The following is a 57,671-nucleotide window of genomic DNA, read 5'->3' on the forward strand; positions in this document are numbered from 1 at the left end:
AACTCGATTTGATAAACTAGCACGCAATTATAAATCTATGCGTATAGCCTGCATATTTATTTGGTGCAAAGCCAAATGAGGACACGCCCTAGAGTAAAATACCTAAAAAATCAAACTTGGGAACCCAGGCGTTCAGAACATTTAAGTAGGGTTAAATATTTTTATTAATATTCAATTACTTAGAATTTGTAAAATCGCACTCGACTAAAGCATAAATGCAAGATTTCTGAGAAATACATATCTTTTCAAAAGGATATGAAAATAAATATAGAACGGAGTTTTACAATGGTTAGCGCATATGATGAATTACCGCGTACCCCCGCGAATTTTGTAGCCTTATCACCTTTACGCTATCTTGATCGTGCAGCTTATATCTATCCAAACCAGAACGCGATTATTCACGGTAAGCGTCGTATTACCTGGCGTGAGAAATACAACCGTTGTCGTCAGTTTGCCAACCAACTCCAAAAATTAGGCATCGGTAAAAATGATACCGTGTCTGTCTTACTGCCTAACGTCCCTGCCATGATCGAAGCGCATTTTGCTGTGCCGATGGCAGGCGCAGTTCTGAATACCTTAAATACCCGTCTGGATGCCAAGACCCTTGCTTTCATGCTAGAACATGCTGAAAGTAAAGTGTTATTGGTCGATCCTGAATTTACCGCACTTGCGACTGAAGCACTTGCTCTAGTTTCACAAGACATTTATGTCATTGATGTGGCCGATGTAGAGTTTGAAGGTGAAGATCAACGTATTGGTCAAATTGAATATGAAGAATGGATTGCGCAAGGCGATGCAAACTTTGAATGGCATCTACCACAAGATGAATGGGATGCCATCAGCTTAAGCTATACCTCTGGAACCACAGGCAACCCGAAAGGCGTGGTCTATCATCATCGCGGTGCCTACATTAACGCAGCCAGTAATATTATTGCCTGTGGCATGACACCACGTGCCACCTATTTATGGACACTGCCGCTATTCCACTGTAATGGTTGGTGCTTTGCCTGGACCATGGCAGCCAACGGCGGAACCAACGTTTGCTTGCGTAAAGTCGATGCTGAACTGATCTTTAAACTGATTGCCGAACATAAAGTCGATTACTTCTGTGGGGCACCGATTGTCCTGTCGATGCTGATTAACACACCTGAAGAGAAAAAGACCAAAATTGATCACCGTGTCGAAGTGATGGTGGCGGGTGCCGCACCTCCAGCAGCAATCATTGAAGGCATGCGCAATATTGGCATTAACGTAACCCATGTCTACGGCTTGACAGAAACCTACGGTCCTTCTGCACTGTGCGCATCCCAAGCCGGCTGGAGTGATTTATCTATTCAGGAACAAGCACAGTTGCACTCCCGCCAAGGCGTACCTTATCCATTGCAAGATGGCATGAAAGTGCTTGATCCGGATACCATGCAGGAAGTGCCACATGATGGTCAGACCATGGGTGAAATCATGTTCCGTGGCAATATCGTGATGAAAGGTTATCTGAAAAATCCTGAGGCGACCGCTGAAGCCTTTGCCGGTGGCTGGTTCCATACAGGAGATCTGGCAGTTTGCCAACCGGATGGCTATGCCAAAATTACCGACCGCTCTAAAGACGTGATTATTTCCGGCGGAGAAAATATTTCTTCACTTGAAGTGGAGGAAGTGCTGTATCAGCATCCGGCGGTGCTGACTGCGGCGGTAGTCGCCAAGCCTGATCCACGCTGGCAGGAAGTTCCTTGTGCCTTTATCGAACTCAAAGAAGGAAAAAAAGCCACAGAAGAAGAAATTATGGAATTCTGCCGTGAGCATCTGGCCCGTTTTAAAGTGCCTAAGGATGTGGTGATTACCGAAATTCCAAAAACTTCGACCGGAAAATTGCAGAAATTTGTTTTACGTGAATGGGCCAAAGAGCGCGCGCAAGGTGAATTTTCTTAATTCCATACAGGCATGTTTTTTCAAAATCTACTCAATAAAAAATCGTGCTAATTTTTATTAGCACGATTTTTTAACTTATCCTTTTGTGAGATTTAACCTCATCCAACCCTCTCCTATAAGGAGAGGACTTTAAGGAGCTTACATCTCTACCATTTCCACGCCATCAATACGGGCAACGGTCATCAAATCTTTATCACCACGACCTGAAACCGTCGCAATAATAATTTGATCTTTATCCATGGTCGGTGCAAGTTTAGTGACATAAGCCATAGCATGTGCGCTTTCTAACGCCGGAATAATGCCTTCAATCTTGGTCAAGTCGCGGAAACCCTGTAAAGCTTCCTGATCATTGATCGGCACGTATTTCACGCGATCCATATCTTTCAGGAAGCTATGTTCCGGACCCACACCCGGATAATCCAGACCTGCAGAAATTGAATGGGTTTCGATAATCTGACCTTGTGCATCCGACATTAAATAAGTACGGTTGCCATGCAGTACACCGACATGACCGGCATTCAACGGCGCAGAGTGCTTGCCTGATTCAATCCCATGACCTGCTGCTTCAACACCATACATTTTCACATCTTGGTCATTCAGGAATGGATAGAACAAGCCCATGGCATTGGATCCACCACCGACACATGCCACTAGGGCATCTGGTAAACGGCCAGCCTGTTCCAGAATCTGACGGCGTGCTTCACGACCAATGATCGACTGGAAATCACGAACCAGTTGCGGATATGGATGTGGACCTGCCACGGTACCAATGACGTAGTAAGTTGAATCAACATTGGTCACCCAATCACGCATGGCTTCGTTCATGGCATCTTTTAATGTTTTGGAGCCACTTTCTACCGGCACAACCGTCGCACCTAATAAACGCATACGGTAGACGTTCATCGCCTGACGTTTTACATCGTCTGCGCCCATGAATACTACGCATTCAAGACCTAAACGTGCTGCAATTGTTGCCGTTGCTACACCATGCTGGCCTGCACCTGTTTCGGCAATAATACGTTTCTTGCCGGAAAGCTTCGCCAGTAAGGCCTGACCGATTGTGTTATTTACTTTGTGCGAACCGGTATGGTTCAGGTCTTCACGTTTCAGGTAAATCTGTGCGCCACCCAACTCTTTCGACCATCGTTCAGCATGATATAAAGGACTCGGACGACCGACGTAAAACGCCATGTCACGGTCAAATTCTGCCAAAAACTGCGCATCATCTTTCATACGGAAATAGAGCTTTTCCAAGTCTTCTAAAGCCGCCATGAGTGTTTCTGACACAAAACGTCCGCCATGAATACCGAAATGCCCGCGTTCATCCGGGAATTGGGTATAGTCAACTGCCTGACTGTTCTGGCTAGTACTTTGCTGATCCACGATGGACTCCTTGCATAAAGCGTTCTATGAGTTGTTGGTCTTTAATACCTTTTGCGGACTCGACACCGCCACTCACATCCACGGCATAGGCCTGTGTGGTGAGAATTGCCTGTTCGATATTGTCAGGATTTAAACCGCCTGCCAAGACCAAGGGAAGATTGAGTTTGGGAAATGTATCCCAATCGAAGCTGTGCCCTGTGCCGCCTTTCAGGTCAGGATGCCATGCGTCTAATAGTACTGCACTTGCGCCTGCATCTTGATAACGCTGAATTTCTGCAACCACATCCAGATCAGGTTGCACCTGAATGGCTTTATACCAGCGGCGTCCGACCTGCTGGGCGATGGCCTGACATTGTTCAGGTGTTTCATCGCCATGAAATTGCAAAATATCGAGCGGAACGGTTTTAAGAATATGCTGAATTTCATCTGCGCGACTATTCACAAATAAGCCCACCGCCTGTACATAAGCTGGAACTGACCGGATCAGGATTTCAGCCTGCTCTAAAGTAACATGGCGTGGACTCGGTGGATAAAATACAAATCCTATCGCGTCACAGCCGGCATTGACTACGGCATGTACATCTTCAACTCGGGTGATTCCACAAATTTTGGCACGGGTTCGCATATTATGTTGGCTCTAGATCTACCAATGTATTGAACAATCTATAAGATTGGGGCAAATCATTGTAATGCAATTTTTCTGACTTGCGTAAAGTTCATCTGGATTATTCTCTATGCAGATTGTATATAACTCATACTGACTTTATACTGCGCTCACTTTGCAGCAAGTCCAAGCCTTCAGGCTTTAGGGAAGCTGGTGTAAATCCAGCACTGCCCCCGCAACGGTAAAAAATGAAACGTCTATCAATTTAAACTCTTCGGTTTACACCACTGCATCTTGATGTGGGAAGGTGGATATACAGCAAAGTCGCTGCTTTGCACATTTAAGTCCGGAAACCTGCTTGTTGTGTTCTATAACTCAATCATTCACGGGGAAGTGAATGTAGGGAGCTTTAACATGTCACTTCATTGTCAACCTACTGCCTTAGTAGGTGCGATCGCACTTGCGTTGGGTACCACTTCATCTGTTTTTGCTAACGAGCAAAAAGTTGCGAAAGCATCTTTAGATACCATTGTGGTCACGGCATCACGCAGCGAACAAAATATTGAAAATGTGCCGATGCGTCTAAATGTGATTGATGAAAAAACGATTCAACAATCCCCTATTGCTGACTTACCTTCATTATTAACGAAAGAAGCAGCGCTATCAGTCAAACAAGTGGGTGGCTATGGTCAACCAGCTTCAATTTTCTTGCGTGGCAGCAATGCCGCACATACCTTAATTTTACAAGATGGTATGCGCTCCAATACCGCAACTGTTGCAGGTACAAATTTACATTTAATTGATACGACAGACATTAAGCAAATTGAAATTCTAAAAGGCCCTGCATCGGTACAATATGGTACTGATGCAATTGGAGGTGTAATTCAACTCATTTCCAAAACACCGACAGAAAATAGTGCGTTTACAACGGTCGAAGTCGGTGAAAAAAATACCTACAAATCACTTGTCGGTGTTGATGCTGCTGAAAATGGCTATTACGCCCAAATTCGTGGGCAACGCCTAGAAACAGATGGTGACCAAATTATTAGCAATCAAGCTAAAAAAGCAGGTTTCGATCAAAAAGGCTATTCAGCGAAATTAGGCGTTGATCAAGACAACTTTGGATTGTCAGCGGAATTTAAAGAAAATGAAGGTCACGGCGACTACTTCTCTTATGGTGCACCAGAAGCTTATGATTTCACCAATCGCCTTTATAATATTAAAGGTTATTTTAAGCTTAATCCAAATTTAGTGTGGGAAACTCGCCTATCACAATTTGAAGATGAATACGTAATTGTACAAAGCGCTTATCCATCGACTGTAATCACTGAACAACAAGAAATAGATTCCAATATTCAATGGCAAATCAACGCCGAGCATAAACTTCTTGCGGGTGTACATTACAATAAGACAGAAGCTGAAAGTTTAAACACCTTTAAAGATGAAAATGATAGCACTGGCTATTATTTACAGCACCAATATCAAAATGATGTCATCAGCACCCAAGCGGGTATTCGAGTTGAAGACAATCAGCAATTTGGTACACATAGTGTAGGACAACTCGCTGTTCGACATACCCTAAGCCCTACATCAAGTATTTATGCCAATGTCGGAACAGCATTTCGTGCCCCAGTTGTCGGGCAAATTATTAGTGAACCCGCTTGGTGGGGCGGTAATCCTGACCTACAACCAGAAGAAAGTGTATCTTATGAAATTGGTTTTGATCATCTAATCACCCCATCAATGACATTATACGGTTCTGCTTTTCAAACCCAAGTCGACAATATTATGGTCTCTAACGGAGATACCAACTGGGTATTTGAAAATATGGACAGCGCCACCTTTAATGGTGCTGAATTGGGTTTAAAATTGACACAAGATGACTTCTATGCCAATGCTGAATATGCGTATATTCAAGCTAAGAACGATGATAAAGATAAAGATTTGCCAAATCGCCCACGCCAAAACTTCAACCTAACCTTGGGTTGGGATAATGGTCAGTATGGTGCGTCCACGTCTTTAGTAGCTAAAGGTAAATCTAAGGAGGATAAAGGCCTTATTCCAGGCTATGCAGTCATTGATATGAATGCCTATTGGCAAGTGAATCCTCACTTAAAAACCTTTGTGAATATTCGTAACCTAGGTGATACCAATTACAAAACAGCATTTAATGATGCCACATCTTATTACATTGCCAGTGACCGCCTCGCTTCTATTGGAATCACTTTTAAATACTAAGCTCTAAACAGCAAAAAACTTTAAAACAGCGCAGTTTATGGATAATGTTATGACCGACATTATCCTTTTTTATTATCTTCATTAAAAATTCAAGGAACACATATGGGCCACCGTTTAAGTAAAATCTACACGCGCACAGGCGATTCGGGTACTACAGGGCTTGGTGATGGCTCACGCGTTGCCAAAGATGACTTGCGTATTACCGCGCTGGGTGATGTCGATGAACTGAATGCCGTGATTGGCGTATTACGTACACAAATTTCAGCAAGTAACATTGAAGATCAAGCCGCTTGGGATAAATCTTTAAGCCTGATCCAACACTGGTTATTCGATCTTGGTGGTGAAGTCTGTATTCCAGGTTTTAATCTGGTGCAACCGGTATCAATTGAGTTTTTAGAAAATGATATCGACCGCATGAATGAAGCGTTGCCGATGTTAAAAGACTTTATTCTGCCTGCCGGAACGCTGGTATGCAGCTTTGCCCATCAGGCGCGTGCAGTCTGCCGTCGTGCAGAACGCAGCGTAATGTCGGTACATCACCGTGACCAAAATATTCAGGCAGCGTCACTGCAACTACTTAACCGTTTATCGGACTGGTTATTTGTAGCATCACGCACCCTGCAACGCGCTGAAGGCGGTTCCGAAGTGCTGTGGCAAAAAAATATCAATGACAGCATCGAAAAGTAAAATTATGTTTCAAGTTAGCATCTAAAAATACACGTCAGATGTCTCTTGATTTTACAGAGCATCTGACGAAAATAGAAAGTGTCATCCTTCTGTCACGTAGCCCTCGCAAAATGAACTTAACTTTCCCACTCATGAGCATCTTATGCGCATAATTGGTCATCGTGGTGCACGTGGTGAAGCCCCTGAAAATACCTTGGGCGGTTTTCAATATATTCAGGAGATCGGCATTCGCGCCGTTGAGTTTGATGTTCGTCAGCTCAAAGACAATGCCTTAATCATCATGCATGATGATGACTTTGTGCGTACCACCGGTTTGCAGAAGCATCTATACGAGTGTAACCGTCAAGATCTTACCCAATATAATCACGCAGTGGCCTGGTCAGAATGGAATAAAATCGAAGCGACCCCACTGCTCGATCAAACCTTAAATGTCATTCGAAATTTCGAGCATATTGAAGTCGAAATTAAAAGCGTAACATCTGAAGCAGCAGCTGAGAAAATCGCGTTTGAAGTCGAACAGCAATTACAAGGCTATGAGCAGGCAGCCATTATTACCAGCTTTGATGCCAAAATTCTGGATGCATTTAAACAGCAAAACTCACGTTTAAAACGTGGTTTATTGATTGAGACCGATGTCAAACATCAAGCTATTGATCAGGCGCTGGAACTGGGATGCTGTCATATTGGCTGGATGGATGAACTGGCCAGTAAAGACCTGATTCAAGCCACGCAGGCTGCCGAGTTGAATATCAGTGTCTGGACAGTGAATGATGTGACCCGAGCTAAACAGCTGCGAGACTGGGGCATTCAGGGGCTGATTACCGATTATCCAAAATTGATGCTGCAACAACTCTGAACAATTTCTCTTAAAATAATCTCTCTTAGCCTTAATTGATCTAGGTATTTCTTAATCCAGTTCATTTCGACAATACAATAATGAAAGTGTGAATGTTCCTTAATCAGATTTTATTTGAAAGTGAGCTTAAGTTGCCCAACACGTATATTCTGCAAATTCTCTAATAATATTGTAGAAATTATGAACAATGATTTTCCTCCGATTCATTCGGTTTCAATTTTCTGAAAGAGTGATAATCCTCAGTCACTTAGTCGGAAATCAGAGCCTGTCTACGCTCGCAAAATGGTCACTTCTGCCCTACTTATTCTGTTACCGACAAGTACAATACAACCGTACAATAATGCTAGTGATGCCTTAGGGCACATGCTAATATGGACAAGATAGGCTGCTGTTAAAACCAACAGTAGTTTCTGCTTTTTGTTATACCTTCCGAGGTTCTAGGAGTGCTGTTGGAGATGAATGCTCCCTTACCCAAAGCCCCCATCAACTGGATTGCTGTGTTTGCATTGGTATTTTTACCGATTTTAGCCCTGATCGCGATTCCGTTGTATGCGTATCACCATGATTTTAGCGCTGCCGCTTGGATCAGTATGTTTGTTTTACTGGGCGTAAGCAGCCTCGGCATTACAGCAGGATACCATCGCCTGTGGGCACATCGTGCTTATGAAGCCACTTTACCATTGAAAATCATCTTGATGATTATGGGTACATTTGCTGTACAGAATAGTATTTTATTCTGGGCATCTGGTCACCGTACCCATCACCGTCATGTCGATGATGTTGATCAAGATCCGTACTCGATCAATAGAGGTTTCTGGTATGCACATATTGGCTGGATGTTACGTGATTATCCATCAGGTGCAGCCAACTATAAAAATGCGCCAGATCTGTTAAAAGACAAAGTAGTGATGTTTCAGGACAAATACTACGTTCCTTTAGTGATTGCTGTTCATGCCGCGATTTTATTGCCAATTGGCTGGGCAGTCGGCGATGTCTGGGGCGTATTGCTGTTGGGTGGATTAATGCGTTTAATCCTGAGCCATCATGTGACCTTCTTCATTAACTCATTGTGCCACATGTGGGGAAATCGTCCTTATACCGACGAAAATACTGCACGTGACAACTTCGTACTCGCGGTTGCAACTTGGGGTGAGGGTTATCATAACTATCACCACATTTTCCAATACGATTACCGTAACGGCGTGAAATGGTGGCAATACGATCCAACCAAATGGTTGATCTGGACTTGTTCTAAGCTTGGTTTAGCTAAAAACTTGCGCCGTATTCCTAGCTTTAATATCAAAAAAGCGGAATTGGCAATGAAGTTTAAATATGCTGAGCAGGATCTTGCGGTGTATGGTCATGATGTTTCTGAAGACATCTCGGCGGTAAAAACCAAGATTGCACAGGAATATGATGCATTTACCCAAACTTTAAATGACTGGGCAAAGCTGAAAGAACAGGAAATTCAGGTCAAGAAAGCATCGATGGCTGAAAAAATCCATCAGATGGATGACAAGCTGAAAGTTGAATTCCAGCTGGTTGAACAGCGTCTTTCCCATCATCGTCAAACCTTGAATCTACTGGTTCGTAATCTGAAAAAATCTGCAGTTTCTCAATAAAAGCTGTTGAACATTAAAGCCCCGATTGGGGCTTTTTTTATGCCCGAAAGATAACGTGAACTCTCGCTTATACAACAGTTTTATACATCTATCTTTGTTATAGTTCATGTATTCCAATCCTGTACCGATGCCATGTATTTTAACTCTCGCTATCAAACACTACCTGCTCGCCTCTATCACCATCAAATTCCGCTTCCATTAAAAGGTGCAAAAGCCGGACATTTTAATGCAGCATTGGCAGAACAGCTGCAATGGTCGGACGAAGACAAGGCGCAATGGGTCGAGATTTGTAGCGGTCAGAAAGTCTTTGCTGAGTTTGAACCTTTAGCTATGGCCTATGCAGGTCATCAGTTTGGGCAATGGGCAGGACAATTGGGAGATGGTCGCGGGTTATTGATTGCACAGATTCTAAATCAGGATCAGCAGACCATTGACCTGCATTTAAAAGGTGCTGGTTCAACGCCTTATTCACGCATGGGCGATGGTCGTGCCGTACTGCGTTCAGTTATTCGTGAGTATCTGGCGGGCCATGCCTTAAATGCCTTGGGTGTGGCATCCAGTAATGCAGTCGGTTTTACTTCATCAATGCAAGGTATTCAGCGTGAGAAGCTAGAGCCGGGCGCGATGATGCTGCGTACTTCTGACTGTCATATCCGTTTCGGGCATTTTGAATGGATCAATCAGTATCAGCCAGATCTGCTGGCTGAATTTACCCAGAAATGTATCGAATGGCATTATCCGGAATGTCTGCAAGCCGAACAGCCGATTCTGAGCTTTGCCACCAAAGTTATTCAGCGCACTGCGGTGATGATTGCCAAATGGCAACTGGTCGGTTTTGCACATGGCGTGATGAATACCGACAACCTGAATATTATCGGTTCAACTTTGGACTTTGGTCCTTATGGCTTTATGGAGCGCTTCCGTCCGAATTGGATCAATAACCACTCGGATTATCAAGGTCGTTATACCTATCAGCAGCAGCCGAGTATTGGGCATTGGAATTTATGGCAATGGTTAAATAATCTGGTGCCGCTCTGCCCTACCGATTATGACAAAGAACAATGGAAACAGGATTTAGCTGCATGTCTGGAGCACTATGAGCCAACCTTCTTGGAACATTATAAACATGGTTTAAACCAGAAAATGGGCTTGCCAAGTTTCCATAAAGACAGTTTTGACTGCGCAATGGCCTTTCTGCGAATTTTGCAAAGTGAACAACTGGACTACACCCAGAGTTTTATCCGTCTGCAAAATAAAGACTATGAAGCCATTAAAGATGATTGTCTGGACCGACGCCAGTTTGAAGCATTCCTGGCGCAATATGGATCTATCCGTGAACACCAGGATATAGAAGAATTGGATGCCGCCATGCAACTGGCCAATCCGCATTATATTCTGCGGAATCATATGGCACAGAAAGCCATTGAACTAGCAGAGCGGGATGATTTTTCTGAAGTAGACCGCCTGTTTAAATTATTGAGTCAGCCTTATCAGAAACAGCCAGATCTGGAACAGCCTGAAGATTTAGCACCATTGCCAAGTGACGTGCCAGAAGTAATGGTCAGCTGTTCTTCTTAATTTATTCACATCCAAAATAAAAACTGTGGATAATTTAAACATTATTCACAGTTTTATGATGATTTATCCATAGCTTATGACCTTACATACTCTTGCTGCCCAAGCTGCTTTAAAACTGCCTGAGGTCACTGTCACTCAGCCTTTTGGTGAGGGTTGTGATGTATTTAAAGTTATGGATAAAGTCTTTATGCTGACTTTTCATTTGCAAGGCAAAGCTGTCATTAATTTAAAAGTTGAGCCTGATCACGGTGCAATGCTGCGGGATATTTATCCCTATATTCGTGCTGGTTGGCATATGAATAAACAGCACTGGGTTTCAGTTTATGAGGATGAAAATCTGGACGAAGCTTTGATTGAAGATTTAGTGCTGAATTCTTATGAGTTAGTACTATTAAAGTTAAAAAAAGTCGATCGGCAGCGAATTGAGCTACTTAAAACAGTACGATAGGTTTTTACCTTGTTTATAGGAATGATGTATATAAAAATTTTAAGATCCATTATCAGAATTATTCAATATATCGTCAGTTATTTAGTTGCATTAAATGCTTCATCATAAAATACCTGGGCTTTCGGAAAAGCCCCATCAAAACTGATCGCTTGAAAATATTCAGCTAGTACATTTTCCAAAATTAAATCGGCAATGGGTTGAAAACCAAAACGAGCATAATACTTAGGATCGCCTAATAGCACACAGCCTTTTGCATTCAATGCTTTCAGTCTGTCCAATGCTGCATGTATAAGCCTTGAACCAATGCCTAAACCTTGATAATGAGGCAAAACTGAAATAGGGCCTAATCCAAACCACCCTGCTGCACCCGAAGACATTGATACGGGAGACACGGCAATATGCCCAACAACAATATTATTTTCAAGAGCGACTAACGATAATGTCAATTGATGATTTTCCCTTAATACATTGATAATAAAATGTTCAGTATGACTTGAATATTCAATGTTTTTAAAAGCGGCTTTTGTTAATTCTTCAATTGCCTGAATGTCATTTATTTGCTCGTCTCGAATCATGATATTCATTATTTTTAGCCCTCTTATATTTATCATTTTCAGATATAAAAAAAGCGAATAAGTTCTCACCTATTCGCTTCTCTTAAACATTAAAAACTTAATCAGTCTTCAGGATATTCAAAACGGTAACCGACCCCATACACCGCCTGAATCCACTCATGACGGTTACCGGTTTCAGCCGCATCTGAAATCTTGCGGCGTAAATTCTTGATATGACTGTCAATCACACGGTCAGCCACATCAAAACTATCCGGATTAATATGATCCAGCAATTGCGCACGTGAATATACCTGTCCGACATGTTCCAGGAATAACTCCAGCAAACGGAATTCAGTTGGCGTTAAATTCAAGGCTTTTTGCTGGTACCAGATGCGCTGTTGTGATTTGTCCATGCGGAATAAATCATTGCTTTCCGGTTCTGATTTACGATCCAGACGACGTAACACAGCCTGTACACGCGCGACCAGTTCCTTCGGGCTAAACGGTTTACAGAGATAATCATCTGCACCCATATTCAGACCCAATACCCGGTCAATTTCTTCAGTACGCGCGGTCACCATGATAATCGGTAAATCCGACTGTTCACGTACTTTACGGCAAATGGTCAGGCCGTCCATACGCGGCACCATCAAGTCCAGAATCATCAGACTCGGTTTACGCTGGGTAAAACTGTTATATGCTTCCTGCCCATCATGAAACATACTGACCTCAAAACCAGCAGCTTCCAGATAGTCTCGCACCAACTGTGCAAGTTCGATTTCATCTTCAACCAGCATGACATGTTTCATCAATATATTTCCTTTATGGTTTCACTTGTTTAGGAAAGCTCAGCTTGCATCGTAAACCACCCAGTGGTGAATGTGCAAAGCTTAAGCTGCCGCCCAGCGCCTGCGTAATTTTACATGATAATGCCAAACCCAGTCCGGTTCCGCCAGTCGCCCGGGTACGCGAATCATCGACACGGTAGAAACGTTCACCAATACGCGCCAGTTGTTCATCAGTCAGACCAAACGGACTATCATCGACATATAAGGTCCATTCTTTATCATCTTGCGTGGTGTGAATATGCACCTGCCCACCCGCTTCAGTATAGCGAATACTGTTACTGAGCAAGTTCGCCACAATCTGTTTAAAACGATCCAGATCCAGATTTAACTCAGTCCCTTCGCCATCTGCAGTAACCGTCAATTCAGCTTGCTCAAATTTCGGCTGGAAGTTGATGAGTTCCTGCTGCACCACCTCCCACGGATTTACCGAGGAGAAATAAAATTGCAATTGCTGGGCATCGACCTGTGCCAGCGCGGCCAGATCTTGGGTCAGTTTTTTCAGGCTGTTTACCTGCGCCAGCATGGACGCAAAATGTTCAGGCGTTGGTTTACGAATCCCGTCCTGCATCGCTTCAATCTGTGCCTGTAAGACTGCTAGTGGCGTTTTCAACTCATGCGAAGTATCTGCCACCCACTGACGGCGCGAGGTTTCATGCTGATCCAGAATCACCGCCAATGCATTTAATTCATTGGATAAATCACCTAGTTCATCATTCCGGTTTACTTTAACCTGATACTGATAATTCCCCTGAGTCAAGGCACGTGTACCATTGAGCAGACGTTGAATCGGCTTTTTGAAATAAGTTGCCAATAACAGGGAAGCAATCAGACTCGCCAAAATACTGAGTGCATAGACCAGAAATAAATAACGCTTCTGGTTACTAAAGAAATTGATACTTAAGGCATCATCCTGATCCAGAACCGGTTTTAAGCCCAAATAGCCGACAATCTGATTATTCACCATAATCGGGCGATAAGAAATCTGTTCATCTGAAGCCTCACCCACTACGAAACGACGCTTGGCATCATACAGAGAGAGACGTGAACTGAGGCCAAGACGGTCCGGCATCTGGATAAACTGCTTCTTGCCAGTCGATTGCTGTGCTGGCTGCTCACCATTTTTGCGATCAGTTCTAAACAGATTCTGATTAGAACTAAGCGGGAATTTCAAGCCTTCAAAAGGCTGAAACTGGGAAGGCAAATTAGATGCTAATAAACGTAATTCTTCTTCATTGACCTGACGTTGTGGCAACTCTGGATCCACCATACTCGGTGCCACTTGAGCCAGGGTCTGTTCCTGAAAATAACGCTGTTGCAAGGCAATATCATACTGACGGCGTAACCACCAGCGTGATAATCGGTCATAATCATCTGGTGCGGCTTCACCTTCCATCTGGAGAATCTGTGCCTGAATCGCATTGCCCCAGTCCTGATAAACTGCATAGACATCCGCCAGATTTTCAATCACATAATCCAGCTTCTGCATTTCGACATCGGCGACATAGCGGGCGAAATTACGCTGCATATTCAGATGCAATACACCCAGACTTACCGTGGTAATGACCAGCGTGGTCAACAGCACGGTCAAAAATAGACGTAATGCAATGGGAATGCGGCGAATGTTCAAAATAGAAATCTCAATTTTTCTTCTATATTCATTATTGTAGCGAACACCGCAGCAAAAAACTCTTCATTGTTTCTTCATCTTTATTGTTTAATCTTTATCTGACATAGAATCAGCTTCTTGACGGGGATAAATACAATGCAAACCATGACAAAAATAGCTTTAATCAGTGCAAGTGTTTTATCAATGGGTGCGTTGACTGCCTGTCAATCCACCAGTAATGTCCCAAACAATGATCACCCCCATATGATGAAACATAATGATCACCCCCATATGATGAAACATCATGAAGGCAAAAAACAGCATCTAACTCCCGAACAGCGTGAACAGTTTAAGGCAAAGCGTGCAGAACGCATGCAGTTTGCCAAACAGCTTCAACAGGCCTGCGACAATAAAGCTGTGGGCTCGGCTGTTCAAATCAAGACTGGCGATAAAACCATAGACGGCACCTGCAAGATGGTCTTTAAAGCAGATCATAAAGAGATGAAAAGCCATCGCGACATGAAAGCTGAGCATCGTCCAATGCGTGCCGATATGCGTAGAGGCATGATGCACGGTGAAGTCTTGACGGATGCCAAACGTGCAGAATTGACTAAACAGTTTGATCAGCGCCTCGCTCAACACCAGGCACATCAACAAGCCATGCTACAAGCCTGTCAAAGCAAAAAAGACGGGGCAGCTGCACAGATCAAGATGGGCGAACAAACTATCAATGGCAAATGTCATGTCCGTTTCCAGCCCACAGCCTCTACCTATTAATGCATAGGAATCAAGGCTTCACGACTAGCACCTTCGGGTGCTTTTTTATTGCGTGCTCTTTCATGCATACAGTTGACTATTCGTTTCCTGCAGAATATGGCTAAAGTCTTTATACTCAAGACCTTTAATGCGTCATGCAGATTAATCTTTGACTTTACAGTCACCAAGAAAACACCCCGAAAAGCTTGTACCGCAGGGGAAGTTGTTGCACGATTAGATCATTCCAAACCGTGTCAGTGAAGACAGGTTTTAGTTCATCTAAGATTATAACGCTGGTTCAACCAGTATTGAGGAAACCGATATGCCACAATACAAAGCGCCTTTACGTGATATGCAATTTGTGTTGCATGAATTATTAAATGCTGAACAACACTATGCAAATCTCCCTGCATTCCAAGAAAACGTAAGCCGTGAACTGGTAGATCAGTACTTAGAAGCTGCGGCTGATTTCTGTGAAAATGAACTTTCTCCGATTAACCAGGCGGGCGACCGTGAAGGTTGTACCTGGAATGACGGCGTGGTGACTACACCAACAGGCTTTAAAGAAGCGTATCAAAAATACATCGAGCTGGGCTTCCCTTCACTTTCTGCTGAAGAACAGTATGGCGGTCAAGGTTTACCAAATTCTTTAGGGATTACCATTTCTGAAATGGTCGGTACTGCGAACTGGGCATGGGGCATGTACCCTGGCCTGTCTCACGGTGCAGTTCGTACTTTAGAACACCACGGTTCAGCTGAACAAAAAGATGCTTACCTGCCTAAACTGGTTTCAGGTGAGTGGACGGGTACCATGTGCCTGACCGAATCGCATGCAGGTTCTGACCTGGGTATTATCCGTACCAAAGCCGAGCCACAAGCAGATGGTAGCTACGCCATTTCTGGCGAGAAAATCTTCATCTCTGCGGGTGAACACGACATGGCTGAAAACATCATCCATATCGTACTGGCACGTTTACCGGGCGCACCGAAAGGTACCAAAGGTATTTCATTATTCATCGTACCGAAGTTCAACCTAAATGCCGATGGCTCTATTGCCGATCGCAATGGCGTACGTTGTGGTTCAATCGAACATAAAATGGGGATCCACGGTAACGCAACCTGTGTGATCAACTTTGACAATGCTAAAGGCTTTCTGATTGGACCTGAAAACCGCGGCCTGAACTGCATGTTCACGTTCATGAACACAGCACGTATCGGTACAGCAGTTCAAGGTCTTGCAGCATCTGAAGGTTCATTCCAAGGCGCGCTTGCATACGCAAAAGATCGTCTGGCAATGCGCTCTCTTTCTGGTCCTAAAGCACCAGAGAAAGAAGCAGACCCAATCATTGTACATCCTGCTGTACGTAATATGCTGTTGACGCAAAAAGCATATGCAGAAGGTGGTCGTGCACTGGTTTACCTGTTAGCACAATATGCTGACGTGGTTGAACATGCTGCAGAAGAAGCTGACCGTAAATTTGCAGACAACATCCTGTCATTGCTGACCCCAATCGCAAAAGCATTCCTGACTGAAACCGGTTCTGAAGCTGCGAAACACGGTGTGCAGGTCTTCGGTGGTCATGGCTTTATTTCTGAGCATGGCATGGAGCAAATCGTACGTGATACACGTATTGCCTGTTTGTACGAAGGTACCACTGAAATTCAGGCGCTGGACTTGTTAGGTCGTAAAGTGTTGGGTACTCAAGGTGCGATGTTGAAAGACTTCACCAAGATGATCCACAAATTTGCTGAAGCGCACAAAGACAATGCTGCAATGAAAGAATTCGTTGAGCCATTGGCTGCCTTGAACAAGGAATGGGGCGACCTGACCATGCAAATTGGTATGCGTGCGATGCAAAACCCTGAAGAAGTCGGTGCAGCTGCGGTCGATTACCTGTACTTCTCTGGTTATGTCACCCTGGCTTACCTATGGGCACGTATGGCACTGGTTGCTCAAGAGCAACTGGCTGCTGGCACCACTGAAGTTGACTTCTACAATGCCAAAGTGACCACTGCACGCTTCTACTTCAAGAAAATCCTGCCACGCGTTCGTTCACATGTTGACGTGATCGCAACAGGTGTAGAGCCATTGATGAACCTGGATGCAGAACATTTCGCATTCTAAGTTAGAATCAGACTAATCGCATCACAGAAAAAGGACGGTCAATGAACAGACAGTCCTTTTTCTTTATAACGAGTTACAGAATTAACCTTTAGTCGTCTAACATTCAGATTTTGAGTGTTTTAGACTGATTAAAACTTATTTAATCAAACAATAAACAGGTGACACACCATGCCAATTTATAACGCGCCACTTGCCGATATGAAATTCATCCTCAACGATGTCTTTAATGCAGAACAATTCTGGCAAGCCAATGAAAATTTAGCGCACCTCGATGCTGCAACAGCAGAAGCCATTCTGGAAGAAATGGCGAAATTTGCGCAAAACGTGACCCTGCCACTCAATCGTAGCGGTGATGAAGAAGGCGCAAAATATGAAAATGGCAATGTGACTACCCCTGCTGGCTTTAAAGAAGCCTTTAAACAATATGCAGAAGGCGGCTGGATCGGGTTGGGCGCAGATACCGAATGGGGCGGCCAGGAAATGCCGAAAATGCTAACGGTACTTTCTGATGAAATGCTGTTTGCCACCAACCCGTCTTTCATGCTGTATCCGCTGCTGTCTGTCGGTGCAGGTATGGCCTTAAACAGCTATGCTTCACAAGCGCAAAAACAAACCTATTTACCTAAAATTTATTCGGGTGAATGGTCAGGCACCATGTGCTTAACCGAGCCGCATGCCGGTACGGATCTGGGGATTATCAAAACCAAAGCTGAACGCAATGAAGATGGTAGCTATAGCATCACCGGTACCAAGATTTTTATTACCGGCGGCGATCATGATTTGGCGGAAAACATCATTCATCTGGTTCTGGCCAAAACCCCAGATGCACCTGCGGGTTCACGTGGTATTTCCCTGTTTATCGTACCGAAATTCCTGGTCAATGAAGATGGTTCTGTTGGCAAACGCAATCCTGTAGGGCCAGGTTCTATCGAACACAAAATGGGCATTAAAGCTTCTGCGACCTGTGTCATGAATTTTGATGGCGCTAAAGGTTATCTGGTGGGTAAAGAAAACGAAGGTCTGGCTGCGATGTTCGTGATGATGAACTACGAGCGCCTGTCCATGGGGATTCAGGGCTTAGGTGCTTCTGAATTTGCTTATCAAAATGCTGCACAATACGCGACCGATCGTTTACAGGGTCGCAGTGCGGCTGGCGTTCAATCGCCAAACAAACCGGCGGACAGTATTCTGGTGCATGGTGATGTACGCCGTATGCTGCTGAATGTACGTGCCAACAATGAAGCGTCTCGTGCCTTTGCAGTCTATGTCGGTCAGCAACTGGACATTACCAAATTCTCTACTGATCCTGAAGCGGTGAAAAAAGCCAATGACCGCGTGGCACTACTCACGCCAATCGCAAAAGCCTATTTAACCGATACTGCCTTCCAGGCAACATTAGATGCGCAAATGGTGTTTGGTGGTCATGGCTATATCCGTGAATGGGGCGTGGAACAATGTATCCGTGACCTGCGTATTTCCCAGATCTATGAAGGCACCAACGGCGTACAGTCACAAGATTTAATCGGTCGTAAAACCATTAAATGTGGCGGTGAATATATCTCTGAATATATCTCTGAAATCCGTGACTTTGCCAACAGTCTGGATGCAGACCTAAACTTCATTAAAGATGCCACTTTGGATGCAGCGACTGAAGTCGAATCGGTGACTCAGTTTATTCTGGAAGCAGCAAGAGAAAGTCATGATTTCCCGAACTCGACCGCGGTCGACTATCTGCACGCTGTCGGTCTGCTCAGCTTCTCGTATATGTTCGCGCGTATTGCCAATGCTGCGAAAAATAAAGAGGGCGAGTTCTATCAAAACAAACTGGCTTTGGCGAATTATTTTGTGCAACGCATTCTACCTGAGCTGGCTCTACGCATCACCAAAGTAAAATCAGGTTCTGACCTGATCATGAACTTCTCTGAAGATTACTTCACGACTCAAGCTTAAGCTGAAACAGCCATAATCAAAAACGCCTGCTTGATGCAGGCGTTTTTATTACAATTCGAAACTTAAACTTTCTGAATCATTAAAGAATCCGGTTGATTATTGCTTTTCGGATTCAGATGTTTATTCACAATTTTGATATTCCCCTCTGACTCTAAAGACTCGCAGAGTTCCACCACCTTTTGCATATCTTCAGCCTTAATGCCTACGCCGAGGATTAATTTTTTTCCGGCTTCTAATTGGTCAATTTTTGTTTGAATTTTATCTAACACTTTTTTCTCCTATTTATTCAATGTACCACCCATACAATATAGCAATTTAGTCTAAAAAAAGCGCAAAAGTTCAAATAATTTAATCTTTATTTTTCATCCAATCATTCTGTGCATAATTTTTGCAGGTTATTCTATAAGTATTGTTTATATCACATAAAAATCAGGAGGATCTTATGCCGAAACCCCATCCCAAAGTTGAAAAACTTGAAGCCCTCCTCGACCGTTTTGGTAATCTTGCTGTAGAAAGTTTTCATTATATTGCGCTGTTTATTATTGGCTGTATGGTGATCTGGTCCGCTGGCCATACCGTCATCGATATTCTGACCGTGAAACAGTTCGCCACCATTGACGATATTCTTTTACTGTTCATCTATCTCGAACTCGGTGCCATGGTGGGGATCTATTTTAAAACCAATCATATGCCGGTACGCTTCCTGATTTATATTGCCATTACCGCACTGACCCGCTTGCTCATTGCGGACATTCAGCACACGCATAAAGCCAGTATGGATCTGGTGATTATTACCGGTTCGATCCTGATTATGGCATTTGCCATTTTAGTGGTGCGCTATGCGTCATGGACCTATCCATCGGTAATTCGTGACAAACACAGCGAGAAACCAGTGCCACAAGGCAAAACGCCTCGTCCGGAAGATGATGAGTTGGCTTGATATAAAAAATCCCCCTTGAATAAAGGGGGATTTTTAACTTAACGATTCGGCACCAGCACATAACGTCCATTTTCATAAATCCAGTAACTGCCACGCGGTGGTGCAGGTAAGCCCAGACGCTGCCAGTCACTGATAACGCTATATCTTGAATTTTCAATTCGAGCCACATTCGGATCGCCATTCACCCAGCTATAGCTATTGGAATTTTGATAAATCGTGGTCGGTGCCTGATACTGGATATTGAGACCACTTTGACTTTGAGCAGGCGGATAACCCCAATGGGTCGGTCGTTGCGGGTAATGTAGTCTAGGTGGCATCGGACGCTGCGGATAAGAGTGCCGTGGTGGATCATAAGAGCGTGATGGTGCAGCGCGGTAATTCGGCTTAGAACGTTCAACCCCTGTATATCCGCCCCAAGCGTTTCCGGCCATCGTCTGTGCAGAAGCCCCCAATAGCAATGCAGCAAATATTGCACTCAATAACACTATTTTCATTTGGGCTTCCTCTCAATCACTCGTTTATATTTTAAACAAAATAAATGCAGAAAATATGAATACGCTTACTGACCCTGCAATTTTTTGTAATGTGCCTGCGTATTTTCAATCTAGCAGGCCCATCGGCAGGCGACTGCTTTATGCTAAAATCACTTTTTTAATGTTTCGAGTTGAATACCGTGTCTGATTTAAATTTCGATCGTTTACATGAATATTTTTCTAAAGTGCCGAGTGTTCAGAAAGAACGGATTGATAGCTATGGTTCAGATGGCAAACAGGCATGGTGGTTTAAGTTTCAGATCAATGTCGATCATCCGCTGGCTTGGCAAACTGTGCAAGAATTAGGTCATGTCCTGAATTATATTTCTAAAAATGAACGTCTCCCAACTCAGTTCCTTCCAGTTTCGCCACCGCCATATATGAATGGTGTAGCCAAAGATTTCCTGTCTTGGGTGATCCAGTGTAATCACGCAGATTTCCCACCCGATGTAGTTTGTGACTGGTTAGAAGCGCGTTTACCAAATCCGGTTGATGATGAAGCGCAATGGAAAATTAAAACCGATATTTCTGAGCTGGATGAATTAACGGATAAAGAGCTGGATCAGCTGGTTCCGCCGAATCCAGAATCAAAAAGCTGATAATAAAAAATCCCCCTAACTCCCTCTTTTTCAAAGAGGGACTTTCCTCCCTTTTTAAAAAGGGAGGTCAGGAGGGATTTAAAATTAAAACGTCGACCAGCCGCTCCATTCCATAAAACGATACAGCCAATATTTAAAGAACGAGTTTTCTGCATATTGAGTGTAATCTACGCTCATCGAACGGCCATTTAGATTTGACCATGCCCCCTCAAAATATTGCTGGGCATCCCGGAAGACTTCGGCCTGAGGCTGACCCACCACGCGCATATTGGTTTCCAGATTATAGTTTTTCAAATTGCGTACCGTAAAATTGGCCGAACCTAAAATCATTTCAGCTTGCTGAGCATTGCGCTTCATTAGGATCTTGCTATGACATTGCTCACCCTGAGTATGACACCAACGTACATTTATACCCGCTTCGTGCAATTCTGAAGCCACCTGCCGATTTGGAATTCCATTCTTTTCACGGCCAAAGGCATCTTTATTTGGGTCGAGTAAAACCCGGACTTTGACACCACGTTCATGGGCCGCTATCAGACTTTTGATAATTTTTCGCTCAGACAGATAAAACATTGCCAGATCAATCTGTTCACTGGCTTTCGCGGTCTGAATCAGATTCAGAATCGCATCATAAATGGCTTTTTCAGTCAGCACCTGAGCTTGTGGCTGGCTACTGTCTGCCTGAAAATCCCCAGCGACAATGGCTGGCATATTCGCTTGTGACATCATGCCCACAGACAGTTCTGTTTTCAAAATATCCACAGCTGTGCTCCCCCAGACCAATAAACCAATATTGGAATGCCGTGAACTGCCATCATGCGGATTCATGGATGTGACCAGTGCTTTCCAGCCTTGATCGGTATCCACCACCATAGTTTTGCGATGATTGGCTTTAAAGTTAAACAAATCAAAATAACTGCGCAGGGTAATTTTTTCTGTTCCAAATGGATTCGGCAACCAGCCTGTTTCCGGATTATTGCCAATGCCTTGGCAACAGATATACCAGAAGCCGGACCAGCTTGGATTGGAAGCCCGCAACGGCGTCAGATTGGTTTCAATCACATCAATACCGTGCTGACGTAATTCCCGATACTGCTCGGATCTAATTCCACCATAGACCGAATTGATCGGATCGGTAATAAATTTGATTTCTACCTCAGGCTGCAGCAGACGTTTACTGATTAAAGCATCGCTCAGTTGTTGACTCAATGCCTGATGCTGCTGCGTAGATGCACCGGTTTGCTGATTAAATAAAAACATATCCAGCACAATCAGCGATTTGGCCTCTTCAATCATTTTCAGCATTTCATTAAAAATGCGATGATCTAAATGCTGTTTTCCTTCGGCATCCAGATAAGTCTGATCGGCCAGAAACTTGACTTCGGCATGACGCAGTTTGCCCGTGTAATTCAGACCTTCCGGCAAAGGCTTATACGTGTGGTAGATTGCCGAAGCCAAATAACCCACAGCCAGCATACTAATGATCAAAGTCGCATAACGGCGATTCGACCAGTTCAATTTATTGTGAATTCGTTGAAAGATACGCATAAGAAAAAACCTAACCCAATATACTCAGGCTAGGTTTTATCTTATGATTTTTCAAGTAGATTTCAGTGAGATCTAGATGATTTGGTCGATTATTTCAGTAGACCTGTTAGAAATCATACTGCACGCCGACAGTAAAGTTGCGACCCACCTGCGGAATATTAGACAGGAATGAAGTATGTGAATACACCTGATCATCGAGCAGGTTATTGGCCTTGAAATAAACTCGATAAGCATTGTTATCTGCAATGCTATTGGCATAACTCAGGCCAACATTCACCATATTGTAGCCTTGGGTTTCATCTTCATAGCTGGCGATCTTGTCCTGATTAAAGACATGATAATACTCAGCCAAACCTGACCAGCCATCGGCAAAGTCTGCTTCTACTTTGGTGCCTAAGCGACCTGCAGGTACACGTGGTGCATTCTCAGCTTCAATCTTGCCACGCACATAGTCCCCAAAGACGCTGACTTTATACATATCATTGATCTGATAACCGGCTTGTGCTTCTGTACCATAAAATCTAGCTTTGTCTTGGGTATATTGCACGCCACGTAAATTACCTTTCTGCGCTACCGTTTCGCCATAGATATAATCATCAAACCAGTTGTGATAGACATGCACATGGTAATCCAGTTTATCCCCTTCATAATGCAGACCTAACTCGAGATTATTTGAAGTTTCTTTATCGAGATCAGGATTACCGAGTTCATAGGTATTGGTCGCAAAATGCAAGCCATCAGCATAGAGTTCTTGAGCTAAAGGCAAACGCTGCTGATGAGATCCCACCACAGAAAGTTTGTAGTTCGGTGCAAATTCCCAGTTGGCAGCAGCGGATGCAGAGACACCAGTCCCCGAATAATCTTTCTGATCCGAATCTACTTTCACTTTTTGATGATCGACACGCGCACCAAGTTCAACATGCACATCGCCAAGTTGCTTATGCTCTAAAGCAAAAAGACTGAATTTGTCAGTTTTTGTGTCCGGCATCACGACACCTGAACCATGAACATGATGTTCTTCATCGTCCTCATCGCCATCTTCATGATGGTCATGCTCTGATGCGGCAAGATTAATTTTTTGCTGTGAAATCTGGGTTCCAATCACCCCTTCCCAACCTGCAACTGGCACGTGTACTAACTCTAAACGACCGTCATAACCTTTGCTTTTAAAGTTAATAATGACTTCACTTTCTTCAAGTTCATCGTGTTCATAATCGGTAATGCTGGCATGTGCACGTAGTTTTTCAACACCGGCAAAAGGCTGTTCCAGTTCGGTGCGTACTTCATAGCGTTCAGATTTTAAATCTACCCATGGTCCACCATGCTCTTCATGGGCTGGTGCATCTGGGTCAGGTGTTGGACAACCATGAAAATGATCACCATGTAAAACACAGCCATGATATTCATGACTATGTCCCGGCAAGCCATATTGATCCTGACGGTTACTATAGGACAATCCAACAAAACCACGATCATGAATCCATGATCCACCAATATTGACTGTCTGCCCTTCAGCAAAAGTATTGCCCACACGACGTTCTTTTTCTAATTCGTCATCATGCTCATGAAAATAATCCGGTGCAATATAATCATTGGCTTTACGCTTTGAACCTTCTACACGCAAAGCAAAGTTTTCACCAATACCCGCTGTTACCCCAGCACTTGCCAGTTTTTCGTCACTGCCGCTGTTATAACGCAGGCCGACTGTACCTTCCAAACCATCTTCAGGCATCTGGGTCGGAATTTTTTGATCAGTGACATTCACCAACCCACCAACTGTACCGGCACCATAAAGCAAGGTCGATGGACCGCGAATTACTTCCACCTGTTTCGCCAGAATCGGATCAACGGTGACAGCATGGTCAGGAGACAAAGTGGATACATCCGCTGTTTCAGAAGCATGCTGCAACACTTTCACACGTGGACCATCTTGACCACGAATCACAGGACGGCTTGAGCCTGAACCATATTGATTAGAATAAACACCCAGCTCATCTGCCAAGGCATCCCCAATGGTGGTGGCACGTTCAGATAGCGCTTTCTGATCCACGACATGATCTGCAACCGCAAAATCTGCCGCAGTCTGCACCAATGGATGAGCTTGCACCTGAATAGTGTCCATGGTCTGAACCGGGATAGAAGATGAGGATTGCTCTGCAAATACTGTAGGCGCAACTACAGCAAAAATTGACAATGTTATTAGATTCTTAGGGAAGGACATGACCGAAGCTCAAATTCAGTAATCTGGATTAATGTTATAATATAACATTTCATTATTTTTGCAATCCTTTACGATAATCAGTGCTATATTTTATTAGAATGTCCTTTGAATACTTTTGATTACATTAAAACATTGTCTTTATGCCCTTTACCTTATCGCATGCTGTGCTTGCTCCACCTATTTCATATTTGACTGGGAATAGACTTCCTGTTGCTGCGCTGGCAATTGGGAGCATGGTTCCCGATCTGCATCGCTTGTTTACTCATACTAATTCGAATATCACCCATTTATGGTCTTCTCTGATTCATCCAGATCTCTGGATTGGTTTGGCTTTTTGTGCCGTCTGGTACCTGATTTACCGGCCCGTGATTTACCGTTTCATCGGTATTCAGCATGATTTAAAGATTCACAATATCCTTTCAGCACTAAAATTCATCCTGGTGATGTTTCTGGCAGTCATCATTGGTACAGCCACCCATTTAATCTGGGATGGAATAACCCATGTCGATTTTCGAACTTTTGCCTTCCATGAAGTCTTAGCCCAACATTTTCAGTTGTTTGGACAAAGCTATCCGCTGCATCGGATTTTACAGATTGGCACCTCAGTGATTGTCTTGCCTCTTATCCTGTGGATGAGCCTGCATTATTATAAAACTCATCAGCAATATCTTGCAGTCAGTGTGAAAATCAAATCCTTTGCCTGGGGCTTATTGCTCTTTTCTATATTTACCGGCCTATTTTCGGTCTGGGATTATGCACGCTATATCTCTACAGAAGTCTGGCAATCGGACCTCTATTATTTTACTGGTCGCTCTATTAATGAATTTAGCCAAGGCTTTCTGATCACCTTTAGTCTGGGCTGTTTATTGTTTTTATTTTTAGATAGAGATCGCAGGATGGGTTAAACAAAGCACTGGCTTTGCCCCTATTCACTTTAAAATGATATTGTTTTTGACCCAAGTTCTTGTGACAACATGCCCAAAGAGGCATAATCCTACCTTTACTCAAAGCGGTACGCTGTTTACGTATTCGCTGACCTTAACCCATATAGTTGGATTTCTAACGCTATGATGCGAACTCATTACTGCGGTTCTTTAACCGAAGCTCAAATTGACCAAACCGTAACATTATGCGGTTGGGTACACCGTCGCCGTGACCACGGTGGTGTAATCTTCCTTGACATGCGTGACCGTGATGGTCTTGTTCAAGTGGTTATTGACCCAGATACTCCTGAAGCATTCGCAACTGCTGATAAAGTACGTTCAGAATTTGTATTAAAAATTACAGGCCGTGTGCGTCGCCGTTATGAGGGCACAGAAAATGCCAATATGGTGAGCGGTCAAATCGAAGTTTTGGGTAAAGAAATTGAAGTTCTTGCTCAGTCTGAAACTCCGCCATTCCCTTTGAATGACGAAAACACCAATATTTCTGAAGAAATCCGTTTGAAATACCGTTTCCTGGATATCCGTCGTCCAGAAATGCTAGATCGTTTACGCTTCCGTTCTAAGTTAACCAACCTGATTCGTAACTACTTCGAAGACAATGGCTTCCTAGACGTTGAAACTCCGATCTTAACTCGTGCGACTCCTGAAGGTGCACGTGACTATCTAGTTCCAAGCCGTGTATCTAATGGTAGCTTCTATGCACTGCCACAATCTCCACAGCTGTTCAAACAGTTGTTGATGGTGGGCGGTATTGATCGTTACTACCAAATCGCTAAATGTTTCCGTGATGAAGACTTACGTGCGGATCGTCAGCCTGAATTCACCCAAATCGACGTTGAAACATCGTTCATGAGTGACGATGACATCATGGATTTAATGGAAACTTTAACTGTGAAGATGTTCAAAGAACTTCTAAACGTAGAGTTTGATAAATTCCCACGCATGACCTATAACGATGCAATGCGTGACTATGCATCTGACAAACCAGATATGCGTATTCCTTTGAAACTGGTTGACGTTGCAGACTTGATGCAAGACGTTGAGTTCAAAGTATTCGCAGGTCCTGCAAAAGACCCTAAAGGCCGTATCGTTGCGCTTCGCGTACCGGGTGCTGGTTCACTTCCACGTAGCGCGATTGATGAATATACGAAGTTTGTAGGCATCTACGGTGCACGCGGTTTGGCTTACATCAAAGTCAACGAACTTGAAAAAGGTATCGAAGGTCTTCAATCTCCAATCGTGAAATTCATCGAGCCAATCGTGCTTGATCTATTGAAACGTGTTGGCGCTGAAAATGGCGACATCGTATTCTTCGGTGCAGACAAAGCGAAAGTTGTAAACGATGCCATGGGCGCGCTTCGTGTGAAGATCGGTCATGACATGAAACTTGCAACTTGCGAGTGGGCGCCACTTTGGGTGGTTGATTTCCCAATGTTCGAAGAAACTGATGATGGTAAATGGACATCTGTGCATCACCCATTCACGCTGCCAAAATCTAGCGTAGAAGAAGTGAAGAACAACCCAGGCGCTGCGCTTTCTGTGGCTTACGATATGGTATTGAACGGTACTGAAATCGGTGGTGGTTCACTGCGTATCCATAACCTTGAAATGCAAAAAGCGATCTTTGAAGCGCTTGGCATTGGTGAAGAAGAAGCAGAAGAGAAATTCAGCTTCTTGTTAAATGCATTACGTTACGGTGCTCCTCCGCATGGTGGTTTGGCATTTGGTCTTGACCGTCTTGTGATGCTCATGACTGGCGGTTCTTCTATTCGTGACGTGATTGCATTCCCGAAAACCAAGACTGCTGAATGTCCATTGACTCAAGCGCCAGCACCAGTTGAATCAAACCAGCTGCGTGACCTTGGGATTCGCTTACGTGAAAAACCGAAAGCTGAATCTCAAGAATAATTCTTGACGTTTTAAGTGAAAAAGCCCTGCCTCGTGTGGGGCTTTTTTGTGTGATTGAGTCGCATCTGGAACAGTGGCATAATAGCCACAGTTTTTAATCTAAGGTAATTAGCAATGGCTATGCGTCCTGCAGTTCGTAATCGCAGCATTATGCTTATTGTATTTTCAGTGGTTCAATGGCTGTTCATGCGCTATATCCTTGCCAACAATCTGTTCAACCTCGATACCAATGACCGTATTGTGTATTTTTGCCTGAGCAGTATTTTAGGTGCCCTGCTGATTTTTGTAGGTTTGATTTATATGGTGCTAAAGGGCAATCCGGACAAAGACCTATAATCTGACCATCTGGATACCATGTACACCCTACTCAAAAATTTCTCCAAGCTTCCACTAAGATTCATTCAAAATCTTGCGCAACTGGCTGGATCTATTTTGTATCTCAGTCATTCTTCTGCACGCCGAGTGACTGAGATTAATCTGGCCTCTGCTTATCCAGAACTTTCTGAATCTGAACGAGCTGATTTGACCAAACGTAGCCTCAAAAGCCAGTGCATGACGTATGCAGAATCAGTCAAGATTTGGGGATCATCTTCTGAATATGCGCTGTCTTTAATTCGAGAGGTGCATGGCGAAGATATTTTTCTCCAGGCTCTGCAAAATCCTCAGGGCTGCTTGGCTGTAGTTCCACATTTTGGTACGTGGGAGCTGTTGAATGTATGGGTGAATCAGCACACTTCTCCTGTGATTATGTATAAGCCCAGCAAGAATCAGGATGTTGACCGTTTTATGCTTGAAGCTCGGCAACGCCTGAATGCCACACTGGTCCCTACAGATGATTCTGGTGTACGTGTTTTGTTTAAGCATTTAAAACAGGGTGGTTTTTCTGCAATTTTACCGGATCATGTCCCTAAAGAAAGTGGTGGTATCTACTCACTTTTCTACAATCAGAATGCACTATCTTCTACCTTACTTTCCAAACTGGCAGCTAAAACCCAATGTTCTGTGGTTGGACTGAGTTGCCTAAGACGCAACGATTTGTCAGGTTATGATATTGTTGTGACCCAACTTTCTGACGATATTTCGTCGAAAGACCTACAGTGTTCTGTGGATACCTTAAATAAAGAAATGGAGCGCATGATTAATGTCGCTCCAGAGCAGTATTTGTGGGGATATAAACGGTTTAGGAAGTTGGAAAATGACAAAAGTTTATATTACTCATAGTAAAAATTAGCTACTTAAATTAAAACTTAAAAATTAGGTTTAAAATGAAATATCAGAAAAAAATTCTTTTTATTATTGATCATCTTAAAGGTGGTGGTGCAGAAATTATGACTCTTAATCTTGCAAAAAAACTGCAAGAGAGAGGCTATGAAATAAACATCATAACCTTAATTGATATAAATAATTATAAAGAAAAGACTAAGAGTTTCAATATTCAATCTATTGATTTTCCTATTAAATTTGTTAGTGGGAAGTTATTAATAGACAAAAAATTAGAATCTAGTAAGAAAGAACAACTCCAGTCTCTTATTGATGAAATAAAACCTGAAGCTGTTATATTAACTATTTGGTATGCATATTTAAGCATATCATTTATTAATCATCCAAATATATGGATATGGTCACAAGCAGACATTCTTCCTGAATTTAATAAAACTTCAAATCCGATTAAAATATTAAGAAATATATATAAGAAGAGAAAATTTATTAATAAATTCAAGGAAGTGTTTTCAAACAAAAATTTTATCGTACTTAATAAAGATTTAAAATTGAAATATTCTCAAATTTTAGAGAATTCTAATATAAATGTTATTTATAATGGATTAAATTTAAAAGATACAATACAATCTGAAAAGAAAGAAAAAGTATGGGATATTTGCTATGTTGGTCGTTTATCACCTTCCAAACAAATTGAACATGCTTTATTTGCTCTAAAAAATTCTCATATTATTAAAAATATGATTATTATTGGTGATGGAGCAAGAAAAGACAAACTTTTAAAATTAGTCAATCAACTAAATATTAGCGATCGTGTTCATTTTACTGGCTGGGTGGATGAACCTATCGAATATATTAAAAAAAGTAAAATATTAGTTCTCCCTTCTCAGACAGAAGGCTTCGGTCTTGTTATTGGAGAAGCTCTATTAAATGGCACTCATGTCGTTGCATATAATTGCAGCGAAGGAGTATCACATCAATTTTTTACCCCTGATATGCAACGCGGTCTAGTACAACCAAATAATCGTGCAGAATTAAAAAATTCTATCGAAGATATATTAGAAAATCCATATCAAATTCCCCCAAACTTATCAAAACGTTACGATATTAAAGAGATGGCTGATAAATTTATTAAGTTAATCGATTAACCGTATATATTCCGCAACAGCATAAGTTTGGGTAAAAGATGGATTCAAATTTGTTGAATAATTATCTACCTCTTTTAATGCTTGATTGATTTTAAGCGAAAGTTCAAAAATATTGCCTACAGCAACGAGATTATTAGCTTGTAAAATTTCATTGGGACCCGAAGGGCAATCAGTACTTATAACGGGAATACCCAAAGCTAAAGCTTCTAAAATTACTAAACCCAACCCTTCAAAATCAGACGACAAAACCATAAATTTTGCATGCTTAATATATGGATAGGGATTTTTTTTGAAGCCTGTAAAAATAACCTTGCCTTCTATCCCTAAATCTTTAACCAATTTTTTAGAAGTTTCTAATAGTTCACCAGTCCCGACCAAAACCAGCTTTTCTTGAACATTGGCTTTTGCATAAGCTTTAATTAAAATATCATGTCGTTTCTGTTGCTTAAACTTCCCAACATTTACAATATATGGTTTTTCAATATCAGGAATATATTCATTTGCTGTTGAAACCACTTGTTCCACATCAATCGGATTATAAATTGTAGTAATCCGACTTTTTGAGCCAAATACTTTAATAAAGTCTTTTTCGACACCCTTACTTACTGCTACACAAGGCTTGGCTAAATAAACTTTATCCAACTGTTTTTTCATTCCCTCTAATCTTTCACCATATTCCAAACTCGTCGTGTTATGAATGACTAAATGAACATTCGGTAACTGACTTTTTGATAATATAAAATCAACAGGAAATAAGTTTGATAGGACAAGATCAGGGATCCCAATATTTTTTAGTACAAATTTATCAAATGCTTTGGCTGCAATACCGGAACGCATAAATTTAGGAATTGCACGATATTTTTGATAATCAAAAAAGTGGAGTTTTACGCCTTCAGGTATCGGTAAATCAATAATATTTTTAAAATAAACAATATGTGCTTCATGACCTGCATCAATTAGGCCCTTTGCCAAGGTTAAAGCAAAACGTTCAGCGCCATTTCCCTGTAAAGTAAAAATGGCTAATACGATTGTTTTTTTCATACAGTATTAATCCTAAATAAATTTTTCTTGATCTAGGTTAATCAGTCTTTTTTCTGCTTTCCCCATGACTTGTAAATATCGTATCGCCATCGCAATTTGTCCCGCTAACCGTCTTTTTTTAAACTTGTATTTTTCTTTGATAGAGCTGAATTCAGGCTTAAAATGTTCAGAACGGCCAATGGTCGAATCAAAACGCCCTTGTTGCAGGAGGCCATATGCGCCAAGCTGGTCTTCTTGAATAATCACTGCAGGTTCGACTTGCAAACACTGTAACTCATAAGCCGAAAATATAAATCCATCTGCAATCGCTGGCGCTGTTTTCGCCAAACGATCTAATAGTTTTTTCGCACCACTTGGATAGAGAATGTAACCTGCTGCTCCAGTACGATCTTGATATAAACCATATAATTTAACCTGAGTATGATTTAAGGTGCATACAGGTTTTCGACTTATAATTTTTTTACGACTTCTTACTTCCAGATTAATTAAGTCCACATCTAAAAATTGATGCTGCTCAATTTCGTTTAAAATTTCTTTTACATTTGAAGCCAGTACTGCATCATCTTCAAGAATTAAACAAGGTTGATTCCTCTTCAGTACCTCTTCCCAGGCTTTTTGGTGACTGAGAAAGCACGCTACCTCAACTTTACGCAAAGGCCTTTGCCAGCCAAAACCGAATTTTTGGTATTGTTCTTCACTCAGATCAGCAACTGAAAATGCTTCTAATATTTCAAAATCCAGTCCTAATTTCCCAAATTGTCTTTTTTGAAAATCACGACGATCCTGTGAACTTTTTAAATTGATAATTAAAGTATTCACAATTACCACCATCTCGTCTTTTCACGAGTATGACGCTGTTTAAAACGTGAATAAACATTCTCATTCTGCTCAAGTTGAAGACGGTCAAAAATTTCTATCACGATTTGACCAAGCTCATGAGCTTTACACACTTGTTCTAGTCGCCAGCGCATATTACGTAAAGTATCATCTGTTCCAACTGCAAATGCAGAAGTACCATCAAATAAGGCATAGCGCTGTTGTTGTAATAACTGCTGATGCTCCTGATTTACAGTTAAAGACTGATCACACAAAAAACGTTCTGTTTCCTGTAACTTAAGCGTATTAATCAATACCACTGCATTCATCAGAATGGCTTTTAGAGTTACGTCTTCATCAAAATCAATAAAAGTATCACAGGCTGAAATCAGCCAGCGTATATTCAATGACTGTACAAGAAAATTTCGTTCAGCCATCCATAATGCCTTGAATTTATCATAATTATTTTGAGTATCGACTTCACGGCGAATTAAAACAATCAGACTGGCATGGAAATGATTTAATGCAGACTGCCCCACAAACTCCTGTTTGAGTTGCTCAATATGCTCATTGAGATCTTTGGCCGAACCATGCGTATATTGAATTTGATCCCCATCAATGATGGTATTTTTTAACTGATTTAAATCGGCTTGACCAAATTGCGCATAAATCTTTTCAGCACCAAAACGACGCTGATGACGACTAAATGAAAACCATTGTTCGAACTTACTTTTCTTTCTTACCGGCATTTGAAATTAAATCTCTTTCAATTTCTCATTGATTCAGCTTACTGCCAAGCATCCTTAATCCACTGCGATGGCAACACATAACGGTACCATTTCCCACCACCACCATTCACTGCATCTGGCGGATTAATTTCACCATGGAATACAATAATTTTAGCACCTTCAGGTTTCACAGGCGGCTTAAAATAAGCCATCGGAATTTTTTGCAGGCAGTGATATTTGTAACTTTTACACCAGCTCTCTGGCCAATAGGTCTGTTTACCTTCACGGTCTACATACCAAGACAAATAGGCTTGCTCATTACGGAATTTTTTACGGATTTCATCAAAGTTTTCACGGAAATAAGGTAACAGACCTGGGAAAGCACCCAGTTTAAACCGGTAAACCGAACTGTTACCGGTAATACGCCACGGCCGTTTCCAGTCATGGATAATCAGGAAATCACCTGGATAAGTAAAGAACTCATCGATATTATCGACAATCACTACATCAAGATCGAGAAATAATGCATTGCCTTCCAAACCATACAGATCAGGCTCAAAAGTAGATAGCTTGTTCCAGCCACGCTCAGGCGCACCTTCAGGCAATGCCAAAGGTGGAATAGGGAAACATTGTACTGCAGGATCAATGCCTTCAGTACGATCCGTCAGACAGACCATTTTAAAGTCGACTGTCGTATGTCGTTTAACCATATTGTATAAACGATTGACGTATTCCGAACCGTATTTGGTTCCCCATTTCATACAAATAACGATGTTACTCATTGCGTATGCCTAAGCTCATCTTAAAATCTTCTTGATGGTGAATATGATGACATAAGTTCAGCAGAATAAGTACATCCGTTAAAAAAAACCTCTCAAATGAGAGGTTTTTTCAATCAGTAAACTCTTAATTACTTCACATACGTTAACCAGTGTGCATATTTCGGGTCTTTGCCCTGAACTGCATCAAAATATGCTTTCTGGATTTGTGTGGTGATTGGACCACGCACACCTTCACCAATTTGACGATCATCGTATTCACGGATTGGTGTTACTTCTGCAGCAGTACCGGTAAAGAATGCTTCATCTGCGATGTAGAACTCATCACGGGTAATACGGCGTTCAATTACGTCATAACCCAGGTCTTTAGCAATGGTAATAATGGTTTGGCGAGTGATACCATCCAGCGCACCACCTGCGATGTCAGGCGTATGAATCACGCCATCACGTACTAGGAATACGTTTTCGCCTGAACCTTGGCATACATAGCCTTGTGGGTCGAGCAGCATTGCTTCGTCATAACCTGAATGTGCCACTTCCTGATGCGCAAGAATCGACAAGGTGTAGTTACCTGATGCTTTAGCCTTACACATGGTCACGTTCGGATGATGATGGGTAAATGAAGAAGTTTTTACGCGAATACCCTTCGCCATCGCTTCTTCACCAAGGTAAGCACCCCAGCTCCATGCCGCAACTACCGCATGAATGGTATTGTCAGTTGCAGCGATACCGAGTTTTTCAGAACCAATAAAAATAATTGGACGTAAATAGCAAGACGCTAATTTGTTTTCACGAACAACATCAATTTGAGCCTGTTCTAATGCCGCTTGATCAAATGGAACTTTCATTTGATAAATTTTTGCAGAATTCAACAAACGCTTCGTATGTTCTTTTAGACGGAAAATAGCCGTTCCATTCGGGGTTTCATAAGCACGGACACCTTCGAACACGCCCATGCTGTAATGCAAAGTATGTGTTAATACGTGAGTTTTTGCCTCACGCCAGTCAACTAGTTGTCCATCTTGCCAAATGAAACCATCACGATCAGCCAAATTCATGCCACAAACTCCAATTTCTCACAATTATTCACTATCCAGTGCAAAGTCTGCACTCGGATCAATTAGTCTTTGCCATAACTTGCAAACGGTCATTCGGGTATCGTGCCAGTCGCTTGCAGACACTTGCATGGATTGATTTGCAAGGGCTAAGCGATGGCTCTCGGCGCGTTCACGGAGATAAGCTTGAATCAGAGCAGTCGCATCGTCGCTGGATAAGCAACCTGATTTTGCGGCATCCTCAAGAATTCGTACATTGTCGGAGAAATGGGCGAGATCTTTATTCGTCCCACTCCAGGCCAACACCGCATACTGTGCCATAAATTCGATGTCTACGATACCACCTGCATCTTGTTTTAAATGAAAAATACCATCTTTTTTTTGCTCTTTAGAAGAACCGAGATGCTCCTTCATTTTCTGACGCATTTTCAGTACTTCTGCCCGTACATAATTTTCATCGCGAGGCTGAATCAAAATATCCCGGCGCAAGACTTCGAACTTTTTTCGCAAGCTCATTTCACCCGCAATTGGACGGGCTCGCACCAGTGCCTGATGCTCCCATAGCCAGGCACTTTTGAACTGGTATTGTTCAAAGGCTTTTAAACTGGTGACCAAAAGCCCAGCTTCGCCCGATGGACGCAAGCGGGTGTCGACTTCATATACGCGTCCATCCAGGGTTTGCGTGGTCATCAGTGACATAAACTTTTGTGCAACCCGCATGGCAAATTCAAAGCCACTGATCGGCTTAAGTCCATCGGTATCGGCCTGTTCACCCATATAGTGAATAAACACCAGATCCAGATCCGAGCCATAACCCAATTCAATTCCACCGACTTTACCATAACCAATGACTGCAAAAGCCGTATGCTCAACTGAACAGCGCTGCCCTTCAGCATCCAGTGGAAAACCATGCTTTTTCGCAACAATCTGATAAGCCAGATGCAGCGCTGCATTCACCGATACTTCAGCAATATCGGTCAAAGCATCGGAAACTTTCATTAAAGGACTTTCAGCCAGCACATCACTGGCGGCAACGGCCAGAACATTAGATTTTTTAAACAGGCGCAAGACCCGCATCTGGTCTTCGACCTGATCAATTTCAATCCGTAAAAGTTGCTGGCGCAAGGAATCTTCCAGATCCTGACGTTTTGGCAATTCAAAATCCATCGACAGGAATTCATCCAAGAGTACCGGATAATGGGTCAGTTCTTCACAAATCCAGGGGCTGACCGTGGCCATCTTCACCAGTCGCTGCAAAGCCCCTTTGCTCTCAATTAACATCACCAGATATACCGTACGGCGCATCACCGATTCGACTAGGGGCATCAAGCGCACCAACGCCACCTGAGAATCATCTGATTGTAAAACAGCTTCAATTAAATGCGGCCAGAAGGTTTTTAAACGTTGCACCGCTTTTGCCGGTAATTTCTTTAAGGCATGCCCATTCCAGAACTCATAAACGAGATTTTTCGCATTCTCATCCAACACTTCTTTGAGTTTTTTTTCCAGCTGTGAAAAACTTTCAACCAGGGTATCTGGACCATTTTCCTTGATTAAATGATCAAACTGATACATCACTTTGTCACGCTTTTCATTGAGATATGCCATAAAGCTTTCCCAATCAGCAAAACCAAGTGTGTCCGTCATCCGTGCCCTTAACTCTGGCTCTGTCGGTAGTAATTGCGTTTGCTGATCATTCAGGGCCTGAATTGCGTGCTCGACCCGACGCAGGAATAAATAAGCATCTTCCAGATCCTTTACCGCCTGTTCATCCAGTAACTCGGCATCATCCAGATGATTCAAATTCACCAGACACTGGCGATCCTGCAATTCAAGTTTGGCTCCACCATAAATCAGCTGAAACACCTGCACGATAAATTCGACTTCGCGAATGCCACCGGCTCCGAGCTTGATATCATCTTCAATATTACGGCGCTGTACTTCGCGCTCGATCATGGCTTTCATTTCGCGCATGGCTTCAAACGCGCTGTAATCGACGTACTTGCGAAATACAAATGGACGGGTCATCTCCAGCAGCTCGTCACCTTCCGGACTTGGATTAACAATACGTGCTTTAATCCAAGCATAACGCTCCCATTCACGTCCATGCTGGCTCAGATATTTTTCCAAGGCCGCGTGGCTAATGGCCAGCGCCGAACCATCGCCCCAGGGACGCAGGCGCATATCCACCCGGAATACAAAACCATCTGCCGTGATCTGATCCAGCAAATGAATCAGTTTTTGTCCCCACAGGATGCAAAACTGCTGCACATCAATACATTTACGCCCATCGCTTTCACCCTGTTCGTCGAAGGCAAAAATCAGGTCAATATCACTGGAAAGATTGAGTTCTTGGGCGCCGAGTTTCCCCATGGCGATGACAATCAGATCCTGAACTTTTCCATTATAACCAATCGGCTGACCATACTTGGCAGCGACCGGAATACGGGCAAAATTTTTCGCTGCACAGATGCAGGCATCGGCAAAATCGGAGAGTTCTTGGGTGAGGGTAATGACATCGGTGAGTTGATTGGCATCCTGCCAGATCCAACGAAACATCAATCGAGCCCGCAAAATACGCATTGCGCGCATCCACGTTGCTTCATCGCTTATATTTAGGATGCAGTGCTGCACCAGCTGATCAATATATTCCCGACTGAGTGAGCCTTGAAACTGGTCAATTGCATAATCCTGTTCCAGTAGACTCTGGTGATTGGCCAATACCTGTTCGGCATATTGGCTGGCTCTTAAGGTTTTCTGCAATTGTGCCGCATTCATCACTCAACTCTTCCCCTGAAACATTCTGCTTAGTTATAGCAGGAGTTTTGTCTCAGTGGGAATGTTTTAGCTTGAAATTTACTTCTTTAAGATTGCTCGATATGTACATCTTCAAGCACCAGTGCCTGATGATCATTGGTGACCATCGGTAAATGCACGGTAAAGGTCGTACCCCGACCCTCTTTGGAATCTACAGCAATTTGACCATGGTTCAGGTCAATAAAGCGCTTGCAGAGCACCAGACCCAAACCTGCCCCTTTCTCTTCAGCTGTGCCTCTGACACTCACACCCAAAGTCGGTTTAAACAGATTCTGCATCTGCTCTTCAGTCATGCCCAAGCCAGTATCCTGAATCGTAATCTTGACCTGCTCGCCTTCCATTTCTGCAGCTAAAATCACTTTACCGCCTTGATTCACCGGGGTGAATTTAAGCGCATTCGACACCAGGTTCTGCAAGACAGAGGTAATCATGTTGATATCCGCATGTACCTTGATGTCTTCAGGAATATTATCAACCAGTTCAATTTTTTTATTTAAGGCCAGACTTTTCAGCACACTGCACACAATATTACTGGATTGTTTCAATTCATAATTGATCGGATGATAAACAAAGCGTCCACCCTCTGCCATCGCCCAAGTCAACAGGCTTTCCAGCAGGTTATAGGTCGATTGTGCATTATCATATAAATAATCCGCAATACTCTGAATACTGGATTCATCCAGTGTGTCACGTTCCTGCGCTAGCACTTCGGAAAAGCCGAGCAAGCCGTGAAACGGTGCACGCAGATCATGCGCAATAATCTGGAAAAATTTGGTTTTACTGAAATTTTGTGCGCATTGCTGCTCGTATAATTCTTTCAGTTCAGTATGTTCTTGATTGAGCTGAATTCGAATCACTAAACTTTCAGCAAATTGTTTAATAGTGGCAATATCGTCCTGATCAAACAGTTCGGTCTGATCATCAAAGAAAACGGCCTGTCCAAAAGACACACCGCTACTTGATTTTAAATTAAAGGCGACTAATCTCTGATGCGCTACACCGAGATCTTTCACATAATTTGACAGTTCTGTATAAGCAGGATGCGTCTGATCTATGACCTCTGCCTGTTGCAGATATGTAGGCAGATTCACGTTCTGCGGGGCGTGCAAGGCCCGGAAACCGCGCGGACAGCTGTACCAGATATACGGTTCCGTGTGGAAGCCGATAATGCTGGTTTTAACGTTTAAAACTTTACGGGCGATCTTACAAAAGGTGTCTAATAGGTTATTGGAGGTATAGACACCTAAAATGAGAGATATACGGCACGAGCTTAATAGCTCCGTATTCTGACCGACCTCTAGCAGTTTTAGTTCCATGTCTGCCTCTCTGAATGTTTATGGAATAAAGAAAACACAGCCGACCAAATTCATACAATCAATAACAAAGATTCTATATTTACTCAACGATGAAAACCCACCTCTAGGTTAAAGGATTTGTTAACCTGTTTCTATCCAGATACATTCTTAACTGCAAGGTACTGATATTTAATTGATTAAGAATAACTTGAAAATTTACTATTCTAAAAAAACCTACATAAGTATTTGAAATTAATATATCTCACCTAAAATAAGTATCTTTATTTGTATTTACTGTAACACAGTACTGAATAAAAAATACCCACCATCGCTTTTTACTCTATTTAAAGTAAAAGCTAATGATTTTTCAACTATATAGTTTGACCTTATGATTAAAAATAGATTTTATATCAGGCTTCATCTACCTAATAATGCTCAGAATTAATTTTTAATTTTTTAAAATATCTTAACAATTCCAATGTAAGAAATATTTAAATATCAGCATTTCAACTAAAAACAGACCCAAAAAACCACTGAGAATTGTAAAGAACTTACATTCATTAACAAATTAATTGCGAAAATTTTGTGTTTTTTATCCTCAGTGCAGTTTTAGAAGCTGGAATAGAAATATTAAGATAGATCACTTATAGGCTATGCATGTCTACGTCAAACCAATCGGCTCAGAATAGCTATAAAAAAAGCGGCCTAAAAAGACCGCTTTTTTACATGGCTACTTAATTGTCAGAAATCAAGGCCACTTGCTGTACATAGTTAAACAGCTTTAATTTAGAAGCATTCACTTCTTCTTCAGGTGCTTGATTCTTTAAATCACGGTGTACCCGAAGATAATGTTGACGTAAGGTATGACGCTCTGTCGCATTATAGGTTTTGGTAAATTCATTGATGGCCGGATCTCCATCTTTGACAATTCGATCCACCCAACGCTGTAATTGAGCTGTCTTTTTAAGACCTTGTTTCGGTGTTAAATAAGACAAAATTACCGTTTCATTTTCATTGCGTAATAATTTACCAATCCGTGAAAATTGACGACGACGTGCTTCATGTGAACTAATTGCCTGCACATCAAGCAATGCGTCAATCAAACGCTCATCTACAGGTAGGTTTTTAATTTGTTTAGCGCTCAGCTCTGCAAGCTGCGCACCTAAAGCAGCCATACGCTGGACTGCTTTTTTCTGTTCGGTCTTACTTGCGCGTCCCTCTAAAGAATCAAAATCTTCTTCAGTTAAACTGTTCGGTCGACGTGCCACGATTAATCTGCCTCATAAAATTTTGCTGCAAATAGTGCCTGAATTTCAGATAAGGCTTTTTCCTCATCTGCTCCTTCAATCACTAAGCGTAAAGTTGTTCCTTTGCCTGCACCAAGCATGAGCAATGACATGATATTTTTGGCATCTACCAATTTGTCAGCCTTGCCAATCTGGATACTGGAACGAAATTTGGTGGTAACTTCTATCAGTTTACCAGATGCGCGTGCATGTAAACCCAGTTTATTAATTACGTCAACTGTCGTATCAATCATGACCAGTGCTTCATTTCTCGATGGAGGACTTGAATAGACCATTTTGCCTCAAGGGCTTTTTTTAGTCTATCCACAATATAAACAGAACGATGCTGACCACCGGTACAGCCAATCGACACGGTCATATAATGACGATGCCCTTCAGCAAAGGTCGGCAACCACTTGTCCAGAAAATGATACAGATCATTGAACATATCCTCGACCTGATCGCTCTTTTGTAAAAACGCCTGCACCGGCTGATCTAGTCCTGAAAATTTGCGCAGTTCTAGTTCCCAATGCGGATTCGGCAAATGCCGGACATCAAAGACATAATCGGCATCCAGTGGAATGCCATGCTTATAACCAAAGGATTGCAGAATCAGGATCAGGTTATCGGCCTGTCCAAGCTTGGACAACAAGGTATGTTTCAGATCATGCACACTTTTATCGGTGGTATCGATATGCACCGTAGAACGCAACTGAATCGGCATCAACAGGATTTTCTCTTCCTGAATGCATTGATTTAGACTTTTAAAGCGTGACGCCAGAGGATGCGGCCGACGCGAAGCACTAAAGCGGGCAATCAGCTCCTGATCCTGTGTAGTCAGATAGATAATATCAACCGAACCATGCTGTTGCAGTTGCTCAAATACATGATCAAATTCTTGTAAATCTGCCCGGGTACTACGCACATCGACGCCCAGCGCCAACTGTTCCAGATTATTTTCACTGTCCAGCTTTGCCACGATTTCGGGAAGCAATGCCAAAGGCAGATTATCAATACAGTAATAACCCAGATCTTCAAGCACCTGTAATGCAGATGATTTACCCGAACCAGATTGTCCTGTAACAATTAAAATGCGCTTCATGCATGCTACCCTTTCATCTTAGCCGGCAGTGTATTTAACCTGCAGGTTATCGATCAGACGTGTATTCCCCAGCTTTGCAGCTATAAATAACACAAGATCTTGATTAAACGTATGAATTTTTTGTAATTCTGGAGTTCTGACTTCAACATAATCCACCACAAACCCAGTATCGGTTAGAGTCTGGCGAATCTCCGCCAATACTGTCTCCAGTTCCACGCCTGCATGTAATTGCTGTTCAGCCTTTTGCAAGCTTTGATAAATGACCGGTGCGATTGCACGATGCTCTTCGCTTAAATAACCATTGCGCGAACTTAAAGCCAGGCCATCTTCTGCACGGGCAATCGGCACACCAATCACTTCCAGTGGAATATTCAGGTCTTGTACAAACTGACGAATCACCGCCAATTGCTGATAATCTTTCTGGCCAAAGAAGGCGTAATTCGGCTGTACGATATTAAACAATTTAGTGACCACCACCGCCACGCCATCAAAATGGCCAGGACGCTGCAAACCGCATAAATCATTGGTAATGTCAGAAACACTAATATTGGTCAGACGCGGTTTTTTACCATACATTTGCTCAACCGTCGGCGCAAACACGATGTCACAACCAACTTCTGCCAAAAGCTGCTGGTCCTGCTCAAGCGTGCGCGGATAGCTGTCAAAATCTTCATTGGGTCCAAACTGGATTGGATTGACAAAGATACTGACCACCACTACATCACACAACTTACGCGCTTCACGCACCAGATTTAAATGTCCCTGATGCAGATTGCCCATAGTCGGTACAAAACCGATAATCTTGCGATTGGTACGCGCCGGATTTAATGATGCCGCTAAGCCCTGAATGGTGGTTTCTGTTTTCATCTTACAATTCAACCTGAAAAGTTTGTGCGGGTGCCGGGAAAGATCCATCTAAAACTGCAGCATGGTAGGCTTTAAAAGCATCCAGAATGGCTGTCGCACCCGATTGTTCTTGCATAAAATTACGTACAAATTTTGCAGTGTGGCCAAAGGTCAGACCCAGCATATCCTGTACCACTAGCACCTGGCCGTCTGTGGCTGCGCCCGCGCCAATGCCAATCACGGGAATCTGCGGAAACAGCTCGGTGATTTCTTGGCCCAGTTGTGCCGGTACGCATTCAAGTAGCAATAGTGCAGCACCTGCCTCTACGACTGCCTTACAATCTGCAATGAGCTGATCAGCCACTTCACGGGTACGGGCTTGCAGCTTATAACCGCCAAAGACATGTACCGACTGCGGAGTAAGACCCAAATGCACACACACCGGAATACCGTTACGGGTCAGCACTTGCACGGTTTCCGCCAACCATGCACCGCCTTCCATTTTCACCATTTGCGCGCCAGCCTGCATCACGGTTTTCGAACTTTGCAAGGCATCATTCAAGGTAGCATAGCTCATAAATGGCAAGTCAGTCATGATAAAGGCATGCTGGTTACCACGGCGTACCGCAGCCGTATGATAGGCCATATCCGCAACCGTGACCGGCAAAGTCGAATCACGGCCCTGAATTGACATTCCCAGAGAATCGCCAATTAAAATGCTGTCCACTTCGGCAATTTCCATGGCTTTGGCCATACTGGCATCATAGCAAGTCAGACATGAAAATTTGCGTCCATCTGCTTTAAAGCGTCTTAAATCACTCAGACTGACCATGAAAATGTTCCTCTATGCTTGAAAGTTCTGACAAAGCTACCATCACTTAAAAATTAAATATTTGCCCAGTTGCTGTCATCGAGTACCGCGAGGGTCGACTGTTTAACGATGTCCAGGTCTTTTAATCTGTGTCCATAAACCTGTAATTCAGGCTCAATATCCAGAAGTGGAATCAGGACAAAATCACGCTCTAATACCCCAACATGCGGCACAGTTAAGCGTTCATTTTGAATGTGCTCATTACCATAGAGCAGCAAGTCCAGATCCAGCGTACGTTCGCCCCAATGACGTAAACGTACCCGACCAGCGTCCTGCTCAAAAGCTTGCAGGCGATCCAGCAAGCCTAAAGCTGCCAGATCGGTATTTAACTGCACCACTGCATTCAGATAGTTCGGCTGATCCTGTGGTCCCATCGGTGGACTTTGATACAGATGCGAAGTTTTCGCCTGCCCCAAGGTCGCCAGTTTCTGTACAGCTTCTGCCAGAATCTGGCGTGAATCGCCTAGGTTACTGCCCAGGCCAATATACGTCACGATCATTGTGTTGGTCCAAACACCACCTGGCTCAGATCACGTTTTACCCGCTTACGTTTCATAATCGGATGATCTGCGCCAATTTCACCGCTGGCACTGGCTGCCACATGCGACAGAGGTTTCGCCTTGTCTTCAAACTTGGCTTTACGCACACGACGATTGCGTGGTTCAGGTTCATTCACTAACGGCTCAATCTCAGCAAGATCTTGCTGCTGGGTCAGTTTCTGTTCCAGATGTTCTTCTTGACTCGCCTTGCGGCGGCTCTTGGCACGCTGACGGTTATACTGGCTAATGGCCCTTTCTTTCTCGTCACTGCTCATTTGCTGGTAAGCATCCCACCAGCTGCCCATACCTTGTGCAGTCGCATCACCTGATTTTTCACGCAGCAGCAAAAAGTCAAAGCCGGCACGGAAACGTGCGTGGCTGGACAAAGCCTCGATTTGCTGTGGTTTTGGATTCAGCAAACGGGTCTGCATTTCCCAGACTTCACGAATAAAGGTCTCCGCAAAGCGTGGAATAATGGTGCGGATTGCCTGACGTTTTAACACATCCAGACCGGCTTGGGCGCGGGCTTCGGCGGCTACCACGCCTTTATTTAGATAGAATTCACAACGCTCCATGAATGGCTGCCATAACAATACCGCATAGAAAAATGCAGGGTTGATGGTCTTGCCGATAGAAATACGTTGATCGGTATTTTTCGCAGCGCGTTCCATAAACGGCGTAATTTCAGGCTTGATATCTGCAAATAACTGCTGCCAGATCCCGAAATCGATCAGCATTGGCAAGACACGATTCAGGTGCCCCATGGTGAACAGCTTCTGTGATTCATCATAAAGTCGATGTGGAGAAACATCACGCAGCAACTGGGTCATTTCCGGCGTAAAGACATCCAGAATCGCTTCATCAATATTAAAGTTCAGTTTGGCCGCAAAACGTAGGGTTCGCAGCATCCGCACCGGATCTTCTTCAAATCTTAAAGTCGGATCGCCAAGTAAGCGTAAGGTTTTGCTGTGAATATCATCCACTGCATTGCAGAAATCCAGCACAATGCCTTTACGCGGCTGGTAATACATTGCATTGATGGAGAAATCACGACGGACAAAATCCTGCTCGATGCTGCCCCAGTTGTTATCACGCAGAATCATCCCTGCGGCCGAGGTCACTGCTTTTTTGGGGGGTGCACGGAAGGTTGCCACTTCAACCAGTTCCCGCCCTGAATAGACATGCGCCAGTTCGAAACGCCGTCCGATAATTCGACAACGTCGTCCGAAAACTTCCTTGACCTGAGCCGGAGTGGCATTGGTGACCGCATCGAAATCTTTAGGATTCAAACCTAACATCAGATCTCGAACACCACCACCCACGATATAAGCTTCATAGCCTGCCTTGTTTAAGGCATCAATCACATCGAGAATATAAGAAGGTAATTGAGCGGTTGATAAACCACATTTTGACGCGCGCAAAGTTTGCAAAAGACGCTGTCTCCTACGTCTGAACGTAAAATTCTAAGATGACGCTAATCATATCGCTTACACGACTAAAGGGCAATTTGATTATGTCAATCCTGCGAGTCAAATCAATCAGCTAGTCATGATCCATGCTGTCGCTTTACAAGGCCAGTTTGGCCTTATTTTTGGCAAATAATGCCGGCCCAATACCTTTGACCAGCTGAATATCTTCAATGTTTTTGAATTTACCGTTCTTCTGCCGGTACTCGACAATGGCTTGAGCTTTCTTTTGCCCCACGCCATGCAACTGTTGCAGTTGCTCAATATTTGCACTATTCAGGCTGATTTTATCGCCTGTAGCTTGCACCGAAAGTGCCGGTTTTGCCAGATAGTGGTCGGTTGTGGCTACTGCCGTTTGTTGTTTGAGCCGCGCATCATGTTGCTGTTGTTGGGTCTTCCATTCCATATAATCGGTCGCAGTTGCATGCACAGTTCCGATAGAAATAAAGCCCAGCCAGCAACTCAGGAGAAGATTAATCCACGTTGAACCGATTCGATAAGATATTTTTTTCATGTGCTGCTCTTTGTTTTAATTCTAATTTAGCCTGTTCCCAGAGCTGATCAAGTTCAGTCAGTGACAGCTTTTCCAGGTCTAATTGTTGTAATTGTGCCTGATCTTCCATCAAGGCAAAGCGGGTTCGAAATTTATGGATCGTCCCCAATAATGCCATCTCACTGGAGATGCCAAGTTTACGTCCAACATTGACCAGAGAAAATAAGCAGTCGCCAAATTCTTCCTGTATTTCATCGGAATTTTGTCCGGCTACCGCTTCTTTTAATTCAGCCAGCTCTTCTTCCAGCTTGGCATAAGCACCCGCCATGTCCGGAAAATCAAAACCGATTTTGGCGACATTTTTTTGAATTTCATCAGCCTGCGCCAAAGCCGGTGCATGTTTAATCTGATCCAGGCGTGAACGCGGCTTGCCCTGCTTTTCTTGCTGTTTGATTTCTTTCCATAGCTCGGACACATCTTCCGGACTCATTTTTGCAAATTGTTCAGCTTGAAATACATGCGGATGACGGCGAATCAGTTTATCGGTAATGGCCTGCACCACATCCTGAAAATCGAAAGCGCCCTGCTCACTGTACATCTGCGACTGGAACACCACCTGTAACAGCAAATCACCCAGCTCATCGCGGACATCATCGACTTTTCCAGAGCGGACTGCTGCTTCGACTTCGTAAGCTTCCTCAATGGCATATTTGGTCAGAGATTCGGGGGTCTGTTGCTGATCCCATGGACATTTTTCACGTAATTCGCGCATGACCTGGAGTAGTTGTTCCATGTTTAAAAACCTCTTTTCTTACCAAATAGTCGCGTCAATCTGCCGGTTTCTTGTTATGCTCAAAAAAAAGACAATAAGGAGATCAGGCACATGCACAGTATATTGATTAGCGGTGCAGCACAAGGAATTGGGGCAGCAACCGCCCAGTTATTTTACCAGCACGGCTATAAAGTCGGTATTTATGATATCAATACAGCACAGGCTGAACAGCTGGCCCAGCAACTGGGCGAACATGCCAAAGCCGGCTTTCTCGATGTAGCTGACTATGCTTCTTGGGAAACAGCTTTAGCCGAATTTTCAGCTTGGGCAGGTGAAATCAATATTCTGGTCAATAATGCCGGGATTTTATATTCAGGCCCTTTTGAAGAAACTGATATTACGGCACATCATCGGACTCTGGATATTAATGTCAAAGGAGTCATGAACGGCTGTCATGCCGCTTTCCCTTATTTAAAAGAATCTTCATTTGCCCGCATCATCAATCTATCTTCAGCTTCGGCGATTTATGGCCAAGCCGATTTAAGCAGTTATTCCACCAGCAAGTTTGCAGTGCGTGGCCTGACTGAAAGTCTGGATATTGAGTGGCAACCCTATGGGATTCGAGTCTTGGATGTAATGCCGCTTTTCGTCAGTACGGCCATGGTCAAAGATATGCAGGCAGAAAGCATCAAAAAGATGGGCGTGCATTTAAAAGCAGAAGATGTCGCACAAGATATTCTGAAACTGGCAGAACTCAAAGATTCCATCTGGCAAGCCACGCATCATCCGGTTGGTTTCAAAAGCCAGTTTTTATTTCATTTATCGCGAATGAGTCCACAATTTGTGAATCGACTGAGTAATCTGCTCATTTCCAGAAAATAAAAAATATTCGGGTTGATTCTATTTTAGACAGTGTGATGAATCTGGATCACTGGAAATCTCAATCCCTTGCAGGAATGCTCACTTTGCCAGGCCACGGTGAGCATGCAGCCAGCAAGCGTATAATTTTGATAGGCATAGATGCCAATCTCTGGATGTTCGCAGCGCCCACCATTTTGCTCAGGATGGATATTGGTGTTGAGTTCATTCAGGTTGATCCGGATTCCCAAGCCTGATGCCTTTAACACCGCTTCTTTGGTCGTCCAGACCTTGAACCAGTATTCAGGGTCATAATCCAGCACTTGCCAGTTTTTGAGTTCCTCAGGGTGGAAGGCATGTTGTGCCAAGGCTTCAAAACGGACTTTACGATTCAGTTCTTCAATATCAATTCCTAAATTCTGAACTTGCTTGCTCGTGGCCAAGGCGTAGAAATTTTGACTATGACTATGATTAAAACTGAAATCCGGATAGTCATTTAAATAAGGCTTGCCGAAATTCGTCCGCACCACCTGTTGATCGCTAACTGGCAATTCAAAAGATTGGGATAAAAGCTGATTACGCAAACACGCCACTTTGCGTTTCCGTTCGGCAACCTGGGTTTTGCGGTCTGACAACGAATGACAAGTCAGATCAGAAAGTTGATGCAGATGAATTTGAATCAGCCGAGCCACGTGAATCCATTAAAAAGATATCAATTGATTTGAGTGTAAAAGAATTCACACTTTTATTGGGAGAGAAATTCATTATTTTCTCAAAACAAAAAGCCCGCTTTACGCAGGCTTTTTATCCGAAAAATTTAAACTATAGAATTAACGTTTAAATTTCTTCTCGGCTTTCTTGAACTTCTGTACATAACGACGTTTACGCGCAGCTGCACGCTCATCCACTTGAGACTTACGGCCTTCAAACGGGTTTTCAGAAGTTTTAAACTCGATTTTAATCGGTGTACCTTCAAGCTTGTACACTTTACGGAACACGTTTTCCAGGTAACGGCGATAATCTGCAGGAGTTTTATCCACCTTGTTTCCGTGAATCACGATCGTTGGTGGATTCTGCCCACCCATATGCGCATAACGCATTTTAATACGACGACCCTGAACCATCGGCGGTTGGTGGGCATCTGTCGCATCATTTAAAATCTGGGTGATTTTTGCTGGTGACACTTTCAAACGAGATGAATCATAAGCACGGTGAATCGATGGATAAAGATCACCCACACCCGTTCCATGCAATGCAGAAATCAAATGCACTTTGGCCCATGGAATGAAATCGAAGCGACGCTCTACATCGAGCTTACATTGCTTACGATCATATTCAGTCATGTTATCCCATTTATTGACTGCAATGACCATGGCACGACCCGCTTCAAGTGCATAGCCAATCAAATGCAAGTCCTGCTCAACAATACCATCACGCGCATCAACCACAACAACAATTACGTTAGCATCTTTCATTGCCTGTAAAGTTTTAACAATCGAGAATTTCTCAATCATTTCATCAACTTTACCTTTACGGCGCACCCCGGCAGTATCAATCAGGGTATATTGACGGCCATCACGCTCGAATGGAATATAAATCGAGTCACGTGTTGTACCCGGCTGGTCAAATGCCACCACACGCTCTTCACCGAGCAAGCGGTTCACCAGCGTTGATTTACCTACATTTGGACGACCAATAATCGCTAAACGCAGACCCGTGTTTTTGTCGTGCTCTTCCGGATTTTCATCTTCCGGTACATCGGCAAGTACATCTTCCAGCATTTGCTGGACACCACGACCATGGCTGGCTGCGACTTGTAACGGCTCGCCCATACCCAGTTTGTAGAATTCAACCAAGGCAGCTTCAGCATGTACACCATCGACTTTGTTGGCAACCAGAAAGACTTTTTTGCCTAAAGTACGCAATTCACGGGCAATCTGCTCATCAGATGCCAGCAATCCGGCACGCGCATCAACCACAAAAATGATGATGTCGGCTTCATGAATAGCAGTCTTGGACTGCTCTGCCATGTACGAGTCAATCCCACCTTCATTTTCGCCAATACCGCCAGTATCGACCACAATGAAAGATTTATTTTGATAAGTTGCATCGCCATATTTACGGTCGCGTGTCAGACCGGCAAAGTCTGCCACCAATGCGTCACGGCTCTTGGTAATCTGGTTGAACAGCGTTGATTTTCCGACGTTCGGACGACCAATGAGCGCAATTACGGGTTTCATAGAGTAACCTTTATTTAATATCAGGCGTCAAAGTGGCCTGAACATCAGAAAGCATAGGAAGATATAAGGGGTAAATACCCTAAATAAAAACACGGGGCATTGATTTTTCAATCACCCCGCGTTCACAAAAATACGGTTGTGGCTAGTTTAGCATAAGGCTCGTTAAAATTAACGGTTCTGCCAAATGCTTAATGAGCCCTTGCGTGTGGAAACATACAGCTGGTTGTCGATGACGCGTAAGCTACGTACTTCCCCAGAGGTTTTCGAACGACCAGTAATCTGTCCGGTACGCGGATCAATCAGGTGCAAGACACCATCCAGATCACCGACTACAAGATCAGTACCCAGCATCACCGGATTACTTAACTTGCGATTCAGCAACTGGTCATTTTCCCAAAGCGGTTGACCCGAGGTAATTTCAAAGGCTTTGATTTTGCCATCGGTTTGCGCCACAAATACACCATTGCCCACAACTTCTGGACGCTGGATACTGCTGGCATCTTCACTCCAGACCACCTGTTGTGAAGCTAAATCCAGCACAGTCACCTGACCTTGATAACTGGTGGTCACCACAAACTGGCCTGCAACGACCGGTTCCCCGTCAATATCAACCAGACGCTGGATATCAGAACGCCCATCCGACACTGCGACACGACGCTGTAATTTTGGCACACCGCTTAAGGCATCCAGTGCATAGATATAAGCATTGGAAGATGCAATCAGTACATTACGAGCATCTAATGCAACAGGTGCAGCCATGCCACGCAGGCTGAATTGTACATTAGCTAAGTTATAAGTCCAAACTTGCGCACCCGTCGCAATTTCATGCGCATATACTGTGCCGTCATTGCTCACGCTAATGACACGACCAGCATGAATTAATGAAGGTGCCAGTAAAGCACCCGTCAATTGCGCAGTCCATTTTTGCTCGCCGGTTTGCTGATCCAGCGCAAACAGTTGGCCTTTCTGGTTGCCAACGACAACAAGACCTTCAGCAGCTTCAACACCAGAACTTAAATTGTCTTTGCTGACTTTTTTCTGCCACAGACGCTGTTTGCCTTTAAATGCAGACACTTCGCCTTTCGGATCAATTGCAAAGACCACACCATTATCTGCATCCAGACGTAAACGCAACGGATCAGCAGCATCTGTCGAAGCCACACTGGTGGAAAATACAGGGACCAGGGTTTTGGCTTGAGTCAGTTTTGGAAGTGGATTCGGTTTTACTTCTGGAACTTTATTGGTTTTACCCGCACAGCCAGCCAATGCAAGCGTTAAAACAGTCAAGGCACAGGTAATTTTGTATTTTCTATTCATTCAGCTTCTTCCGCTTGTGTTTCTATAATTGGGCGTTCGATTTCCGGATCATCGACCAATACGCCTACGCTTTCGAGCTTAATTTGTAAAATCTGACGTTCTTCTTTACGTTCAATCAAAGCATCCCATGCACTTTGATATACTTTTTTAGCATTTTCAATATCATTTTTGGCAACATAGATATCGCCACGTGCTTCATCGGCAGTTGCTTTAAATGCAGGCTCAGTGACTGCTTCTAAAGTTTTCAATGCAGCATCATATTTTTTCTGTGCCAGTTGTGCATAGGCCAGACGAAGTTTGACGACCTGAACCAGGCCTTTATCATCTACTTTCGAGTTTTCAACTTTCTGTAGCGCTTTCTCGGCCGCAGCATAATCTTCTTTGTCATAAGCCAGTTTCGCCATCACCAGCTGGGTCTGAATCGCCTGTGCTGAATCAGGTGCTTCCTTGACAATCTTGTCCGCAGCTTCAGACAACTTGGCAAAACCATCACCTTTCGATGCCTGTGCATCATCCATCAACTGCTGAACCTTGGCAGTGTGCATTTGCGACTCTGCCAAGTTTTTCTTCTGCCAATATTCCCATCCAAAAAAGGCAATCAGCGCAATTAAAATCCCAGTAATCATCGAAGAACCATATTTCTTCGTAAAGGATTTTAAGCTTTCAAACTGTTCATCACCACTCATTGCGCTCATGAGATTACCCTTTTCCTAATGTTTTATCGATTATTTTGAAGAAATTTTAGTACTAAAAAATGCAACGAAGTCCGTAAATGGTACATTCGATTGCTCTGCGGTTGCCAGCTCTTTCACAGTAAACGCCTGAGCTTCCAGTTCACGCTCGCCCAAAATCGCCGCATACAAAGCACCGGCTTGATCGGCCTTTTTCATTTGCGATTTCATTGAACCTTGTGAGCCTACTTTCAGACGAACCTGACTGTCTGCTGCTTCAAGCTGATCACGAATCTGCTCCGCAATGACCAAAGCTTTACCTTGAGAAGCCGGTTCAGCCACCAAGAAGACTTCACAATCACGTGTCGGAGTATTGTCTTCAACCTGTTCCAGCAGAAGCAATAAACGCTCGATGCCCATAGCAAAACCAACCGCAGGAACAGACTGATCTGCTTTTCCTTTGAGTTGGCCCACCAGACCATCATAACGGCCACCGGCACAGACTGTTCCTTGTGAACCCAAATGGGTTGTGGTCCATTCAAAAACAGTTTTGTTGTAATAGTCCAGACCGCGTACCAGTTTTTGATTGATCACGAAGCTCACGCCTGCATCAGTCAAATACTGTTGTAACTGGGTAAAATGCGCCAGCGTTTCTTCACCCATAAAGTCATGAAGTTTCGGTGCACTTTCCAAGATGCTTTGTGTTTTGGCATCTTTAGAATCCAGAATACGCAGTGGATTCGTGGTCAGACGGCGCTGAGAATCTTCATCCAGATCCGCTTTATGCGACTCCAGGAATTCAACCAGTGCCGCACGATATGCTGCACGCTCATCCGACTCACCGAGTGTATTTAACTCAAGCTGAACCTTGTCTGCTACACCCATACGTTTCCACAGACGCGCCGTCATCAAAATCAGTTCTGCGTCCATGTCCGGAGTCGCAACACCAAAAGTTTCCACACCAAACTGGTGAAACTGACGGTAACGACCTTTTTGCGGTTTTTCATAACGGAACATTGGGCCGATATACCAGACCCGAGGCGTCGCACCACGCAGCAGATTATGCTCCAGCATGGCACGTACACAGCCAGCCGTCCCTTCAGGACGTAACGTCAACGACTCAGGCGGATTACCCTTGTCCAGAAAGGTATACATTTCTTTTTCAACGATATCGGTTGCATCACCGATCGAACGTTTAAACAAATTAGTCTGTTCTACGATAGGCAAACGAATTTGTTGATAGCCATAGGCATCCATCAAACCGGATAGATGCTGTTCAAGACGTCTCCAAGCTGGGGTTTGCGTTGGGAGAATGTCATTAAAACCTTTGATTGCGACGATTGAACTCATGATCTACTCAGGAAAACTTGTACGAATAATTTCTTTAGATTTAGCTTCTTCAAGCTCGGTAACACGTTGACGAACCATGGTTTCGATTTCATCAACCAATTGATTCGTGTCAATTAAATGGCTCTTTTCACCATTACGGTACACCAGTGAACGTGGTGCTGCACCTACGACACCAATATCGGCCTCTTTGGCTTCACCCGGACCATTCACCTTACACCCGATCACGGACACATCCATTGGAGTACGAATATCTTCTAAACGCTCTTCAAGTTGCTGCATCACCGAAATCACATTAAATTCCTGACGTGAACAGCTTGGGCAGGCAATGAAGTTAATCCCGTTGGAGCGCAGACCCAGCGATTTCAGAATATCAAAACCAATTTTAATTTCTTCTTCAGGCTCGGCAGCTAAGGAAATACGCATGGTGTCCCCAATGCCTTCCATTAACAGACCACCCAAAGCGATGGCAGATTTAACCGAACCGGTGCGGTAAATACCCGCTTCTGTGACACCCAGATGGAGCGGATTATCAATTTGCTGTGACAGCAAACGATACGCATCCATGGTCAGGAACACATTCGATGCTTTGACTGAAATTTTGAATTCCTGGAAATCCAGACGGTCTAGAATATCGATATGGCGCATCGCAGATTCAAGCAAAGCCTGACCAGTCGGCTCGCCATATTTCTTTTGAATATCTTTTTCCAGTGAGCCGGCATTAACACCGATCCGCATAGAAATGTCGTTATGACGTGCTGCGGCCACCACTTCACGGATTTTCGCTTCCGAACCGATATTGCCCGGGTTAATCCGCAGACAATCTGCACCCAAATCAGCAACTGCTAAAGCAATTTTATAATCGAAGTGAATATCCGCCACCAAAGGTACATTGACCTGCTTGCGAATCTCACCGAATGCTGCTGCCGCTTCCATCGTTGGCACTGAAACCCGCATGATGTCCGCGCCCGCATCCACACAGCGCTGAATCTGTGCAACCGTAGCTGCCACATCACAGGTTTCAGTATTGGTCATGGACTGGATACTGATTGGTGCATCACCACCCACATAAACTGAACCCACACGAATTTTACGTGTTGGACGACGTTTAATTGGATTTACGATCATCGTTCTGCTCTACTCTTGATCTATTAAGGTGATAAACGGAATTCTGCTTTTCCGTTCACAGTGTAGGGTGACAATGAAATATTTTCATTATTTAAACTGAGTGATACAGCCGATGCATCATCCAGACGAATCTGGAATGGCGCTTCACCATTCAGCTGCAAGCTCGATGCCTGACGGCCAGTTGCCAGAACATTACCCGCCGAGTCGACAATATGCACCGAAGTCGGACGGTTAAAATCAAGTTTCAGCTGATCACCGGAAAGTGCGGCACCTGTATCCAGATTCAGAATCTCGACATTAGAAGCGCCTACTCCAGAGACTTCAGTGCTATTTTGTGAATTACTACTCGACCAGTTCTGAATCATGGCAAACAGTGCACCCAAAATCAGCAGCAATACCAGCGTAATAAAAATGCGCTTTAACCACTTACGATTGCGGTCACGTTTGGAACCTGGCAATTTCCCCATAATTTTGATAGGAGAATTATTCAGGGCATGATTCGGCAGCAGCCCGGTATCATTGGTATAAATTTCATCAAAACGTTGAATAATACTAGACGCATCTACACCCAGAAATTTGGCATAAGTCCGGTAATAACCTTTAATAAAGGTCGCTTCAGGCAAAGACTTGTATTCATCCTGCTCAAGAGCAGTCAGGGTTTTGACTGGGATGTTCAGCTCTTTCGCTACATCTTCCAGATTGCGTTGCTGATTGATACGAATCTGGCGCAAGTACTCGCCCGGACGTTGAATATTTCCTAACGCATTTGGAGCTACGCTCGAATGATTCGATGGTGAATTAGGATTTACTTCCATACGGCCTCAGTACTGTACTGTAATTGCAAATAACGTTGGTATTCCTGGCTTTCAGGAAAAAGTGCACGTAACTGGTTGACCAATACCTGCATCCCCAACTGATCACCCCCGGCACGCGCAGTGCGAATGCCAACCCAGAGCGCACGGGCACCCTGATTTTTCTGTCCCACACCACGCACAAACTGTTGATACATTTGTGTCGCCGCCGGGAACTGCTGGTTCAAATAAAATATTTCTGCTAACTCTAACATTGAAATATAAGAATCGCGATTGGCTTGCAGCGCCTGTTTGAATGATTTTTCAGCATTTGCTGTATCACCCAGTTTCAGGTAAATCCGCCCCATATTTTCCAGTGCGCGGAATCGCTGATCATAACCCAACGTGGCACCAGCAATTTGAAACTGCTCGATCGCATCATTATAGCGTTCAAGCTGATATAAATAAGTGCCGTAATTATTTCGCGCCTGCGCATTTTTCGGATCTGCCGAAATCGCACGCTTGAAATAATGATCTGCTTTTTCGAGATTAAGCTTACTACCTTCCTGTTGCAGTAGCACGCCCATCATCATATTTGCTTGAGAATCACGCGGAGTAGTCTCAAGTGCCTGATCCAGCGCACGTTTGGCTGCATCCAGGTCACCTGTTCTCAGATATTCTACCGCCAATTGGGTACGGACTTTGGTGGCCTTTTCAGGGTCTTTCTGACCCAGATCTGGCGTCTGACACGCGACTAAAACCAAAGACACACATACTGTTGAAATCAAAGCAAACTTTGATGTTAGATTTCTCAACTGGCGACCTCTTATTATCCTTGTGAGCGCATGATCTCATTCGATTGCGCAATTTTCTTTTTCCACTGTTCCGCACGACGGGTACGGTCAGCGACTTGTCCGACTAACTGTCCACACGCGGCATCAATGTCATCACCGCGTGTCTGACGAATCGTACACACAAAACCGGCATCAGACAAAGTTTTTTGGAAAGAAATAATCCGGTTGCGGCTTGAGCGGCCATATGGCGCATGCGGGAACGGATTAAAAGGAATCAAATTAATCTTGCTTGGCAAATTCTTCAACAGCTTAATCATTTGCTGAGCATGTTCAGGATGGTCATTCACGCCATCTAACATCACATATTCAATCGTCACATGTTTACGTGAACTTTCATTCCCGTCTTTGGCAATGTAACGCTGACATGCAGCAATCAGCTGCTCAAGCGGATATTTTTTATTGATCGGCACCAGCTCGTTACGCAGTTCATCATTTGGCGCATGCAATGAAATAGCCAGCGCCACGTCAATATCTTTGATCATCTGATCGATTTTCGGTACCACACCAGAAGTCGATAAAGTCACACGACGTTTTGACATGCCGTATGCAAAGTCATCCAGCATAATACGCATTGAATTCAATGCTGCATCGTAGTTGAGCAATGGCTCGCCCATGCCCATCATCACCACGTTCGTGACTGAACGTTCACGCTCAAGTACAGGCACATCTTCCATATAGGAATAGTTCGCCATCCAGAGCTGACCGATAATTTCGGCTTGGGTCAAATCACGCTGGAAACCCTGTTTACCGGTTGAGCAGAATGAACAGTCCAGTGCACAGCCTACTTGTGAAGAAATACACAAAGTGCGACGTAAACCACTGCGATGTTCAGCAGGAATCAATACGGTTTCGACGAGGGAACCGTCACCGTCGCCAACACGGAATACCCATTTACGGGTTCCATCTTTGGAATAGTTTTTATGCACCACTTCAGGCGCTTTAATTTCACAAATCTTTTCTAATTTTTCACGCAGTTTTCCTGAAATATTGGTCATTTCAGCAAAATCAGTCACAAAAAATTGGTGAATCCATTTCATCACCTGCCCGGCACGAAACTTCTTCTCACCCATGTCCTCAAAGAATTTTTCCATTTGCGGACGTGACATGCCAAGTAAATTCACTTTCTCGACAGTATTTGCCTGTGCTGGAGCGGATGGAGTGTGTTGCTGTGGCTCAGAAACTGCTGATACAGCGACTGCTTCAGTACTCATGTGTATTACCTAAACCATGTCTAAAGATGAAAGGAGAAGCTCAATATGTGAGCAAAGAATTATTCAGAGAATAAAAAAACCAGATAAGTATAATAACACTTATCTGGCTTGAATACTGCGAATTAACGAGTACGTGGAGCAATCTCAGTTTGAGCGAAGAAGTAGTTAACTTCACGATCAGCAGATGCTACAGAGTCAGAACCGTGAGCAGCGTTTTCATCGATGCTTACAGCGAAATCTGCACGGATAGTACCAGGAGCAGCTTCTTTAGGATTCGTCGCACCAAGGATGTCACGGTGAGCAAGAACAGCGTTTTCGCCTTCAAGAACTGAAACAACAACTGGACCAGAAGTCATAAATGCAACTAGGTCAGCAAAGAAACCACGTTCTTTGTGCTCAGCATAGAAGCCTTCAGCTTCAGCTTGAGTCAAATGTTTCATTTTAGTTGCAACAATTTGAAGACCAGCTTTCTCGAAACGAGCAAAGATGTCGCCGATGTGGTTTTTAGCAACTGCGTCTGGTTTAACGATAGATAAAGTACGTTCGATAGCCATGATAGGCTCCTTAAGTCAATTGTTGACATGAAAATTTGGCGCATTATACCGAGATAATGCGCATTTTTCTGCTTTTCATCTGTAAAAAAATGCTTTTTTAAGATGAGGCCTTAGCGTGCCTCGTCAATCCATGCCATTTGAATGGCTTCAAGCAAACCTTCAGTCGACTTGGTTGGATCATCTTCAAACTCAGGCAAAGCACACACCCAGGCATGTAAATCAGTAAAACGAATCCACTGCGGGTCCACATCTGGATGCGCTTCGTAGAGTTCAATCGCGATATCGAGCGTGTCAGTCCAACGTAAACCCATCTCTATTTCTCACCATAATTGCTTTGATGCTGTACTTTAACAAATCTGTGAAAATCTGCGAGCCTTTGCTCCGGCTTTCACTTATTTTTACAGCACAATATTCAGATAAGGTGCGGTCAGGACAATAGCAATTGCCATCATGCCACCCAGAATTGCACCAACTGCCACATCACTTGGATAATGCAATCCCAACACCATTCGGGACACTGCGACCAGAATCGTAAAAGGCAGCATCAGCATCAG

General features: G+C 43.5%; 55 protein-coding genes and 1 riboswitch (1 of these 56 running past the window's edge). Of the genes, 18 read left to right on the forward strand and 37 right to left on the reverse strand.

All coding sequences use genetic code 11. The features are described 5' to 3' along the window. The first annotated feature begins 285 nt into the window (after positions 1-285). On the forward strand, positions 286-1,926 hold the full coding sequence (locus tag NI455_RS10670) for an acyl-CoA synthetase (RefSeq protein ID WP_004732963.1): 1,641 nt from the start codon (positions 286-288) through the stop codon (positions 1,924-1,926). Between the two features lie 138 nt (positions 1,927-2,064). Here the strand turns inward: NI455_RS10670 and trpB are convergent, their stop codons facing one another. Next, positions 2,065-3,309: a tryptophan synthase subunit beta gene (gene trpB, locus NI455_RS10675; protein ID WP_004732965.1), complete on the reverse strand. Its 1,245-nt coding sequence runs from the start codon at positions 3,307-3,309 to the stop codon at positions 2,065-2,067. After that, positions 3,290-3,934, reverse strand: coding sequence for a phosphoribosylanthranilate isomerase (locus NI455_RS10680; protein ID WP_253114086.1), 645 nt, complete (start codon positions 3,932-3,934; stop codon positions 3,290-3,292). The genes trpB and NI455_RS10680 overlap by 20 nt, the downstream gene beginning before the upstream one ends. 144 nt (positions 3,935-4,078) lie before the next feature. After that, positions 4,079-4,289: riboswitch (cobalamin riboswitch) on the forward strand. Between the two features lie 38 nt (positions 4,290-4,327). Here NI455_RS10680 and NI455_RS10685 point away from each other — a divergent pair. The 6 genes from NI455_RS10685 to NI455_RS10710 all read left to right on the forward strand — a co-directional run bounded on the left by NI455_RS10685 (position 4,328) and on the right by NI455_RS10710 (position 11,342). Continuing rightward, the gene (locus NI455_RS10685) at positions 4,328-6,151 is read left to right on the forward strand and encodes a TonB-dependent receptor plug domain-containing protein (protein ID WP_129716424.1); all 1,824 of its coding nucleotides are present in this window, start codon (positions 4,328-4,330) and stop codon (positions 6,149-6,151) included. A gap of 102 nt (positions 6,152-6,253) precedes the next feature. Then, positions 6,254-6,838, forward strand: coding sequence for a cob(I)yrinic acid a,c-diamide adenosyltransferase (locus NI455_RS10690; RefSeq protein ID WP_129716422.1), 585 nt, complete (start codon positions 6,254-6,256; stop codon positions 6,836-6,838). 142 nt (positions 6,839-6,980) lie between these two features. Continuing rightward, positions 6,981-7,694: a glycerophosphodiester phosphodiesterase gene (locus NI455_RS10695; RefSeq protein ID WP_247143792.1), complete on the forward strand. Its 714-nt coding sequence runs from the start codon at positions 6,981-6,983 to the stop codon at positions 7,692-7,694. Between the two features lie 455 nt (positions 7,695-8,149). Continuing rightward, positions 8,150-9,316, forward strand: coding sequence for an acyl-CoA desaturase (locus NI455_RS10700; RefSeq protein ID WP_253114087.1), 1,167 nt, complete (start codon positions 8,150-8,152; stop codon positions 9,314-9,316). Between the two features lie 132 nt (positions 9,317-9,448). Then, complete coding sequence (locus NI455_RS10705) at positions 9,449-10,894, forward strand: protein adenylyltransferase SelO (protein WP_253114089.1); 1,446 nt, start codon at positions 9,449-9,451, stop codon at positions 10,892-10,894. 76 nt (positions 10,895-10,970) lie between these two features. Continuing rightward, a complete protein-coding gene (locus NI455_RS10710; protein WP_216986541.1) occupies positions 10,971-11,342 on the forward strand; it encodes an MmcQ/YjbR family DNA-binding protein in 372 nt (123 codons plus the stop codon). Positions 11,343-11,419: 77 nt separating this feature from the next. On the opposite strand, the gene NI455_RS10715 is transcribed toward NI455_RS10710, so the two are convergent. The 3 genes from NI455_RS10715 to baeS form a co-directional block, all read right to left on the reverse strand. Then, the gene (locus NI455_RS10715; RefSeq protein WP_216986540.1) at positions 11,420-11,926 is read right to left on the reverse strand and encodes a GNAT family N-acetyltransferase; all 507 of its coding nucleotides are present in this window, start codon (positions 11,924-11,926) and stop codon (positions 11,420-11,422) included. Positions 11,927-12,018: 92 nt separating this feature from the next. Next, positions 12,019-12,705: a response regulator gene (locus NI455_RS10720; protein ID WP_004278304.1), complete on the reverse strand. Its 687-nt coding sequence runs from the start codon at positions 12,703-12,705 to the stop codon at positions 12,019-12,021. Positions 12,706-12,718: 13 nt separating this feature from the next. Then, positions 12,719-14,371, reverse strand: a complete 1,653-nt coding sequence (gene baeS, locus NI455_RS10725; RefSeq protein WP_253114090.1) for a sensor histidine kinase efflux regulator BaeS — start codon at positions 14,369-14,371, stop codon at positions 12,719-12,721. A gap of 135 nt (positions 14,372-14,506) precedes the next feature. On the opposite strand from baeS, the gene NI455_RS10730 reads away from it, so the two are divergent. The 3 genes from NI455_RS10730 (at position 14,507) to NI455_RS10740 (ending at position 19,181) form a co-directional block, all read left to right on the forward strand. Continuing rightward, positions 14,507-15,127, forward strand: coding sequence for a hypothetical protein (locus NI455_RS10730; RefSeq protein WP_253114091.1), 621 nt, complete (start codon positions 14,507-14,509; stop codon positions 15,125-15,127). Between the two features lie 301 nt (positions 15,128-15,428). After that, positions 15,429-17,231, forward strand: a complete 1,803-nt coding sequence (locus NI455_RS10735; RefSeq protein ID WP_253114092.1) for an acyl-CoA dehydrogenase C-terminal domain-containing protein — start codon at positions 15,429-15,431, stop codon at positions 17,229-17,231. Positions 17,232-17,399: 168 nt separating this feature from the next. Next, on the forward strand, positions 17,400-19,181 hold the full coding sequence (locus NI455_RS10740) for an acyl-CoA dehydrogenase C-terminal domain-containing protein (RefSeq protein WP_180191474.1): 1,782 nt from the start codon (positions 17,400-17,402) through the stop codon (positions 19,179-19,181). A gap of 62 nt (positions 19,182-19,243) precedes the next feature. On the opposite strand, the gene NI455_RS10745 is transcribed toward NI455_RS10740, so the two are convergent. After that, the gene (locus NI455_RS10745; protein ID WP_005095746.1) at positions 19,244-19,450 is read right to left on the reverse strand and encodes a hypothetical protein; all 207 of its coding nucleotides are present in this window, start codon (positions 19,448-19,450) and stop codon (positions 19,244-19,246) included. A gap of 173 nt (positions 19,451-19,623) precedes the next feature. On the opposite strand from NI455_RS10745, the gene NI455_RS10750 reads away from it, so the two are divergent. After that, positions 19,624-20,121: a phosphate-starvation-inducible protein PsiE gene (locus NI455_RS10750; RefSeq protein ID WP_005095743.1), complete on the forward strand. Its 498-nt coding sequence runs from the start codon at positions 19,624-19,626 to the stop codon at positions 20,119-20,121. Between the two features lie 38 nt (positions 20,122-20,159). On the opposite strand, the gene NI455_RS10755 is transcribed toward NI455_RS10750, so the two are convergent. Next, positions 20,160-20,615, reverse strand: a complete 456-nt coding sequence (locus NI455_RS10755; RefSeq protein ID WP_253114093.1) for an RcnB family protein — start codon at positions 20,613-20,615, stop codon at positions 20,160-20,162. Between the two features lie 179 nt (positions 20,616-20,794). Between NI455_RS10755 and NI455_RS10760 the strand changes: the two genes are divergently transcribed. Beyond that, complete coding sequence (locus NI455_RS10760; RefSeq protein WP_004647495.1) at positions 20,795-21,253, forward strand: hypothetical protein; 459 nt, start codon at positions 20,795-20,797, stop codon at positions 21,251-21,253. 84 nt (positions 21,254-21,337) lie between these two features. On the opposite strand, the gene NI455_RS10765 is transcribed toward NI455_RS10760, so the two are convergent. Together NI455_RS10765 and znuD are read right to left on the reverse strand one after the other, a co-directional pair. Beyond that, positions 21,338-22,801: a phospholipase D-like domain-containing protein gene (locus tag NI455_RS10765; RefSeq protein WP_253114094.1), complete on the reverse strand. Its 1,464-nt coding sequence runs from the start codon at positions 22,799-22,801 to the stop codon at positions 21,338-21,340. 106 nt (positions 22,802-22,907) lie between these two features. Beyond that, positions 22,908-25,022 carry a zinc piracy TonB-dependent receptor ZnuD gene (znuD, locus tag NI455_RS10770; protein ID WP_253114095.1) on the reverse strand — a complete coding sequence of 705 codons (2,115 nt, stop codon included), beginning with the start codon at positions 25,020-25,022 and terminating at the stop codon, positions 22,908-22,910. Positions 25,023-25,162: 140 nt separating this feature from the next. On the opposite strand from znuD, the gene NI455_RS10775 reads away from it, so the two are divergent. From NI455_RS10775 to NI455_RS10795, 5 genes are all read left to right on the forward strand, one after another. Continuing rightward, positions 25,163-25,927: a DUF4184 family protein gene (locus tag NI455_RS10775; RefSeq protein ID WP_253114097.1), complete on the forward strand. Its 765-nt coding sequence runs from the start codon at positions 25,163-25,165 to the stop codon at positions 25,925-25,927. A 162-nt stretch (positions 25,928-26,089) separates the two neighbouring features. Next, the gene (gene aspS / locus NI455_RS10780; protein WP_005107847.1) at positions 26,090-27,874 is read left to right on the forward strand and encodes an aspartate--tRNA ligase; all 1,785 of its coding nucleotides are present in this window, start codon (positions 26,090-26,092) and stop codon (positions 27,872-27,874) included. 114 nt (positions 27,875-27,988) lie between these two features. Beyond that, complete coding sequence (locus tag NI455_RS10785; protein ID WP_004278319.1) at positions 27,989-28,210, forward strand: hypothetical protein; 222 nt, start codon at positions 27,989-27,991, stop codon at positions 28,208-28,210. An 18-nt stretch (positions 28,211-28,228) separates the two neighbouring features. After that, positions 28,229-29,095: a lysophospholipid acyltransferase family protein gene (locus NI455_RS10790; RefSeq protein ID WP_253114099.1), complete on the forward strand. Its 867-nt coding sequence runs from the start codon at positions 28,229-28,231 to the stop codon at positions 29,093-29,095. Positions 29,096-29,139: 44 nt separating this feature from the next. Beyond that, positions 29,140-30,240, forward strand: coding sequence for a glycosyltransferase (locus tag NI455_RS10795; RefSeq protein ID WP_253114101.1), 1,101 nt, complete (start codon positions 29,140-29,142; stop codon positions 30,238-30,240). Here NI455_RS10795 and NI455_RS10800 read toward each other — a convergent pair. From NI455_RS10800 to mazG, 16 genes are all read right to left on the reverse strand, one after another. Next, complete coding sequence (locus tag NI455_RS10800; RefSeq protein ID WP_253114103.1) at positions 30,229-31,281, reverse strand: glycosyltransferase; 1,053 nt, start codon at positions 31,279-31,281, stop codon at positions 30,229-30,231. The genes NI455_RS10795 and NI455_RS10800 overlap by 12 nt on opposite strands. A 12-nt stretch (positions 31,282-31,293) precedes the next feature. Then, positions 31,294-32,100: a glycosyltransferase family 25 protein gene (locus tag NI455_RS10805; protein ID WP_253114105.1), complete on the reverse strand. Its 807-nt coding sequence runs from the start codon at positions 32,098-32,100 to the stop codon at positions 31,294-31,296. 2 nt (positions 32,101-32,102) lie between these two features. Next, the gene (locus NI455_RS10810) at positions 32,103-32,846 is read right to left on the reverse strand and encodes a hypothetical protein (RefSeq protein ID WP_180040542.1); all 744 of its coding nucleotides are present in this window, start codon (positions 32,844-32,846) and stop codon (positions 32,103-32,105) included. A 38-nt stretch (positions 32,847-32,884) separates the two neighbouring features. Beyond that, positions 32,885-33,607 (reverse strand): hypothetical protein, encoded by a 723-nt coding sequence (locus NI455_RS10815; protein WP_004647484.1) that lies wholly within the window; start codon positions 33,605-33,607, stop codon positions 32,885-32,887. Between the two features lie 128 nt (positions 33,608-33,735). Beyond that, positions 33,736-34,662 carry a branched-chain amino acid transaminase gene (locus tag NI455_RS10820; RefSeq protein WP_004278329.1) on the reverse strand — a complete coding sequence of 309 codons (927 nt, stop codon included), beginning with the start codon at positions 34,660-34,662 and terminating at the stop codon, positions 33,736-33,738. Between the two features lie 24 nt (positions 34,663-34,686). Next, positions 34,687-37,437, reverse strand: a complete 2,751-nt coding sequence (gene glnE / locus NI455_RS10825; protein WP_253114107.1) for a bifunctional [glutamate--ammonia ligase]-adenylyl-L-tyrosine phosphorylase/[glutamate--ammonia-ligase] adenylyltransferase — start codon at positions 37,435-37,437, stop codon at positions 34,687-34,689. Between the two features lie 86 nt (positions 37,438-37,523). Further along, entirely contained in the window at positions 37,524-38,792 is a 1,269-nt protein-coding gene (locus NI455_RS10830; protein ID WP_253114108.1) for a sensor histidine kinase, read from the reverse strand. 713 nt (positions 38,793-39,505) lie between these two features. Beyond that, on the reverse strand, positions 39,506-40,039 hold the full coding sequence (yjgA, locus tag NI455_RS10835) for a ribosome biogenesis factor YjgA (protein WP_004278333.1): 534 nt from the start codon (positions 40,037-40,039) through the stop codon (positions 39,506-39,508). A gap of 2 nt (positions 40,040-40,041) precedes the next feature. Continuing rightward, entirely contained in the window at positions 40,042-40,311 is a 270-nt protein-coding gene (locus tag NI455_RS10840; RefSeq protein ID WP_044109984.1) for an HPr family phosphocarrier protein, read from the reverse strand. Next, positions 40,308-41,159, reverse strand: a complete 852-nt coding sequence (gene rapZ, locus NI455_RS10845; protein ID WP_004278335.1) for an RNase adapter RapZ — start codon at positions 41,157-41,159, stop codon at positions 40,308-40,310. The genes NI455_RS10840 and rapZ overlap by 4 nt, the downstream gene beginning before the upstream one ends. An 18-nt stretch (positions 41,160-41,177) precedes the next feature. After that, a complete protein-coding gene (panC, locus tag NI455_RS10850) occupies positions 41,178-42,026 on the reverse strand; it encodes a pantoate--beta-alanine ligase (RefSeq protein ID WP_253114110.1) in 849 nt (282 codons plus the stop codon). 1 nt (position 42,027) lies between these two features. Then, complete coding sequence (gene panB, locus NI455_RS10855; RefSeq protein ID WP_253114112.1) at positions 42,028-42,837, reverse strand: 3-methyl-2-oxobutanoate hydroxymethyltransferase; 810 nt, start codon at positions 42,835-42,837, stop codon at positions 42,028-42,030. Positions 42,838-42,890: 53 nt separating this feature from the next. Further along, positions 42,891-43,376 (reverse strand): 2-amino-4-hydroxy-6-hydroxymethyldihydropteridine diphosphokinase, encoded by a 486-nt coding sequence (gene folK / locus NI455_RS10860; RefSeq protein WP_253114114.1) that lies wholly within the window; start codon positions 43,374-43,376, stop codon positions 42,891-42,893. Beyond that, positions 43,373-44,845, reverse strand: coding sequence for a polynucleotide adenylyltransferase PcnB (gene pcnB / locus NI455_RS10865; protein WP_253114116.1), 1,473 nt, complete (start codon positions 44,843-44,845; stop codon positions 43,373-43,375). The genes folK and pcnB overlap by 4 nt, the downstream gene beginning before the upstream one ends. Positions 44,846-44,981: 136 nt before the next feature. Then, positions 44,982-45,395 carry a ComEA family DNA-binding protein gene (locus tag NI455_RS10870; RefSeq protein ID WP_253114118.1) on the reverse strand — a complete coding sequence of 138 codons (414 nt, stop codon included), beginning with the start codon at positions 45,393-45,395 and terminating at the stop codon, positions 44,982-44,984. Beyond that, positions 45,355-46,167: a nucleoside triphosphate pyrophosphohydrolase gene (gene mazG, locus NI455_RS10875; RefSeq protein ID WP_253114119.1), complete on the reverse strand. Its 813-nt coding sequence runs from the start codon at positions 46,165-46,167 to the stop codon at positions 45,355-45,357. The genes NI455_RS10870 and mazG overlap by 41 nt, the downstream gene beginning before the upstream one ends. Positions 46,168-46,257: 90 nt before the next feature. Here mazG and NI455_RS10880 point away from each other — a divergent pair, with 90 nt between their 5' ends. Continuing rightward, entirely contained in the window at positions 46,258-47,028 is a 771-nt protein-coding gene (locus NI455_RS10880; RefSeq protein ID WP_253114120.1) for an SDR family oxidoreductase, read from the forward strand. Positions 47,029-47,051: 23 nt separating this feature from the next. Here the strand turns inward: NI455_RS10880 and NI455_RS10885 are convergent, their stop codons facing one another. The 12 genes from NI455_RS10885 to NI455_RS10940 form a co-directional block, all read right to left on the reverse strand. Beyond that, complete coding sequence (locus NI455_RS10885; protein ID WP_253114121.1) at positions 47,052-47,696, reverse strand: 4'-phosphopantetheinyl transferase family protein; 645 nt, start codon at positions 47,694-47,696, stop codon at positions 47,052-47,054. Positions 47,697-47,834: 138 nt separating this feature from the next. Further along, positions 47,835-49,244, reverse strand: a complete 1,410-nt coding sequence (gene der / locus NI455_RS10890) for a ribosome biogenesis GTPase Der (RefSeq protein ID WP_004278348.1) — start codon at positions 49,242-49,244, stop codon at positions 47,835-47,837. Positions 49,245-49,412: 168 nt separating this feature from the next. Continuing rightward, on the reverse strand, positions 49,413-50,561 hold the full coding sequence (gene bamB / locus NI455_RS10895) for an outer membrane protein assembly factor BamB (protein WP_253114122.1): 1,149 nt from the start codon (positions 50,559-50,561) through the stop codon (positions 49,413-49,415). Beyond that, positions 50,558-51,256, reverse strand: coding sequence for a YfgM family protein (locus NI455_RS10900; RefSeq protein ID WP_004278352.1), 699 nt, complete (start codon positions 51,254-51,256; stop codon positions 50,558-50,560). The genes bamB and NI455_RS10900 overlap by 4 nt, the downstream gene beginning before the upstream one ends. 30 nt (positions 51,257-51,286) lie before the next feature. Further along, positions 51,287-52,582, reverse strand: coding sequence for a histidine--tRNA ligase (hisS, locus tag NI455_RS10905; protein ID WP_253114123.1), 1,296 nt, complete (start codon positions 52,580-52,582; stop codon positions 51,287-51,289). 3 nt (positions 52,583-52,585) lie between these two features. Next, complete coding sequence (gene ispG / locus NI455_RS10910) at positions 52,586-53,707, reverse strand: flavodoxin-dependent (E)-4-hydroxy-3-methylbut-2-enyl-diphosphate synthase (protein ID WP_004278355.1); 1,122 nt, start codon at positions 53,705-53,707, stop codon at positions 52,586-52,588. Between the two features lie 23 nt (positions 53,708-53,730). Next, on the reverse strand, positions 53,731-54,522 hold the full coding sequence (locus tag NI455_RS10915; protein WP_004278356.1) for a helix-turn-helix domain-containing protein: 792 nt from the start codon (positions 54,520-54,522) through the stop codon (positions 53,731-53,733). Next, positions 54,513-55,313, reverse strand: coding sequence for a type IV pilus biogenesis/stability protein PilW (gene pilW, locus NI455_RS10920; protein ID WP_224216973.1), 801 nt, complete (start codon positions 55,311-55,313; stop codon positions 54,513-54,515). Before pilW ends, NI455_RS10915 begins: the two co-directional genes overlap by 10 nt. A 14-nt stretch (positions 55,314-55,327) precedes the next feature. Continuing rightward, positions 55,328-56,563 carry a dual-specificity RNA methyltransferase RlmN gene (gene rlmN, locus NI455_RS10925; protein ID WP_253114124.1) on the reverse strand — a complete coding sequence of 412 codons (1,236 nt, stop codon included), beginning with the start codon at positions 56,561-56,563 and terminating at the stop codon, positions 55,328-55,330. Between the two features lie 122 nt (positions 56,564-56,685). Continuing rightward, entirely contained in the window at positions 56,686-57,117 is a 432-nt protein-coding gene (gene ndk / locus NI455_RS10930; protein WP_004647460.1) for a nucleoside-diphosphate kinase, read from the reverse strand. 110 nt (positions 57,118-57,227) lie between these two features. Beyond that, positions 57,228-57,428 (reverse strand): Fe-S cluster assembly protein IscX, encoded by a 201-nt coding sequence (iscX, locus tag NI455_RS10935; protein WP_004278360.1) that lies wholly within the window; start codon positions 57,426-57,428, stop codon positions 57,228-57,230. An 87-nt stretch (positions 57,429-57,515) separates the two neighbouring features. Then, positions 57,516-57,671 carry the final stretch of a phosphatase PAP2 family protein gene (locus tag NI455_RS10940; RefSeq protein ID WP_168730661.1) on the reverse strand. The gene runs 396 nt beyond the window's last position, so 156 of the gene's 552 nt are visible here — the last part of the coding sequence; its start codon lies beyond the right edge, outside the window; it ends in the stop codon at positions 57,516-57,518.

It is taken from the genome of Acinetobacter lwoffii (genome assembly GCF_024129435.1).
Taxonomy (GTDB): Bacteria; Pseudomonadota; Gammaproteobacteria; order Pseudomonadales; family Moraxellaceae; genus Acinetobacter; species Acinetobacter lwoffii_F.

What these genes read in the sequence shown, in the direction of transcription:
- NI455_RS10670 (WP_004732963.1), top strand. Translation starts at nt 286, where the DNA reads ATGGTTAGCGCATATGATGAATTACCGCGTACCCCCGCGAATTTTGTA.
- NI455_RS10680 (WP_253114086.1), bottom strand. Translation starts at nt 3,934, where the DNA reads ATGCGAACCCGTGCCAAAATTTGTGGAATCACCCGAGTTGAAGATGTA.
- NI455_RS10685 (WP_129716424.1), top strand. Translation starts at nt 4,328, where the DNA reads ATGTCACTTCATTGTCAACCTACTGCCTTAGTAGGTGCGATCGCACTT.
- NI455_RS10690 (WP_129716422.1), top strand. Translation starts at nt 6,254, where the DNA reads ATGGGCCACCGTTTAAGTAAAATCTACACGCGCACAGGCGATTCGGGT.
- NI455_RS10695 (WP_247143792.1), top strand. Translation starts at nt 6,981, where the DNA reads ATGCGCATAATTGGTCATCGTGGTGCACGTGGTGAAGCCCCTGAAAAT.
- NI455_RS10700 (WP_253114087.1), top strand. Translation starts at nt 8,150, where the DNA reads ATGAATGCTCCCTTACCCAAAGCCCCCATCAACTGGATTGCTGTGTTT.
- NI455_RS10705 (WP_253114089.1), top strand. Translation starts at nt 9,449, where the DNA reads ATGTATTTTAACTCTCGCTATCAAACACTACCTGCTCGCCTCTATCAC.
- NI455_RS10710 (WP_216986541.1), top strand. Translation starts at nt 10,971, where the DNA reads ATGACCTTACATACTCTTGCTGCCCAAGCTGCTTTAAAACTGCCTGAG.
- NI455_RS10715 (WP_216986540.1), bottom strand. Translation starts at nt 11,926, where the DNA reads ATGAATATCATGATTCGAGACGAGCAAATAAATGACATTCAGGCAATT.
- NI455_RS10720 (WP_004278304.1), bottom strand. Translation starts at nt 12,705, where the DNA reads ATGAAACATGTCATGCTGGTTGAAGATGAAATCGAACTTGCACAGTTG.
- NI455_RS10730 (WP_253114091.1), top strand. Translation starts at nt 14,507, where the DNA reads ATGCAAACCATGACAAAAATAGCTTTAATCAGTGCAAGTGTTTTATCA.
- NI455_RS10735 (WP_253114092.1), top strand. Translation starts at nt 15,429, where the DNA reads ATGCCACAATACAAAGCGCCTTTACGTGATATGCAATTTGTGTTGCAT.
- NI455_RS10740 (WP_180191474.1), top strand. Translation starts at nt 17,400, where the DNA reads ATGCCAATTTATAACGCGCCACTTGCCGATATGAAATTCATCCTCAAC.
- NI455_RS10750 (WP_005095743.1), top strand. Translation starts at nt 19,624, where the DNA reads ATGCCGAAACCCCATCCCAAAGTTGAAAAACTTGAAGCCCTCCTCGAC.
- NI455_RS10755 (WP_253114093.1), bottom strand. Translation starts at nt 20,615, where the DNA reads ATGAAAATAGTGTTATTGAGTGCAATATTTGCTGCATTGCTATTGGGG.
- NI455_RS10765 (WP_253114094.1), bottom strand. Translation starts at nt 22,801, where the DNA reads ATGCGTATCTTTCAACGAATTCACAATAAATTGAACTGGTCGAATCGC.
- znuD (WP_253114095.1), bottom strand. Translation starts at nt 25,022, where the DNA reads ATGTCCTTCCCTAAGAATCTAATAACATTGTCAATTTTTGCTGTAGTT.
- NI455_RS10775 (WP_253114097.1), top strand. Translation starts at nt 25,163, where the DNA reads ATGCCCTTTACCTTATCGCATGCTGTGCTTGCTCCACCTATTTCATAT.
- aspS (WP_005107847.1), top strand. Translation starts at nt 26,090, where the DNA reads ATGATGCGAACTCATTACTGCGGTTCTTTAACCGAAGCTCAAATTGAC.
- NI455_RS10785 (WP_004278319.1), top strand. Translation starts at nt 27,989, where the DNA reads ATGGCTATGCGTCCTGCAGTTCGTAATCGCAGCATTATGCTTATTGTA.
- NI455_RS10790 (WP_253114099.1), top strand. Translation starts at nt 28,229, where the DNA reads ATGTACACCCTACTCAAAAATTTCTCCAAGCTTCCACTAAGATTCATT.
- NI455_RS10795 (WP_253114101.1), top strand. Translation starts at nt 29,140, where the DNA reads ATGAAATATCAGAAAAAAATTCTTTTTATTATTGATCATCTTAAAGGT.
- NI455_RS10800 (WP_253114103.1), bottom strand. Translation starts at nt 31,281, where the DNA reads ATGAAAAAAACAATCGTATTAGCCATTTTTACTTTACAGGGAAATGGC.
- NI455_RS10810 (WP_180040542.1), bottom strand. Translation starts at nt 32,846, where the DNA reads ATGCCGGTAAGAAAGAAAAGTAAGTTCGAACAATGGTTTTCATTTAGT.
- NI455_RS10815 (WP_004647484.1), bottom strand. Translation starts at nt 33,607, where the DNA reads ATGAGTAACATCGTTATTTGTATGAAATGGGGAACCAAATACGGTTCG.
- NI455_RS10820 (WP_004278329.1), bottom strand. Translation starts at nt 34,662, where the DNA reads ATGAATTTGGCTGATCGTGATGGTTTCATTTGGCAAGATGGACAACTA.
- glnE (WP_253114107.1), bottom strand. Translation starts at nt 37,437, where the DNA reads ATGAATGCGGCACAATTGCAGAAAACCTTAAGAGCCAGCCAATATGCC.
- NI455_RS10830 (WP_253114108.1), bottom strand. Translation starts at nt 38,792, where the DNA reads ATGGAACTAAAACTGCTAGAGGTCGGTCAGAATACGGAGCTATTAAGC.
- NI455_RS10840 (WP_044109984.1), bottom strand. Translation starts at nt 40,311, where the DNA reads ATGATTGATACGACAGTTGACGTAATTAATAAACTGGGTTTACATGCA.
- rapZ (WP_004278335.1), bottom strand. Translation starts at nt 41,159, where the DNA reads ATGAAGCGCATTTTAATTGTTACAGGACAATCTGGTTCGGGTAAATCA.
- panC (WP_253114110.1), bottom strand. Translation starts at nt 42,026, where the DNA reads ATGAAAACAGAAACCACCATTCAGGGCTTAGCGGCATCATTAAATCCG.
- panB (WP_253114112.1), bottom strand. Translation starts at nt 42,837, where the DNA reads ATGGTCAGTCTGAGTGATTTAAGACGCTTTAAAGCAGATGGACGCAAA.
- folK (WP_253114114.1), bottom strand. Translation starts at nt 43,376, where the DNA reads ATGATCGTGACGTATATTGGCCTGGGCAGTAACCTAGGCGATTCACGC.
- NI455_RS10870 (WP_253114118.1), bottom strand. Translation starts at nt 45,395, where the DNA reads ATGAAAAAAATATCTTATCGAATCGGTTCAACGTGGATTAATCTTCTC.
- mazG (WP_253114119.1), bottom strand. Translation starts at nt 46,167, where the DNA reads ATGGAACAACTACTCCAGGTCATGCGCGAATTACGTGAAAAATGTCCA.
- NI455_RS10880 (WP_253114120.1), top strand. Translation starts at nt 46,258, where the DNA reads ATGCACAGTATATTGATTAGCGGTGCAGCACAAGGAATTGGGGCAGCA.
- der (WP_004278348.1), bottom strand. Translation starts at nt 49,244, where the DNA reads ATGAAACCCGTAATTGCGCTCATTGGTCGTCCGAACGTCGGAAAATCA.
- bamB (WP_253114122.1), bottom strand. Translation starts at nt 50,561, where the DNA reads ATGAATAGAAAATACAAAATTACCTGTGCCTTGACTGTTTTAACGCTT.
- NI455_RS10900 (WP_004278352.1), bottom strand. Translation starts at nt 51,256, where the DNA reads ATGAGCGCAATGAGTGGTGATGAACAGTTTGAAAGCTTAAAATCCTTT.
- hisS (WP_253114123.1), bottom strand. Translation starts at nt 52,582, where the DNA reads ATGAGTTCAATCGTCGCAATCAAAGGTTTTAATGACATTCTCCCAACG.
- ispG (WP_004278355.1), bottom strand. Translation starts at nt 53,707, where the DNA reads ATGATCGTAAATCCAATTAAACGTCGTCCAACACGTAAAATTCGTGTG.
- NI455_RS10915 (WP_004278356.1), bottom strand. Translation starts at nt 54,522, where the DNA reads ATGGAAGTAAATCCTAATTCACCATCGAATCATTCGAGCGTAGCTCCA.
- rlmN (WP_253114124.1), bottom strand. Translation starts at nt 56,563, where the DNA reads ATGAGTACTGAAGCAGTCGCTGTATCAGCAGTTTCTGAGCCACAGCAA.
- ndk (WP_004647460.1), bottom strand. Translation starts at nt 57,117, where the DNA reads ATGGCTATCGAACGTACTTTATCTATCGTTAAACCAGACGCAGTTGCT.
- iscX (WP_004278360.1), bottom strand. Translation starts at nt 57,428, where the DNA reads ATGGGTTTACGTTGGACTGACACGCTCGATATCGCGATTGAACTCTAC.